Genomic DNA, 57671 nt, shown 5'->3' with positions numbered 1-57671 from the left:
TAAACGTGTTATTTCAGTGATCCCACTCCAATCCTTGTTTTCCATATGATGAGCTAAGGCGATAATAAATTTATCTTTGATGATGTTGGCTATCCCAGGAACAACTCCTGTCTGTGCAAAAGCCTGTTGAAATAAATTTAAGTCTTTCAATCCTCCTTTCATATCAAAATTCACATCATTAAAGTCACGCTCTTTAATTTTATCGACATAAAGTTGAAATGCGGGATGAGCAAATACAGAATGAAATAAGGTATTAAGAATAGATGTATCAACCTCACTTTTTTCAGCAAATGCATAGAGCTCCCCCATCGCTTCTATTGCCGTGACAAGAAAATAATTCATGCATATTTTAATGACATTCGCCTGATAAGGTTGCGAACCTACTGAAATTACTTTGATGGAGTATGCAGCAAATACTGCTTTACATTGTTCAATTATTTCTTTCTGACCTGCAACAAGTGTAGTGAGCTCGCCTCGTGCAGCCACTTTAGGGACACCTAAAACATTTGCAGCAAGGTAGATACTGCCTTGCTTTTTATGCAAATCACTTAATTTTTTTGATGTTTCAGGCAATATAGTTGATGTGCCCACGTGAATAGCCTTGGAATGTAGCATAGGAATAAAACTTTTAGCGGTTTCTAGAACTGCATGATCATCAAGAAGACAAGTAATAATAATTTTTGCATCTTTTACAGCCTCTTCAATGGTTTCTGCTCCTTTCGCACCTGCTTTTACCAAGGGTATCATTTTTTCGGCTGTACGATTAAATACAGTTAAATTAAAATCGGCGGCTAATAATCGTTGAGCTAAAACTGAACCCATTTTGCCTAGACCAATTAACGTAACATTCATAATTACCCCTTGTTTTTACTAATATTAGTCGCTAGAAGGTTAGTACTAATTGATTTATTCCTTAAAGAATACTATAAAACTATTCTTATAATCATACATTTAACGACAAATATCATGCTTGAAGCATTTAAACATAACCTGAATCACGTTAGCGTTCCATCTTTTATATATGGTACTGCCTGGAAAAAAGAGAAAACCCAAACGTTAACTCTTCAGGCATTGGAAAATGGATTTATCGGAATTGATACTGCAAATCAACTGAAACATTACTTTGAAGAGGGTGTTGGGCAGGGGATCCAGCAATTCTTAAAAAATACTGGGAAAAGTCGTGGTGATTTATTTTTGCAAACAAAATTTACTCCTGCTCATAGTCAAGATCACAACAAACCTTACGATGAAACAGATTCTTATAAAAATCAGGTGAGAGAATCGTTTTTAAGTTCCTTAGATCACTTACAAACAGATTATATTGATTCTTATATTCTTCATGGACCCACTTATTATTCTGGACTTGTACAAGATGATTTAGATATTTGGAACGCTATGGAAGATTTGTATTATGAAGGGAAAATCAAGTTGCTTGGTGTTTCCAATGTGGATCTGGAACAACTGGAAACTCTTTATAATGCGGCTGTTATCAAACCTACACTGGTGCAAAATCGATGCTTTGCAAACAGTCAATGGGACTCCTCAATTCGATTATTTTGTAAAAAGCACGACATGCTTTATCAGGGATTTTCTTTATTGACAGCAAATCAATCTTATTTACTCACTAATCAAATGCATGAGCTTGCTAAGCACTATAAGAAATCGATACCACAAATTATTTTTCGATTTGCCTTGCAAATTGGGATAGTGCCTCTGACGGGTACAAGCAATCAGCAGCATATGAAAGAAGATTTAGAGTTGGACTCATTTGAGCTTTCATCGGAGACAGTAAAACTCATTGAAGAAATTAGCATACGCTGATTTCTTTCTACTGACAAAAACTGTCACTCAGCTGGATTAGACTTGTATTTTTTATGAGTTGACACAGAACTATGAGACAAATTACACCAGAACTTATTAAAGTTGAAGCATTTAACGTAGTGGGATTGAGGGAAAGAACCTCAAATATCAATGAATTTAATCCTCAAACAGCAAAATTACCTGCGCTTTGGGACAGATTGCATACTTCACAAATAGTCACTCAAAAGCTTAATTCGCTGATTTATGGGGTTTATTCTGATTATGAATCAGATGATAAAGGTCTTTATACGGTGACTGCCGGGCTAGAGGTTAATGATTCGAAAACAATAAGTTATGGTTATAGTGTCAGTATAAAAAAAGGGAATTATCTTATGTTTAAAAATACAGGTCCAATGCCCAAATCAATCATCGAGACCTGGCAAACAATTTGGCATTTTTTTGATACACAATCTAATATCTCCAGAACATATGAGACAGATTTTGAAGTGTATATAGGGCAAGAACAATGTGCTGTTTATATTGGTGTCAATATGTCTTAACAATAAAATTTTATTGTTTTTATTTTGCAATTGTGATAAATCATTTTTGTTTTAAAAATTATCGGAGTAATTATGATTGTTGCAGTATTTTCTTTAGGGCAATTTATTTCTTCAAAGCTGGATGTATTAAAGTCAGGGTTTCAGGATTGGTTTAAAACACAGAAAAAAGAAGATGTTACAGGCGAGATTGTTTGGAAGTGGATGGCTGATAATTTGGCACCTTTAAGAGTAGGAGAAATAACACTCAAGCAATTTTGTGATAAATTCAATGAACATTTTCAAGTGAGTATGACATTTAGTGAGTTTAGTAAGATTTTTAATTCTATGTGTACTTTGGATAAAGCATCCTTAGAGCGAGTAGCTAAGTTTAAAGAATTATTAGATGATCAGGTTGAGGATATAAAATTTGTGCTGGTATCGCACACAAATTATTCTCATTTATATTACATCTTGTCGCAGCTTCAAAAGTTAATTCCAGAAACTGCGATTATTAGTGATGATAAGTGGTCTGAGAGTGAAAAAATTTTATTTGCTCCATCAATGTCTTCAAAATGTACAGAACATCTCGATACACTTAAGTATGCATTGAAAAAACTTGCAATAGGTGAAGAAGATCATGTTATTTCCTTTTTAAATACGATCAAGGTATATGACCATCCTCATTTCCTCTATATTGATCCAGGTAAAGATTTGGAAAAAGTTGCTGAGGTTTTAGAAATTCAAGAATCAAAAAAAACTGTTGTTTATGGTGTATAAATAACTTTGGGTGCAGAGAAATCAAAATCAGTTAAGAAAAGTATCTCTGCTCCAGCCTTACTTCACGAAAGGATAAAAAAATGTTACTTCATGTTTGTTATAAAACATGTTGGTAAGAAAAGAGTTAGGTATTTTTTGAAATCGCTTTAGTGTAGACAACTCAATTTTACCTTGTAATTTTATAGTAAAAATCATTTGTTTTGCCTTTCCAGACTCTATCCATTTCATAATGAGTGTGAAAGCACGCTCAGGATAGCATGCTACATCAGATAAAACCCAATCATAGCTTTGTTCCAATTGAGTCGGATCTAGAGCAAAAGCACTTTTTTGTAAGAACTTAACGCGCGGTAATTGCTCAATTTTAGGATCTAATAACGCTTTATCCACAGCAGTTACTAATGCTCCTAATGAGTGCATGACATAAGTCCATCCTCCTGGTGAAGCACCTAAATCCAGTGCCTTATCACCTGGTTTGGGATATTTCCCCAAAAGAGTAAGTGCTTCCCAAAGTTTTAAGTAGGCTCTATTGGGCGGATTTATTTTATCTTCAATAAAATAGCATTTTCCTTGAGGCCATTTTTTTTGACGTTTCACGCTATAAATCAATGTATTATTATCGAGCAGACTAAAAGTACCTATTGATGGAATTTCAGACTCAAGAGGAAAATGACATAGGAGGGAAGGAAGCTTACGCAATTGCTCTTCGATTAATCGTGAACGTCTTATATGAGAAATAGGATGTAAGTACCAGAATTTCCCTGCTTGGCGTAAAATTTTTATTGCTTCCGAGATGGATCGAAATGTTACTATTTGGGGATCCAACCAAATATCTTGTGCAAAACAGACATCCAGATTTTTATGAGAAGAAAAAAGTAAATCCTCTGTAGCATAGGAAACATTATCCAATTCCTCAGAAAGAAGTGAAAGAAACTCTGGCTTGATGACATAGACAGCTGCAATTTCTTTTTCCATAAATTCAATTTAAAACTTAGTTTAAAAATGTAAGTATTTTACCATTATGAGCTTGTAAGAAACGAGTCCCATGCAGATAAAAAATACTGAATGAAGAGTAAGAATAATATGAAAAACTCAAATATTATTTAAAATTTAGATAAGATGAACTGAAAATTTATAAGATATGATACTGATGAAAAAGACTATATGTCTTTTTCATCAAACGTTATTTATTCTACATACACAGTACTGGCTGCTGGACCATCATTACTTTTTGCTTCAACAAAAGAAACTCTTTTTCCAACCTCTAATTTATTAAAATCATAATCGATGACACTCTTACTGGTAAAACGAAGTCTTCTACCGTCAATGGTTTCAATAAAACCATAATCAGCAATAGGGGCGATTTCGCGAATAAATCCCTCAGGAGGTTGTTCGTGATGTTTTACTTCACCCCGTTGTTTATGAACGTATTTTTTAAGTTTTCGTGTCATAGCAAGAAATTTATCTCTTATTGCAACATAAACGTCTTCATGAGCATGATTTTCTGCAAGATCTCGATTTACTACCAACTCAGCATTGGGAACCATAAGATCAATTCGTACATGGAAAATTTTTCCTTTATTATGATGCCGATGTGTTTCAATGCTTACATTACAATTTATAATTCCATCAAAATACTTCCCTAGTTTTTCAGCATGTTTGCGTGCATTATCCTCAATAGCTTGAGAGTGTCTTAGATTATTAAATACTATTTGTATAGGAAAATGTGCTGAATTGTTCATTGTTTGCTCCTTATATCATATACATCAATATCGTTTTAAAGCTATGTTCTTTGTCTTGCTTCTTTTTTTTGTTGAAGCTTAACTACATCAACTACGTTGACCATTGTTTCAGCCAGAATTTCAATAAAATCATCTAGAGTAATTATGCCTATGAGAGCCTTGTCATTATCAACAACTGGCAAGCGACGAATTTTTTTTGAATGCATCATTTCAAGTGCATCAAAAAGACTGTCATTTTCAAAAATATAGGTAAAAGGTTCTGTGAGAATATCTCGGACTAATAATGAGTCAGGTTTAACTCCTGCTGCCATGACTTCAATAACCAAATCACGATCGGTAATAATACCTATAGGTACCTTTTTGTTTTCTTGTTCCTCAAGTAAAATCAAGTCGCCAACATGATAAGCGCGCATGAGTTCTGCTGCATTTTTTACTGATTCATTACCATTGATAACAACTACATTCCGGTTACAGTATTCGCCAACTCTCATAAAGGTCTCCCAAAATAATAGTTGTATTAGTTTTTGCTAAACAGAAAAGCACTTCATATTCACTACGTCGAACTACGAGTTGACCGCAGGGAAAACGAAAAGTTAAATAATTTATTATCTGTTTTTTTAGTATAGTATATAAAAACCGAACCCGGGTTGATTCAATCGAACTAGTCTTTACTTAGGCTGATATAGAGGAGATATGCGGTTGATTTTTGAGAAATTTATAATGAAACAAGTAAAGATTAGCCACTAAAAATAATAGCGTCAAAGCTAAAGAAAAAAATAAATTACTTCTTAATAGAATAAGAATTAATAAGGCTAGAGTAGAGCGTATCAACTCAAGAGTTAAGATTTTTTGTTTGCCATTAGCGGTCGATCCAAGTATATAAAGAGTAAATAAAATAAACGCTCCAGTGAGCCAGGAGCTTAGTGAGTTCAATGTAAATGTAAACGATAAAAAGGCATATAAGGCGATTGAAAGTGCTATATTTACTAGCATATATAATTTGGGAGATGTGATGTTTTTAGGGTTAACAACTCTTTTTGAGAGTTTTTGATTCTCTTGTAAATGATGAATTATCCATTCTGGGGGCATAAAAAAAGCCCGGATGATATCCAGCTTATTTTTTAGCCCTTTTCCATAATACAATATATCTTTGATGACTTTAATATTGGCATAATAGGGATTCCATGAATCTAAAGGCTCGGTTACTCCGTATTCAGCAGGGGCTGTTTCTGGTTCGAAAGTTCCAAAAAATTTATCCCAAATAATTAAACTTCCTGCATAGTTTTTATCGATGTATTGAGGATTTTTGCCATGATGAACTCTATGATGAGAAGGGGTATTAAATAGTATTTCAAACCATCCCATTTTGTTAATCGATTGGGTATGGATCCAAAATTGATAAATTGTATTTAAAGAGGACACTATGACAAACATCCAAGTAGGAAAACCAATTAAGGCTAGGGGTAAATAAAAAATCCAGGATGTTAAGGTTTGCCAATAGCCCTGTCTTAATGCGACAGATAAATTATATGACTCACTTTGATGGTGGACGGAGTGTCCTATCCAAAAGAAATTGCAACGATGGCTTGCTCGATGATACCAATAATAGCAAAAATCAATACTTAGCCAAAGCATAAACCAAGAAATAAGATGATGCGGATTAATATCAAAAAAAGAAAAGCGTTCATATAAATAATAATAACTGAAAATTATTAGGCCTCTTACAGGCAGTGTGGCAATTTCTTCGAAGATGCCAGTACTAAGATTATTAATGGAATCATTGAGTTGGTACACATTTGATTTTTTATAATATGCAATTACCCATTCAACTCCTATTAAAATTAAAAACATTGGAGCAGCAAATACTGTTATATTAATATCCATATCCAATCCTTTCGCTCGAGTGTGAACCAAGTTAGCGTAATTTTTATATTTTCTTCTAATTATCTTTCGATCGTAAATTTTGATATCAATATTTATTCAATTTTTAATTACAAGTAATTACTTAACCTCTTCACGCTCGTATGATTTTAAAAAATTGATGTATTCAGCCTCATAACCTATGCAAGCAGGCAAGTGGGCAACAGAGCTGATGGTGTATTTAATAGGAGTTTCTGAGGATTCGCTATTTAATGATTGAGTATTAACAAAGCAGTAATCGATCCCAAAATCTCTTGCTCCATAACCGTCACTAATAATGGAGTCACCTACCATCAACATCGAGTCCTTCTCAATAGATTGTTTGCGCCTTTTCGTAATTTCCTGTAAAGCGATATTAAAAATTTCGATATTGGGCTTTGCTATACCCACATCATCAGAAACAATATAACAATCAAACCAATCATTTAATTGAAGCTGCCGCTGTTTTCTCCCCTGAACTTCGACAAAACCATTAGTAATAATACCTAAAATATGTCCTTTTCGGTGTAAAAACTCAATGGCAGTTTTCACATTTGGTAACCAATGAGCATGGATGCAAAGACTGCTATCGTACTCATTTGCAACCTCTTCCGCAGATGCAGCGCAAGAAATCTTTTGATTTAATTGGATAAATCGCAGTAATCTCACTTCGCTTGGCATGAGTGTATTTTCTCTGACTCCAACTTGATTCCATAGGCGGGTGTTAATTTTTTTATAAACCTGCTCAAAGACAGTATATTCAATTGTGGCGTAAAATTTTTCATAAATATTTTTTAAACCCATTCGTTGGGAATAAGCAAAATCGATTAGCGTATCATCGAGATCAAATAAAATAACTTGATAGGGCATTCATGAGTCCTGTTATTCATTTTACATCCAAAAATGTAAGTACCAATTCACTATACTATGGCCCCAAAATAAAGAAATTAGTCCGCTTATGCATAAAAAAGGGCCGAAGGGAATTGCGGTATCCTTGGATTTATCGTGCAAACGTAAATACAATAAGCCAATAATTGTACCACTAATTGATGAAAGAAGTAGAATTAACGGTAAAAATATCCAACCAAACCATGCGCCAAATGCAGCAAATAATTTAAAATCTCCATGGCCCATACCAATTTTACCCGTGAATAAATAAAATATTTTAATAAACATCCATAATCCCATATAAGCCCCTGCAGCACTTAGCACTGCTTGAGGTAAGGGAGTAAACAGATTTTCTGTATTCGCAATAAGTCCTATCCATAATAAACTTAACGTGAGGCTGTCAGGTAAAATCTGATGGTCTAAGTCAATGAAAATTAAGCAAATTAAAATCCAAATTGCAATCAACGCAAACATCAATTGTATCGTGAAACCGAAATGCCAAGCCGCATATAGAGATAGGAGCATTGTGACTAATTCAATTAAAGGATAGCGAATAGAAATCGAAGCTTTGCATTGGTAACAGCGTCCACGTAAAAACACATAACTTAAAATTGGAATATTTTGCCAGGCCTTAACTGTTGCTTTACACGACGGGCAAAATGATCTTGGAAAAAATAAATTAATCAGCTTTTGATCATCTTTCTTGATTCCAATCAAATCATTGTATTGCTGATTCCATTCTCTTTCCAACATAATGGGTAAGCGGTAAATAATAACGTTAAGCAAACTGCCCACTGCAAGCGAGAATAGAGCGATTGTAGTATACATAAACCAAATATGATTCGTGATGAGGTTGTATATCATTGAATGATCCTGCTGAAAATTTAAGTATTTATATTGCAGATCCCAGTTTAAAGATAGGCAGGTACATTGCAATTACAAGTCCGCCTACCAAGACACCTAAAACAGTCATAATAATAGGTTCTAATAAACTACTGAGAGAGTCGACCGCACTATCAACATCTTCTTCATAAAAATCAGCAACTTTGCTTAACATTTTCTCTAATGCACCTGATTCCTCACCAATGGAAACCATCTGAATCACCATGTTGGGAAATAATTGGGTATTCTCCATAGCCTTATTCATTTGTTGACCTGTAGATACTTCTTCCCTAATTGTGTCAGTTGCTTTAGCGAAAATAATGTTTCCTGTCGCACCTGCTACAGATTTAAGTGCTTCAACCAGAGGTAAGCCAGCAGCAAAAGTAATTGATAGCGTTCTTGAAAAACGAGCGATCGCAGCTTTCTCAACAATAGGACCTATTACAGGTAGTTTTAACAAAGTTCTATCTACATTTTGCGCAAATTGAGGAGAGTGTTTTAGTGCATAAATAAACGCATAAATACCGCCAGCCAAGGCTCCAAAAATTAAGTACCAATAGGATTGAAAAAATTTAGACATGCTCACAACTGCTTGGGTCAGAGCGGGCAAGTCTGCGCCAAAACCCTTAAATAAAGCCTCAAATTGAGGGACAACGAAAATAAGTAAGCCAGTCGTGACAATAAATGCAACAACCAATACAGCCAAAGGATAAGTTAAAGCTTTTCTAATTTTCTTTTTTATCGTTTCTATTTTTTCTTTATAAGTAGCGACTTTATCCAACATGATGTCAAGAGAGCCTGATTTTTCGCCAGCGTCCACCAAATTGCAGAATAATTCGTTAAAAAAGGCAGGATATTTCTTCAGTGCCTCAGCAAGCGTTAATCCAGTTTCAACATCGCCTTTAATATTTTCAATTAATTCTTTAAACCGTTTATTGGATTGTCCCTTTGCAACGATATCAAAGGATTGCACTAAAGGTATCCCTGATTCAATCATTGTCGCTAATTGACGACTAAATACTGTAATATCTCCAGACTTTATTTTTCTATTTTTTAAACTGAAAAGAGGAGCACGTTTTTTAGCAATTTTATTAACGATAACTCCTTGTCTGCGCAACTCTACTTTGGCTAAAGCAAGACTTCTGGCCTCAATGTCTCCATTTATTTTTTGGGCTGCTTTATTAACGCCTGTGTAATGAAAGGTTAAGGTGGTGTTGGCATTTTTTTTCATTTTTTTATGGTTAATCAACGGTTACCCGATTGACTTCCTCTATAGTGGTAATGCCTTGTTTTACTTTCTCAAGTCCTGATTGATAAATAGTAATCATGCCTTCTTCCTGGGCGATTTTTAATATATCCAAGGAATTTCCACCCGACATGATGATTTGGCCAAGTTTTTTAGTCATAGGCAATACTTCAAACAATCCTATTCTCCCTCGGTATCCATTGGTACACTTGGCACATCCTCCAGCTTTATATAATTTAATTCCCTCTAAATCAGCTTCTGTAAAGCCTAATTCCAACAAACCTGGTTTGTTGAAGTCATCTCTTAAGACTTTGCAATGTTCACATAATTTTCGGGCTAAGCGTTGTGCGATAATAAGCGTTACTGAACTGGCTACATTAAATGTTGCGATTCCCATATTGACCAAACGGTTTAATGTTTCAGCTGCGCTGTTCGTATGTAATGTTGAGAGTACCAAATGTCCTGTTTGTGCCGCTTTAACCGCTATTTCAGCTGTCTCCAAATCACGTATTTCGCCGACCATTATAATGTCAGGGTCTTGCCGTAAAAATGCTCGTAAGGCATTGGAAAAAGTTAATCCTGCTTTGGGATTGATATTAACCTGATTGATTCCAGGTACTTTAATTTCGACCGGATCTTCAGCAGTGGAAATATTTACTTCTTTAGTATTGAGTATATTCAGTGCAGTGTACAAGGTTACGGTTTTACCACTTCCTGTTGGTCCAGTGACCAGGATCATTCCTTGGGGACGTTCAATTGAATGTATAAAATTTTCTTTTTGAATAGAGCTGAAACCTAAAGCTTCAATACCTAATTTTGCTGAGCCCGGGTCTAATATCCGCATCACAACTTTTTCACCTGAGGTAGTAGGGCAGGTACTTACACGAAAGTCGATGGATCTGTTTTTGGATATTTTCATCTTAAAACCACCGTCCTGTGGAATTCGTCTTTCTGAAATATCCAAACTGGACATAATTTTTATTCGTGCAGTAATGCGCATGGCTAAGCTTCCAGGAGGCGTTGCGATTTCATGTAAAATACCATCTTGTCGGTAGCGTATACGATAGTCTTTTTCATAGGGCTCAAAATGTATGTCTGAAGCTCCTTGTTTAATCGCATCAAGAAGTATTTTATTAACGAATTTAACTATAGGAGCATCCTCTGTTATGGAGGTAGCAATACCTGTTTCATGCTCTTCTTCCTCGTTAATGATAATTCCATCAAACTCCGTAGTATCACCAACAAACTCTGATAAACCTTGTGTTTCCTGTACCGTAAGCAAATGATCTATTAATGTGCTAAGTTTATCTGCCTCAACTATAATTGCATGTGTATTGAGTCCTGTATGGAACTGGATTTCTTTTAATGAAGCTTGTTTGCTTGGGTCTTCTGTTGCAAGATATAAATTATTCCCACGATAAAATAGAGGAACCATTGAGTGACGACGAATTAGCTTTTCATTGACCAAACTCATAGGAATAGAATCGATATCAATACAATCCAAATCAAGCATAGGGACGCCGAAATTATGTGCTGCTGTAAATGCAATTTGCGTAGCTGCTAAAATGTTATTTTTGACAAGGTACTGAACTAAGGATATCCTTTCCGCAGAGGCATTCTTACAGAACTCAAGCGCCTGAGTTTTATCCAAAAGGCTTTCAAGAACAAACAACTGTCCTATTCCATGTAATTTAAATTCGTTACTTCCTAGCATAAGTTCCAATCAGCTTTGAATATAATATTAACTATAGTTAATCTATTTCATAAAATCACGTGTTTTATGCACATCAGTGCTTCTATCTTGCCTTTTGGAGAGAGGGAGTATGTAATATAATGATCTCAAGTTCTTTTATATTAAAATTTCTAAGCTATTTAAACTTAAAAAATGGATTGTATGTATGTGAAACTCATTGTATTGTAGTTTAATTCAGGATTAACTATTTTAAAAGGTATTATTTTGTTGATTGAACGGCAATTAAAACAATATCGCGCCCTGAATAAGTGGTTTCAATCGCCCCTGGGTCTTTTTGCTGCGCATGAATTTTTAGTTAATCTTGAACCTGAAAGCAAGTATTTAAAGGGTGAGACGCTGCTGCAATTAGGTAATTGTGGTGATAATATCTGGTTAAAGAAATTTAATTACATCCATAAATGGATTGTATCTCCTTTTTCATTAGCTGATAAAGTCCAAATTAAATGTGCTTTAAACCAGCTTCCATTGGAACGCAACAGTGTGGACTGTATTATAGCACCGCTCACACTGGAGCCTTTTGCTAACAGTTTTAGTTTGATTGATGAGATCGATCGCGTTCTTAGCCCTATGGGTTTTGTTATTTTGTTAAGTATTAATCCTTGGAGTCTTTGGGGTGGGGCAATGAAAATCGGGCTGTTGCACTGTTACAGCGATCAAAAGGTTAAAATGCGTACTCCATTCAATTTAAATCGAATTTTTTTGCAAAGAGGTTATATGCAGTATTCTCTGAGCAGTTTTTGTTATGTGCCTCCAGTAAATAATGCATCATTAATTAAAAAATTTGCTTTTCTGGATGAAATAGGCAAGATGCTTTGGCCTTATCCTTCTGGTTTTTACTGTTATATTGCCCAGAAATATCAAGTTATAGAACCTAAACTGCAAATTATTCCCAATGAGCCAATAAAAGATTATCAGGCCCCATTACAACCGGTTATTTTTTCTTCTCAATGCAATAAGCTGTATTCATCTGATAAAATAAAAAAATAATAGATATTAGGAGCTTGTTCCTATTTTATTTTGTGACACGATACGTTTCCTCGTTAACTAAATTTTGAATAGTGTATGAAATGTCAACAAACTTTAACAGTTTAATAGTATGAAATGCGAGTTACAAAGAGATTCACATCAATTTTTAATTTGAATAGATACCCATTGTTTTTGTATACTTTGCTTTGCCATAAGAACAGGTTAATTTTATGAATAAAAAAACGATATTCAGAATCACTTTTGCCAATCAAGAAGCAATTTATGAGGTTTATGCACGTTCTGTTAAAGAAAGTGATATATTTGGATTTCTCGAAGTTGAAGAACTGGTGTTTGGTGAGCAAACTGCATTGGTTGTCGATCCCTCTGAAGAGCGATTAAAGATTGAGTTTAATGGAGTAAAGCGGACATTTATACCCATGCATTCAATTTATCGTATTGATGAAGTTACAAAACAGGGAACGGCTAAAGTAAAAGATAATCCGGGCTATGGAAGTAAAATTAGCCCTTTTCCTGGTACGGGAAAAATAAAAGATTAAATGAATGCTTCCCTATAACCCACTCCTTTGCCCCTAGGATTTATAATGACTATTCCAGATAAAATCAAAGAAGTTTATGAAAAATCATCTTGCTTGTTTACCACCAATGAAGTTGAAGCCGCTCTTGATCGAATGGCGATTAATATACATAAGGAATTACAAGATCAAAATCCAGTACTTGTCTGTGTTATGGTAGGAGGCTTAGTTCTTCTAGGAAATTTACTACCACGCTTGGACTTTCCTTTAGAAGTAGATTATGTCCATGCAACTCGTTATCGAGGCGATATAACAGGTGGAGAGATTGTTTGGAAAGTGAAGCCGTCAGCTAACTTGAAAGGAAGAACGGTTCTTGTTGTCGATGATATTCTGGATGGTGGTGTTACATTAGCAGCGATTATTGATAATATAAAAACTTTGGGAGCAGAAAAGATATACAGCGCTGTTTTGGTTGATAAATATCGAAAACGTGTACCTAATGGATTAAAAAAAGCTGATTTTGTAGGTTTACAAGTAGAAGATCATTATATATTTGGTTATGGAATGGATTACAACGAATATTTAAGAAATGCTCCAGGTATTTTTGTAGTACATCCTGAGCATGAATAGTTATTAATAGAACTTCAGGTATAATATAGCTAACGGTTATTGTAAAGGAAAAAACGTATTATTGTTTTGTGATTAGTTAAACCAGGTTATTTATAAAATCAGGTCTTATTTTGGCAGATCAAGCTTCCTTTCCCTAACCCCTTTTTTGCTGTATTTCTCACATCTGAAGATACAGCATTTGTACTAATAAATTCCAATTGGCTTAACATTAGTTTTTGTCTTTTCTCATCGTACTTATCCCAGCTACTGAATTGTTCTGTCAAATTAGCTGCTAAAGTTGGATTAATTTTTTCTAATTTCAGAATTGCATCGACAATTAATTTATAGCCTTTTCCTGATATAGAATGAAATCCATAAGGATTTTTAATGAATGTCCCAAATAAAGCATTCACTTTATTTGGATTGGACAAATCAAAGGAAGAATGTAGCATTAATTGTTTTACTAAGTTCACTACATGTTCTGAATGGGCTGCTGCCTGAATATTAAACCAATAATTAACAGCGCTTGGATCGTGTTGCCAGTACTCATAAAAGGATGCTAATAGTTTACCTGATTGACTGCAGTTATTACTTAGCAGTAGATTAAGTGCTGAGATACAGTCAGTCATATTTTTGCCTAATGAGTTATTGAATTGTTCGATCAATCGTCGCTCTGTTTTTTCAGACTGTACCGAAACCAAATAAGCATGACAAACTTGTCTTAAACGTCGTGCGCCCGCAGATAAGATATCAAACGACTTAAAAGGCGAGCTCTGAGATACCGGTATGATATCCAGATTTTTTTGTATGTGTGCTATATCTTCTTTTAGTTCTTTTGCCAGCTGGTTTTGAATCAGTTGTCGCGCTTCTGCTATTTTTTCAAAATCCTGATTTTGCAGGTTGGAAAATAAGTCCTCTTCTGAAGGTATGGATATGAGCTCGGCAAGTAACCAATAGCTTAAAGAACTATTTTTCTCATGGAGTACACTTCGGTATGCATTAAAAAACTCAGGAGTAAATGTAATGGTCTTACCAGAACAATAATCTTTGACCATTTGGGTGATCAGTTTATTTACAGCTTCGCAACGGTTATATATATTACTATCTTGTTGCATGAGTAGCAGTAATTGTTCTGCTCTGTATGCAAACTCAAGATTTATAGGAGCAGAAAAACTACGTAATAAAGAAGGAGTAGGATGTGAGTCAATATGATTGAAATGAAACTCCATGTTCGATTTATCAACCATTAGCAAAGTATCGCCTTGAATCTCCTTACCATTATTATTGAGTAATCCAACAACAATGGGGATTGGCCTTCCTTTTCGGTCCTTAGTTTTAAATTTTAAAGTATAGCGTTTTGCTTTGGCATTATATTCGTCAGTAACTGATACTTGCGGAATACCCGATTCAGTAAACCAATGTAAGAAGGAACTCAAATCTTTCTTTGTTGATTTACTTAATGATGCCAGTACATCTTCTAAAGTTACTGCGCGTCCATCATTATCTTTAAGAAATTGGTTCATTCCCCTATAGAAAATTTCTTCACCAAGGAAAAGCATCATCATACGAAAAATATCAGCACTTTTTTCATAAGCTGCAGGTGTGTAAAGGCTTCTAACATTGGTATAGGTATCTTGTCGTGGAGCACGTTCATCAAGATTTTTACCATCTATTATCCGAATTAGATCAGTGCTAAATAAATGTTCACGAAACATTGCAGCCCTAAATGTGGTTAATCCTTCTTTGAAAGGCAAGTTAAACCACTCACGGATAGTGACACGATCGCCTGACCAATAATGAAAGTATTCATGGGCAACGACTTCTAAAACTCGTAAAAAATCCTCATCAGTTCGTGTATCAGGAGTAGCAAATAAGTTTGCGGTATTAAATAAATTTAAACCTGTCGGCTCGGAAGCGCCCGAGGCGTACTTATCAACACCGGCTACCATATGCTGTGGTAACTCACATTCTAAGTTAAAGGTTTCCTCTTCCCAGCGCATTGCTGCTTTTAAAACTTCTTTAGCGAAATCACATTTTGCTGTCGCTGCAGGAGGAACATAAAACTCAATTGGTAACTCACGTTCGGAACGTGTCTTGAAATAATCTACTGTTTTTTTTAGTTTTCCTGCAACTAATGCGAATAGATAGCTGGGTTTAGGAACTTTATCTACCCAAGTTACAGAGTGAAGTCCTTCTTCTCGATCGTTTTGCTCGATAAGTAAGCCATTGGAAAGTAATACAGGATAGTCCTCTTTTTTAGCAATAATTGTGGTTTTGTAGGTAGCTAAGTTATCGGGACGATCATGGCAGTAGAGAACACGGCGAAGTCCTTCAGTTTCAGCTTTCACCAGAATGGTTCCTTCTGTTTCATATAAACCAAATAAATCGGTATTTTCACCCAAACTAGTTGTTGTTTCGAGTATAAAAGCCCGATCATGAGGAACATTTTTGATGATTAAAGAATCTTTTGTGATTTCGTATTCTTCTTGAGTTAGCTTTTTGCCATCGAGTGAAATGGATTCTAAGATCATATTTTCACCATCCAATTCCAAATCAGTAGGATAAGATTTGGATTTTGGATTGGGTTCAACAGTCAATAAGGCTTTTGATTGAACAGGTTTTTTAGAAAGATCTATTTTTAAATCAATGTGTTTTATCAGATAATCAAGAGTTTTATAATCACTTAACCTAAATATCCCTGAATGGTTTTTCATGAAAACTCCCTGATTCATACATGATTAAGAAGCAACAATATAAGATCAAAATGTTTATTTCAACTGAGTAACGACCTAAACGGTAAGCATTATCTCATGATCATGTTCTTCTTGGAGATCATCTGTTTCTTTTTTATCACTTTTTATGAAGCTTAGATCGTGATACGGTGATTGAGATTGAATAAACGGATTATTTTCTGCATCCCAGGAGAGGAAAGCCGTCATGTCATTAAAATAGCAGAGCTTGTATTCCGCAATTTCCAGTGGGAAGTTAATTTTTTCAATGATTTTTTTGAGTTCTTTGGTAATTTCTGCATGTAGTTGTTCAAAAATTTCTTTGGATATTGTTCCATTGAAACGTGAATAAGCTAATGTAATATGGAGAATTTTAGGTATTTTTTCTTCGATATTTAAAGAGGCGGCTATTTTCTTAATTTGTGTTTGTTGTTCTTTAGGTAAAGATAAAGAGAGAGAAAGGGTTCTGCCAATGCTGATTTCCATTTTTTCAATTGAAGGATAAAGAGGGTTTTTCTGTAGCGTTTGCTTAATCTTTTTATAGTGAGGCAATTTATTAATAATAAATTGATTCCATGAACCTCCTATTTGTTGTTCTGTTTCCAGGCTCATGGTAGTCATATGATAACTTTGGGCGGGAAGTGGTAAAAAATGATGCGCAATCAGTGAGTTATTCACTAAGAGCTTATAAATAGTCTCACAAAATTCCTTTTGCTTAGGATAACAGGCCGATACTACTGTAACTCCTGGAAATGGTGCGTATTGACCGTATTCATCAACTTTGCTTAATTGGGTATGCTCATTCTTACTTTTTAGAGAGAACATTTTTGCTATCCAAGAAAATAAATTGAAAAGAATAATATCATGAAATTCAGTTTGATCTAAAAAATATGATTAATCTTTAATCTATAATAACTGTATGTAGAAAGAATAACTAGGTTATTTTTCCTTTTGCTAAACTTATGGAAGACAAAACACAGAGACTATTATGCCATTGAAATTAAAGAAAACAGAAACTCACGAAGAATTAGAGCAGAAAAGACTCGATGCACTTCAATCATTAAAGATTATGGATACACTTCCTGAAGAAAGTTATGAGCGATTGGTGCGTCTTGCGATTGATTTATTCAATATCCCAATTTGTTATATCGCATTTCTTGATGAAGAAAGACAATGGTTTAAAGCGCGGTATGGTTTAAAAGCAAAGCAAACACCAAGGTGTATTTCTTTTTGTAACGTGACAATAAAAAAAAGCGAACCATTAATTGTTAACGATGCGCTTAATGATGAACGATTTGCCAACAGTCCTTTGGTTCAACAAGATCCTTTTATTCGCTTTTATGCTGGCATTCCTTTGACTGATCCTCTGGGTTATAACGTAGGTACCTTTTGCTTGGCAGATACTTCCCCCAAAGAGCTTGATTCAAGGCAACTGAGTTTATTATTAAATTTAGCTAACATCGCCAAAGATGAGTTAACTTTACGTAAGACGAATTTGTTATTGCAAAAAATAAAAAAACAACTTGAAGTACGTAATAAGTTAATTCGTAAGGTATTTAGCTTTTATATGTCCGATGAAGTAGCCAATACTATTCTTGAGTCTCCTCATCATCAAAAATTGGGCGGACATGAAAGTAAAATAACAATCATGTTTAGTGACTTAAGAAATTTTACACCTTTATCTGAATCAATTCCTGGTGAAACTCTTGTTTCTCTCTTAAATACTTATTTCAGTAAAATGGTTCCTGTGATCGAAAAGCATCAAGGAATTGTTGATGCTTTTATTGGCGATGCAATTATGGTCATTTTTGGTGCACCATATTCATCAGGAAATGACTCACTGCGTGCGGTAGCTTGTGCTTTAGAAATGCAACGGGTATTAAAAAAACTGAATCAAACCCATAGTAAGATTAATTTACCGCATATAGAGATGGGCGTAGGAATTAATACAGGCCGTGCTGTAGTTGGAAATATTGGTTCCAAGAAGAGAATGCAGTATAGTGCTATAGGATCGCCGGTTAATTTATCATCTCGAATACAAGATCTAAGTCTTGGTGGACAGATATTGATTTCTGAGTCCACTTATAAGGAAGTTGTAAAAGACATTGAGATTAATGGATATCTTCGAGTAAAGGTTAAAGGAGTTCTCTCACCAATTACGATTTATGATGTGGCTCGATTAAAGTCGAATAATCTAAAGGTTTCCAGATAATACACTAAAAAACTTACAAATTAATTTAGCTCATATTATAATTTTTATTAGCATTATATGTAATGCTCTTTCAAATTGATACGCGTCTACGTGAATTAAGATTTGCTTTTGCATCCATGCTACTTCAAATGTTAATGTGTTTTACTCTGTTCAAGCATTTTATTAGTAAATGCAATTGCCAAAGCTGAAATGAGCAAGGTCAAATGAATAATGACTTGCCACATCACGGAGAAGTTACTAAGTTTATTTGGATCGATGAACGTTCTTAATAAGTGAATCGAGGATATTCCAATTAATGAAAGTGCAAGCTTTACTTTCATAGCGCCAGCGTCAAGATGATCAAGCCATTCAGGTTGATCTGGATGCGAGTCAAGGGCTAGCGGAGAAATAAAGGTTTCATATCCTCCCATAACTACCATAATCAGAAGATTCGCAATCATAACCACATCAATCAGCTCGAGTACACCTAACATGATGTGTGTATCATTGATACTGTTGAGATGAATTACTAAATCATACAGTTCATGAATAAAACGATAAACATAAACAGCCAGTATCAAAATAAGACCAATGTAGAGGGGAAGCTGCAGCCATCTTCCCATAAAGATTAACCTGCTAATGCCTTTTTTTAAATTACTCATGAAAATACACCATTTAAATATTAAAAATTCTTTCTATCCATCCGCATTGTTGATTTATCTAATAGTGCCCAATCTAAAACAGATCTATTTAGAAATGCAACAAAATCCGCTTTATTTTTTGGTCCTGTTATTTTAGTAATTAGCCACTCCTGCTTTTAAGGAAAGATACATGGTCATAAGAATGAAACATGATTCACTAATACTTGTCGCTAAAGCGCAGCGCAGTGGAGTCCGGGCTTCCTATCAAATTCCTGGGCTCTTGTTGTCTTCACCCGGGTTATGATTTTTTATAATACTTAAGTTGACGCAGTAGGCGAGTACTTCAAGTATTATGGTGTTTCAGTAATTGTAATTTCCGAGGAAACACCTTGTGCTTTCGTATTTGGATTGTACATAGCTTCCGCATAAGTAGGTGGAACAATGTATTTTCCTAGATTCACTGCCTTTATTTTATAAACTATTTCTTTGGCAGCAGACTCAACTCCACCAAAGAAATTGACTCTATCTTCGCGAATATCGACAAAATCCATTGTATTGTTTTTTACAGAGTCGTTTACCACTTCAAAACCTCCGGGCAAAAGATCTTCAATAGCAATATTGGATAAATAATCGTTACCTAATGCACGAATTTGAATATGCACTTCAATTTCACTGCCTAAGGTTGTTGAATTAATCACATTTCCTTTCGCATCTTTATATTCTCTGAAGATTTCTAAGCCTTGTTTTAAAGGAGCTTTTGCAATAGTTCGATTAAAACCTGATTGTATGAGTTGATAGAAAAATGTCTTTTTATCAGGATTGTTAAAACGTATTTTTTGGACATCAGGATCAATATCAATTTTTTGATAGTTTGGATTAGTAAAAGGGATATTGACTTCTTTATTCTTGGCCAAGATTTTTGTCATTGACAAAGCTGATGCTGATTCACTGGGCATATTCGGATGGTATACTCCTAAAGCCAAGCTTGTAAATCCAGACAAAACGGTATTGATTTCATTATTATTGATTACCTGAATTAAGCGCTTGAGCAATCCATCACCTACTTGTGGTAACAAGTTGGGGAAATGTTTGGCGACAAGATATAAGTATTGCGCATCAGCAATCGTACTACTATAAAAATCAGTAACATAAGCCCGATTATTTTGTGGCTTGTACAAACCAATTAGTTGATTGGCTTCATCATGACTTTGCAGTAACTGATAAGAAGCCGCGATATAAGCTGTAGTAATGTCTGTTTGCCATGCTTTTGTTTTATCATTTTCCAGATACAATTGCAGGTTAGCCAGATAATTGGTTGTCACCACCTCATTGCGGGTTAAAATATAAATGGCATAAGCTTGAATTCTGGCTGCATCCATATCCTCTACATTTTGTCCTACTAAGGTTTTAAGATAGTTAATGCCATTAAAGAACAGATCACTAGGAACATTAAATTCTTGGTTTTTTGCTTCAGTCAGAAAATGCATTGCATAAACCGATGCAAAATCATTACTCTGATTATCACTTAGCCCCGGCCAATAACTAAATCCGCCATTAGACATCTGTCGTTGACTGAGCATTTGAATTGCTGCACTTATTTTTTCATTAACTTGTTTTGCTTCTTCACCAAAACCAGTTTGATTGCTCATTGCCAGCAAGGGGAGGGCTTTACTTGTTAATTGCTCGGTACAACCATAAGGATAATTATCCAGATAACGCTGTAAGCCAAATACCAGAATCATCGGACTAGTAGAAACCGTTGCATTTACTTTATGATATTCTGGATAAAATGTTTGCATAATATCTAAAGTTTTTTGAGCCTCTTCTGATTTGCCACTATTGATGAAAGTACTTAGCGGTATAGCGGGTCTGACGCTAAGTGTTGCACTCATTGTACTGGCTTTATCACCTAAACTGGCTTTAAAGTTTAACTTTGCTGCTCCTAAAAGTGATTTGGCTCTTAATTTAAAATGAACTGTTTGTTCGTGGCCTTCGGCAATTTCCAGAGTTTGGGTTGGTGAGCCGATAATCTTGATTTCAGGAGAAGCTGTCAAATTTACATTAATCAGTGCATGGTCTCCAGAGCCTTTAATGTTATTTGCAACAGATGCAGATATTTCAAACTCATCTCCTGGTGCGACAAATGTTGGAACATTAGGATTAATAATGAAATCACCCCGAATTTCAGCAGAAGTTTCATACGAACCTACTGAATCAGATGATACCGCTACTGCCATGACGCGTAATGTTCCATTAAAGTAATCAGGAACTTGATATACCAATTGACGATTGTTTGCATCTGTATCGATAATCCCAGACCAATAAGCTACGGGTAATTCAGTTTTTCGTTTAAAAGGATTCAGACGACTAGCCATGCCTTCCTCACCGTTATCTCCTCCAATCGCAGAAAGCTCCCGGTCTTGAATAAATTTCGGCATGATTTGATCTACAGTTTGTTGGGTTAAAACTTCAAGAGCATGCTTTTGAAAGAAGAACGATAAAGGATTTGGAGTCTCATAACGTGCAACTTGTAGAATCCCTTCATCAACTGCAAAGACAATAATTTTACCTGGTTTATCCGTATGATAATCTATAGTGAACGGTTCACCAGGACGTGAAACTGCTGCAGTTTGCAGATCAATTTTTATGTTATGATTCTCATGGTTGACGGTAAATGGGACAACACTATAACTGAGTGGGCTTATGAAGATTTCAGGAGAGTTCCAATCTCGTATAAATGCAACATTGATGTATCCATCCCCTTGAAAATCAGCAGGTATGTGAATGGTTTGTACAGAGTTAGTTGTATCTGTTTTAAACCATTGTACTGCATAAACCTTATCACGTTCTATTGTAATTAAACCTGAGCCTGTATAAGGTGCAGTAATTTGTATTTCGATATCCTCGTTGGCTTGGTATTCAGTTTTATTGAGTTTAATCGCTAATTCAGCGTTCTTAGCTAAAGGTTGTTGGCTTGCACCCACAATACTGAACTTTAACTGATTCAGTACCGTATTATCTTTTCCAAGAATACTTAATGAAAAATCACCAATTTGGTCTGTAGGTAAAGTGTAATCAGTTCCTTGCTCCAAAATACTCAATGGGTTGGTGCTGACTACTGTAGATTGAATAACAGATTGATATTGATAAGTACCATCAGCCTTTTTAACCAAAGTTGTGACTGGATGTAATGAAACCAGCTGGATCTTTAAGTCATTTATTTTTTCTTTTTTCAACGCAGAATTAATTGCAATGTAATTAACACTTCTGATACTGTTTTGCTTAATAAAAGATAGGTCACCATCGGGTTTGTATCCTACAAAATAGGGTAGGGGACTGATCAAGGTTTTGGTTTGAGTTGTTACACTACGGCCTCCTTCAGATTCAAAGCCTTCAGCAAAAAATGTTAATTGATACGTTGCCTTTTCAAAACGGTCAAGATTTAAATCAAACTCCGCTTCACCTTTATCATTCGTTTTAGCATCATTTAGTGTTTCAGTGAACACTTTAGGTGGTTTTTTGGGATCCAACAAAGGATCAATAAAGACATAGTCAGGATATTTATCAAACTCAATTTTTTGTGGTACTAATAGGATATTAGCACTAACTTTTCGATCGGTAGCAGGAGCCCCATATAAATTCCAGAGCTTTATTTCACCTTTTAATCCTTTAGGTGAACTCCAGCCAGCAGATGGCTTTGGGGATAGGCTGCTGGTGATTCGCATTCTATCAGGTAGAAATTCAGAAACGCGAATTGTTGTAGAACCTAGAAGATTTTGTGGGTATCCATCTTTTACTAAATACAAATTAATCATGTACTGACCGGTGGGAGAGTTGGTGCTCGTTGTGAAATCAATGTCCATGTAGCCTAGATCATTGAGTGTAATTTTTTCATCTTTGATTGTTGTCCCTCTTGAATCAAATACAGTCACCTGCAGCGGTAATCCACCTGGTTGCGGCTCGGCATAAGCTTGTTTGACTATCATGCCGACGTGAACGGTATCTCCTGGTCTGTAAATTCCTCTATCAGAAAAAAGATACGCACTTAAACTATGTAATTCTTGATTAGTAGTATAAAGTCCGCCAATATCAAATTTAGAGAAATTTAACTGTCGATTAGTATTATTAAAAGGAATAAATGAGACGTCATTATTCAACTGAGCCAAATATACAGTAGGCTCTCTATCGTCAACAAAGTCTTTTAAAGGCGGGAAAGTAACACGCCCCTGGACATCACTGGAGCGTGATAAAATTGGCAAGCCATTTTTACCTAAAACAGTTACTATTGCATTAGCAACTGGAGCTCCTTGGGTTATAGAGTTAACAAATATATCATGACTGCCGTCTTGATTATCTTTTACTAACAAAGCCAGATCGGTAATCAATATCATACGGCTTGCTTTTACATCCAACGCAGTTTTATTCGTGGCATCCCAGCCAGAAGCTTGTAATAAGAATAACCCTTGTGGGCCTAGAGTATTCGTATTCATCATCAAATACTTGCTGAAGTCAAGTGCAGTATATTGTTGCTTTGCTAAATCCGAAATATCAAACTCTTGAATCTCCGATGATATTTGGCTGATATTTTGTTGATTAAATGTGGGATTAATAAAATAAGGGTTATTAAAATCCCCTTGAGTTTGAGTTATTAATTGGTTGATATTTTCAGGCAACACGCGCGCGAAATCAAACTTCACCGCCGGAACGCCCCGAACCAGTATAGAAAGCTTTTTCTCCCCACTTAGAGCAAGCAGCGAACCTTTATGTAAGAAACTTATCTCTCTAGGTATTTCCGGAACAGGAATAACTGCTGCATACTCATTCCCTAAAGTAAAATCGCCAAAGCCTTGCATTCCTTTATCAATTTTAATATATATATATCGCGGAGTATCTGCTTTAAATTTAAAGCTGTGCAGCATGGAATAATTTTGCTCTGAGGGAATTACTTCTTTTGCCAAAGGTGCGGCTAGAGAAAGAACTGTTTGCGTCACTTCTCCTGGATTTTGCCATTGATAATTTTCTTTGGCAGCTTCAGCTACTGTTGCTGGGCGATCTTTAGGCAGTAAATAAACATGTACTGACTTGTTAAATTCACTCTCATTGATCCCCAGCGAAGTTTCGATAGTCAAGACTTGCTCGGGCCTATCTTTATCATCGCGAACAATGGATGCCGAAGCAGAAACCACTTTAAGAAAATCCTGAGCGCTAGGGATCAATAGGTTTTGTGATAATTCATATTGTAAATGGTTAGAATCAGTAGATGAAGTAGTGTTTTTTTCCAAGGTTAAACGTAGATAACGGGCTACATCATTTATTTTGATTGTTTCAGAATGCAGGTAAGCGGCACGTTTATTTTTATCATAAGTAAAAGTAATGGGAAGTTTTTCACCTGCAGAACCCGATTTTGTTTGATACGTTAACGATGTATTTTTTTCCAAGCTTTTAGGATTAACTGGATAATTAAACTCTATTGTGGCTACAGCATTTCTTATTTCAGCATGGAGTGGATCTTGATAAAGTTTAAATTCAGTGATTTTGCCAATGAAGGGATGAGTAGCGAAAGAATATGCATTGCTTTCCATATTTGCATTAGGCGCAAAAAAATCAGGAGCAAAATGAATTGTAAATTTTTGTCCCGCAGGCCAATCTTCTGAAGGGGTAAAAACTAATTGACTGTCGGAATTCCACGTCCATGTCCCAGGTATTTTCGGAGTCATTTCTATGCCTTCAGTTACGGTTTTCCCCACTTGGCTCAGTGGCGCAACGGATTGATTGATAAAGCCGTTATTTTTTATCCCAAAATCAATAATTAAGTTGTTAGGGACTAATTGTTCTTCCGTATTCGGTGTAATATCTGGAGCTGTAATTTGAGCAGTGGTATAAATTGGTTTTGGTAAGTTTTTATACCAATAGAAAGAATAGCCTGCTGCAATTAAAATGAGGACGATGAAAAGACTACTTCCCCAAAACATTTTGGGAGACGATTTTGATTTAGTATATAAGTAATTCACCCATGGCGGGCTACGCCAATTTAATTTACCAAATACAGATGAAAATGCATTGAGTAATAAAGAGAGCGGATTTTTATTCATCATATATCTCAAGTGGTGAATTGGGGGAAATTTTTGCATATATTTTATTCTATTTAATGCATAATAGCGACTATGAACAAAATATTTAAAAAACTAAGCATAATCCTTATTACGCTCCTTGTCAGTGCCTCTTTAATATTATTTTTTTTACCCAAACCTACATTATTAGACGGGACAAGCTTTTCTAAAGCTGTTTACGATGAACATCATAAGTTATTAAGGTTGACATTAAGCCAGGACGAGAAATATCGACTATTTACTCCTCTATCGCAGATATCTGAACAGCTTATTGAGGCAACTTTATTACAAGAGGATCAATACTTTTATTGGCATTATGGCATCAATCCTTGGTCAACACTAAAAGCCGTATGGCAAACTTATGGTGCGCAATCACGTAGAATAGGTGCCTCAACAATTACCATGCAAGTTGCCCGGATGCGTTATGGTATGAATTCAAAAAAAATATCGGGAAAGTTATTGCAAATTATTCGTGCCATACAAATTGAAATGCATTACAGCAAAAAGGAAATTTTAGAAGCCTATTTAAATTTGGCACCTTATGGCGGTAATATTGAAGGAGTAGGGGCTGCAAGTTTGGTTTATTTTGGCACATCAGTAAATAAAATTACACTGCCACAATCTTTAACGTTAAGCATCATTCCGCAAAATCCAGGCAAAAGAACACCTAATAATAAGGAATTAAAAAAAATTAGGGAGCACTTATTAGGACGGTGGTTAGATAAACATCCAGAAGACTTTAATAAAAAAGCCATGTTTGCTTTACCTTTGGTAATGCAAAATACACATATGCTTCCTTTTGATGCGCCACATTTTACAAACGAAATTTTGTATGATTCAAAAACGAAACAGCAAAGTATTGATACGACGCTGGATTATCGTACTCAAATAATTATCGAGCGGATTACACATCATTATCTCGCCAGAAAAAAAGGTATAGGCGTAAATAATGCAGCTGTTTTACTCATAGATACCCGAGATATGGGCATTAAAGGAATGTTAGGATCGGCCGATTTTTTCAATCAACATATTAGCGGACAAATTAATGGTACAGAAACGAAACGTTCGCCTGGATCTACGTTGAAGCCGTTTATCTATGGATTGGCATTGGATCAAGGACTAATTCACCCTGATACGGTTTTAAAAGATGTTCCTCATAGTTTTAATGGCTATAATCCGGAGAATTTTGATTATGATTTTATGGGTCCCATTAAAGCCAGGGATGCCCTGGTTTTGAGCCGGAATATTCCCGCAATTTATCTTGCCAGCCAATTAACCAATCCCACATTACATCAACTATTGGAAAAAGCTCAAATTACTCAATTACGATCTGAGTCGTATTATGGATTGTCATTGAGTTTGGGTGGTGTGGAATTAACAATGAAGGAGCTTGTAAGCCTATATGCCATGTTAGCAAATGATGGAGTTTGGTATCCAATTCGAACATTTAAAAGTGAAATAAAACCCAAAGGTATCCGTTTGCTTAGCCCAGAGGCAAGCTACCTTGTATTAGATATGCTAAAAAATACTCCTCACTTGGATGATGTTTCTAGAGAATGGCTTCGTTTGCCAGTGTCCTGGAAAACTGGAACTTCATCAGGTTATCGTGATGCTTGGACTGTAGGGGTGTTTGGTCCTTATGTATTATCAGTATGGATAGGAAATTTTGATAATAAGGCTAATCCTGCTTTTATTGGTAAGGACATTGCTGCTCCTTTATTTTTTGAACTGGTTGATGCATTAAAACATGAACGAGGCCCCATACATGCTTTAGACAAGCATCCTGAGCAAATGAATTTGAAAAAGGTAGAAGTATGTAAAGCTTCAGGAACGTTACCCACGCGTTATTGTAAGGATACGGAATGGAGCTGGTTTATTCCTGGAAAATCTCCAATAACTACCGATACAATTTACCGAGAAGTTGCTATTAATAGTAAAACAGGGTTACGAACGTGTCACATTGATGAAAATACACGTTTTGAAGTTTTCGAGTTTTGGCCATCTGATTTATTGAGTATTTTTAAAAAAGCAGGCATACAAAGACATATCCCACCCTTTTATGAGCCTGATTGCATTTTATCTGGCAATCCTGGTATTAATCCACATATTACTTCACCGCAAAATGGTATCAGCTATATTGTTCGTGTTAATTCTCAGCAAAATAATACCATTCCTCTTACTGCCATAACTGACGCCGGTGTTGCACATGTATACTGGTTTATCAATGAAACATTTATTGCAAAAACCAAAGCTGGAGAGTCTTATTTATGGAAAGCAAAACCCGGAAAGTTTGTTGTTAGAATCGTAGATGATCACGGTCAATCCGATGCACGTGATATTAATGTTCAGTTGGATAGTTGATTAAGATAAAAAATTGTGGCTGGTAAATAAATAAAGGTTCTATGATTATTATAAAAAATTTTATAGATTGTATCTTTTATCCATCAAAAAAACATATAGAAATTACTGGGAGTCATTTGCTTATCGCTACTTGTCGCCAAGCAAATGTTGACAACCTGGACTTAGATAAAGCCGGGATAAAATACACATCTAAAGGTATTGAGCTTAATAAGCATTTGCAAACCAGCAATAAAAAATTTATGCTCTTGGTGATGTGATAGGGGCCTATCAATTTACCCATATAGCAGAATACCAGGCAGGGATTGTTCTACGTAATCTTGCATTCAAAATGCCAGCTAAAATTGATTATCTGACAGTCCCCTGGGTTACTTATACTGAAAACGAAACATACAGGTAAAATTAAAATTATTACCGATAAAAAGATAAAAATTTTAGGTGTAACTATTGTTGGTCCTCATGCAGGAGAGCTAATTTTACCTTGGATTATGGCAATACGTGAGCGAAAGATATTTCGTGCTTTTACAGATGCAATCATTCCATATCCTACATTAAGTAAAATAAGTAAACGGGTTGCTGGAGCGTTTTACACCCCTAATTATTTTCTAATAAAACACGAACATTGGTTCGATGGTTACAAAAATTGAGATAATTATGATTGAACAGTATGTAAGGGAACATTATCAGCAAATATTGGTTGATCCAGTAGCAAATCATTTGCGACATCACATAACTCCCAATCAAATTACTTTGCTATCAGGTATATTAGGTGTGCTTATTCTCCCGGCTTTAATCACTCATCAAGAAATTGTGGCAATTTGTTTGCTGCTTTTGTCTGGGTATTGCGACACGTTAGATGGCACATTAGCACGTTTTAATCAGCAAACATCAAATTGGGGATCGGTATTAGATATTATGATCGATCGATTAGTAGAATTTGTAGTTGTTTTAGCCTTATGGTTTGTTGCGCCTCAAGAGCGGGGACTATGGTGTATGTTGATGTTAGGCAGCATGCTTTTATGCATCACCAGTTTTTTAGTTGTTGGCATTTTTACCGAAAATCAGTCTCAAAAAAGCTTTCATTATAATCCTGGTCTTATGGAACGTGCTGAAGCGTTTTCTTTTTTTATTGCTATGATAATATGGCCCCATGCGTTTATTTTTCTTGCTTGTTTATTTACTTTACTGGTGATGATAACCGCTATTATTCGTCTCGTACAATTTTATAATCAGCAACAAACAATACGAATAAATAGCCTATAAAAATTGGCTAATTTTTTTACCCATGCACTACCAAGCCTCACCAAAAGGACGAATCTCTACTTCAAATGACCAAGTAGAAGGTGCTTGTTGTGTTAACCAAAATACCGTATCTGCAACATCATCTGATTTAACAAAAAAACTACCTTCTTTGGGAAAACGAGATGCGAACGCAGCGCCGTTTCCTGGCCCAACTCCAACAATAACACATACTTTTTTTGTCACGTTTATCTCCCTAAAAATATTCGGTAGTTTCTTTTATAGTAAAGGAAAAAAAGTGTTTACAATTGAAAATGTGTTGTACATAATTAATTTTTTTTTTAAATTCAAAATGAAACGTTTTTTTAAACCTGCTAAACAGCGTATCTCTTTTAATGAGTATATACAAAATACCTTAATAACAGCAAAGCGAATTATAGAGATTTCTCCGGGGAAACAACGTTACACGAGTGCTCAATTTGAACTGGCACTTATTGGTTTTGCTGATCTTAAAACCTTAAAACAAGAAATGGATGATGATATTGAGGTAGAGTTCTCTAAATCATTAAAGTGTGATTCTCGGGTTGGCTTTGACTGGCTTGATCTTGCGGTACATTATGGTGATGAAGATGCAATTGAATATTTTAAGAATAATATGGAAAATGAGGTCTTTTCTACTATTTATCAAAAATATAAAGAACATTGCCGCCCTAATTGTGCTTTACAATACCATGAAAATATAAGCAAAGTCGAAAAACCGAGATAATTTATCAAGAGCCTATCAAAAGAAAAAACATCCTATTTTATAAGTCGAAATAGAAGTCTTGTAACTCGACGAGTGTTGCAATTTTCCCCGAGTTACACTGTTTCCCTCAACAACAATTTAATAGGTAGTAGTATTATCAGTACCACTATTAGTATTCGTGCCTAAAATCATTTGCATCAAACCAACATGTAACATCAATACAACAGCAAATCTAAGCAATGATCTTAATAATTTAATTTATCACCTTATTTAATGACTATTAAATAGGAATAGTCAAAAAATAACATATGCAAGAAGGTTAAAACAAATAGACCCCATAGTTTTTGAGCTGTCATTGAGCTCTCTCTTATCTTTTTCTATGGAGGTATTTTTGAATAAACCTAATTATACTGTATTTTCAGCATCATGGATTCCAAGGTTAAGCCCGGTCCAAAAGCACAGCTAAAAATATGCTTCGCCCCATCCTGACTATTTAGCCTATCCCAAATATTTTTTAAAACAAATAATATTGTTGCGGAGGACATATTGCCATAATTTTTTAATATTTCATAAGAATGCTGATTGTCTTGAGCGGTAATTTTTAATGCTTTTTCACAAGCTTGCAGAATCTTAATACCACCTGGGTGAATTGCGAAATAATCTATATCATTAAAAGAATAATTAGATTGTTTTAGCAGTTTTTCTGTAAACATCAAGATACCGGATTTAATTGCTTCAGGTACATATGAGCTTAGTATGATGTCAAATCCATAATCAGTGATAGTCCATGCCATATCCTGGCTGGTTTGTGGAACCAAGTCACAATAAAAGGACTCTATATTAAAACATTTGGGTAAATTGGTTTGTCCCTGAATTAAGGCTGCTGCAGCTCCATCAGCAAAAAGAGCATTTGAAATTATATTCTCTATGTTGAAAGTATCTTGAAAATGTATTGTACAAAGTTCAACACACACCAAAAGTACATTTGAGTTAGGCTCTGTTTGACAAAATGCATCAGCTACTTTTAAGCCATTAAATGCCCCATAACAGCCCATAAAATTAATCGCTGTGCGTTTTACAGACGGGGATAAGTTAAGCTTTTGTACAATTTCAATATCAATTCCCGGGGCATACATGCCTGTACAACTTACCGTAATTAAATGCGTAATATTTTTTCTGTCAAACTCAATGCTATTTAAGCAATTTTCGATGGAAGTTATAGCTAAGTTAAGGGCATTATCTTTATATAAATTCATTCGTTGTGACGTGGATGGAAAACTTTCTTGTGGAGTATTAGGGAAAAATTCAAATTCTCCTGGTTGTTTACAATAGTCTGTTAATACACTGTATCGGGTTTCAATTCCTGAGGATTTATAAATTTTTTTCAATACTTTTTTTTGTAATGCATTAAGATGAAATCCTATAGAAATAAGATCCGCAATCTCATCTTGTGTTCGCATAAATGGAGGAGTTGCTATACCAATTGCAGTAATTTTTGATTGCATTTTTTCTCTTTATAAAAAATATCTCCTTCAATATAAACAAATTAATTACCGCTTACGAGTTTATTTAGAGTTTTAAATCATTTATTGCAATATTTAAGTATACAATGCAAAATAAAAATTTCTCATTATTAAAATGAAATGGCCCAATTTAAAATACGATCAAAAGAAAAGGAAATCATTGATCTAGGTCAGAATTTTTATACACCACAAGAATACATACAATCTTTAAAAAAATTATTTAAAATTAATAAGTTGATGGGTATTTTTAAAAGTACAGTCAATTTGCTTCAACAATTTCCCTCTGACTCAGTATTGACGGATGTTGGGTGTGGCGGCGGCTTATTTTTACTAAATCTTAGTAAATATTACCCTAAAATGCGCCTGTTGGGATTAGATATTTCTACAGAAGCGATTAAACTTGCAAAAAAAGAAGCACAGGAGTGGCAACTAAAAAATGGAAACGCCATAGTCGAGTTTCAGTTACAGCTGCAGCCAGAACTCGAAGTCAAAGAAAACATAGATATTATTTTACTCAATTTGGTATGCCACCATCTGGATGATAAAGAATTGATCATGCTCTTAATCAAAGCCTATGAGACGACGCGTAAGGCGGTGATAATCAATGATCTGCATCGCAATTTTATCGCTTATTGGCTTTATAAAATGATTTGCCCATTATTTCGTAACCGACTTATCACTCATGATGGCCTACTTTCGATTCAAAAGAGTTTTACAAGAAAGGAATTAGAGTTTTTATTGCAACAAGCATGTATTAAAAATTATCAAATCAAATGGCACTTCCCATTTTGGTGGAGTATTCTTATTTTGAAATAGTATGGATTAAAACCTATGGATTTGGATGCGCTTATCATTGGCGGAGGGCCTTCCGGTGTAACTACTGCATTATTACTTGCTGAGGCAGGCTGGTCAGTTGGACTGGTCGAAAAAAAAACATTTCCTCGTAGAAAGGTCTGTGGTGAATTTATATCCGTTACAAATTTATCACTACTGCAAAAACTTGGAATGGAAGAGTTCTATTTGATGCATGGTGGTCCTGAGATACAAAGAGTCGGCTTATACGCCGCAGATGTCATATTAACTGCAAATATGCCGCCATCTAAAACATCAAACAATTTATGGGGAAGGGCGCTTGCAAGAGAGTATCTTGATACAGAGCTTATGAATAAGGCCAAATTAAAAGGAGTACATGTTTGGCAGCCTTGTGAAACATTGTCATTACATCGATCTAAAGATGGATTATTTATCTGCTCTGTAAAAGAAAATAATAAACCAACAGAAGTAATGGCTTCTCTAATTGTTGTTGCAAATGGCTCATGGGAAAAGAGAATTGGTCAATATGAAGATAAAATACACCAGCCTTCCGATCTATTGGCGTTTAAAGCACATTTTAAAAACTCCAATTTACCTATAAATCTGATGCCCTTACTGGCTTTTCCTGGCGGCTATGGTGGAATGGTTCATAGTACAAAACAAAAAGTCACGCTTTCGTGCTGCATTCGTCGTGATGTTTTGCATGATTTGCGCTTGAAAAATCCAGGTATCCAAGCAGGGGAGACCGTTTACGAATACCTATTGGACCAATGTCGTGGGGTTAGGGAAGTGCTTGACTTCGCTGAGCGCGAAGGGAGCTGGCTGGCAGCAGGGCCAATTAAACCTGGTATTCGTAACTGTTATCAAAATGGTATTTTTTTCGTTGGTAATAGTGCAGGTGAAGCTCATCCTATTGTAGCTGAAGGAATTAGTATGGCCATGCAATCTGCATGGTTACTTGCGCACTGTTTAATTCAATTTAAACTGAACAATTTTAAGGAGATGAATCATTTTGATGATGCTGGCGCATATTATACGAGGCAATGGCGCAAATATTTTAGCGGCCGTATCCATGCTGCGTCATTTTTTGCACAATTAGCCATGATGAAACCTTGGACCAGATCTTTATTGTTACCCGTGATCAAACAATTTCCCGCTATTTTAACCCTAGGTGCAAGGTACAGTGGTAAAATACAGCAAGTCGTGCCAACAAATGAAAACTAAAAAAAGAAATGAAAAAAAATGGGTAAAACTGCGGCACAAACACTACTGGCTGGATTTATGAGTAATGTTTGTATGCCACCCCCCCTCATGCTATATTTTATTTTCTTCGGATACTAATGCGCATACATTATTTAAACTTTTTGTTATTCTTGAAGGAAATATTTATGAAAACAGTTGTCTCACGGACGGGCAAAAAATTATTCATCACAGCTTCTTTATTTCCAATTCTCACCTTTGCAGCGCCACAATCCTCTAACGTCTCACCTCTCTCGCCGCAACCAACAACTTGCATTGTATCAACATTTAGCTCAACAGGAGACAATTATTGGAAAACGATAACTTTGACATTGGCTAATCAATGCGGAACGACTATCGATTTTCAAAACGCTACCATCTCTTTCCAGAATATCATTCCTCTTAATACCAATTTTTGGGGAAATTTTGATCCATTATCTTATCCAGATAATAATTTACAAATCACGTCTCAAGGTTCTGATGGGAATTATTTAGCTAGCTTAAGCTTGCACTTCCCAACCGAGCCATGGGCAAATAGCAAATTGCCTGCTAATCGATCTTTTCAAATTAAATATGGTGCCGTCTCAGATGGTCACGTCGGCTCAGCAAGTGTATATTTGAGCGGCGGCGATGTTCAAACAGGGAGCATTCAACTTAAGAATGACAGCTCTAAACCGTCAGATGTTATACAGCCATACGCGCTCGTGCATGTCATTGCTAATGGTACCAATATTAGCAATGTGCAGTTGCCCTGGGGTGGTACACAAAACGTTTCAGGCCTTGCCCAAGGTGATTACAGCATTACAGCTGAGAATGTCAGCGGTAGCAATGCTAATTATAAAGGCAGCGCTGTCCCAACCACTGTCTCAGTAATCGCTAATCAAACAGCCACTTCTACCATTACCTATGCGGTGATACAGCAAAATGGTCAATTGGCTATTCAATTGCAAACCTTACCTGATGAGCTGTCGGGTTATACAGGCAATCCAGTAGTGAAGGTGATTCAATCAGACACAGGAAGTTCCGTGCAAAGCACTTTAAATTGGGATACTACAACAACGGTTTCTCAGTTAAAAAGTGGAAGTACTTACAACTTCTCTACGCCGGTAATTACTTATAATAACTATAATTGTGAGCCGCTGTTTAATCCTACCAGCGTGATAGCTAGTTCGACCAGTATTCCTGCAACAAGCTTGACATATCGTTGCACTCAAGTGGCACAAAGTCTTGTCACCTTTAGTGTGAAAGGTGCACCTACCACCTTGAGTTCGCTACAAGTTACTTTAACGCCAAATAATACAACAACCCCTATTACCCAAAACATTCCATTAACAAATGGAACTGGTTCTAAAGCTGTTTCACTTACCACAGGAACTATTTATACCGTTTCTGCAAACGCAGTATCAGGCTATACCACCACTTTTAATCCTCAACCTTTGACTGTTGAGAATGGTGCAATCGAAAATATTACACTCACTGCTGACAGTTCAGACACGCCTGTATCGCGAAATGGACAATTACATGTATGCGGCACGCAACTATGTAATGAACACAACCAAACTATTCAACTAAAAGGTATGAGTTCACATGGTATTCAATGGTATGGTTGGCAAGGAAGTAATACAGGAAAAGCTTGTTTAACCACGGCTTCACTAGATATCTTAGCTAATACATGGAAAGCAAGTATCATGCGTATTTCTATGTATGTACAAGAAGGTGGTTACGAAACAAACCCCACTGCATTTACTAACCAAGTGAATGCGCTTATCGATGAAGCAACTAGACGTGGTATTTATGTGATTGTTGATTGGCACATCTTAACGCCAGGAGATCCAAATGTGAATCTCTCCAAAGCAAAAACATTCTTTACTGCCATCGCAACAGCACACAAAAATAATAATAATTTGTTTTATGAAATTGCTAACGAGCCCAACGGAGTTTCTTGGAGTAGCATTAAAAGTTATGCTGACGCCTTAATCCCCGTTATTCGTACGATTGATAATAAAACGATTATTTTGGTTGGTACGGCTGGATGGAGTTCATTGGGTGTTTCGGATGGTAGATCATCACAAGATATCATCAATAATCCGCTTAATCATTCCAATATTATGTACACCTTCCATTTTTATGCAGCATCACATCGCGATAATTATCTGAATGAAGTTGACAAAGCCTCTAATTCGTTACCTATTTTTGTCACTGAATTTGGTACGCAAACTTATTCAGGCGGTGGTGCTAATGACTTTGCTATGGCCGATAGATATTTGCAGTTATTTTCCCAAAAGAAAATTAGCTGGATTAATTGGAATTATTCTGATGATTCACTTTCAGGTGCCGTTTGGAAAACAGGCACATGTTCCAATGGTCCATGGGTTGATACCAACTTGAAACCTGCGGGAAGTTATATTAAAAAAAATATTCTTATCTGATTATTTTCTTTATGCAGCCAATGGAACATCAAACACATCGCAAGTAGGTGATAGTAAGACGAATCCACTAGGTCTGATTATTTTGATAATCAGACCTAGTGGATTCGGAAGCTTGAGGGGGTGTTTGTTGTTCCTCTATCTCTTGAGCTGACTTTTTAATAGAGTCAACTTGCTTTTTAAAGTCTGTTTCAAAACTCAGCGCGAGATAAACTTTTAAGGTGCTTGCAATGACGGTGATTCATATATAACGTCATGGATGTAGATTGCTCTCCTGGAATAAAGGATCTTATTGTATCCAATGAGATTGCATTGATTGTTTAACGATTATTAACTGCATCAAATAAATCTTTTTCCCATTGTTGTTGTTCATCGCTTCTTTGATTAGACTCAATGGCGTAAAGCCTGTCCTCAATATCTTGTTGTTGCATTCTATAAGCTAAAGAATCAAGTTCTTGATCACCAGTTTCCCCATAAATATAAGCAAAACTTGTTGATTGAAATAGAAATGCAATTAGAAATAATGCTTTTTTCATAGAACACCTTATTTTAATCGTTAACGTGTTCTCTGTTGTTATTATTGTTTCCTTAAAAAATAAGCGGATTATGGGTTAGACACTGTATCCTGAGTATTGTCCATACCTACCTGACTTGTTATCAAAGTCGCGACTTCAGTATTAAAGAAACTGGCTTGATTTTTAGAAACGGGAATAGGAGGAAACGATTTAACCTGTTCAAAAATTTTTGCAAAAAATAAAAGTGGTTTTAAATAATTCGTATAGAGTTCACTATATTTATTAGCATCAACACTTTCCACAAATAAAGCCACATCTTTTTGTTGCTCATCAAGGCCTCTTAATTCGTCTAATTCTTGTAAGTATGTATGCCTTTAAGCCTTTGGTAATACCTAATAAAAAAGCAACACGAACATAATTAATGACTAATGATTTTTGATACTTATGAATCATACTTTATTTATTGTTTGATAAATAAACACTATATATAAATATATATCATATGTAAATGGGATTAATTAACATTAAAAAAATTGATTAATGCATCGATAAAATACGGATCGGATAATCCCCATGCTTCGCAAATTTGTTTGACAGAATCTAATCCTACTTTAACACGCTCATAAATAAGTTCACGTTCCATTTAAGAAAAAGCGGCACAGATATTAAAAAACAGTATTCCAAAAAGAATTTTCTTCTGTTGGATACTTTGACTTACTCTAAAATACATTATCTAGAATATAATAAAAGAAGAATGTCTTTATCTTATGAGAATGCAAAATATGCCTGAACAAGAAAGAGTACATTATGATGTTGTCGTTTCTGGCATGGGACCTGCGGGGTTATCTGCTGCTTGGGAGGCAATTAGAGCAGGAAAGACAGTCTGTCTTCTAACCAATCGAGACGAGAATGATTATACAAGAGTACAAAAAGTTTTTTTACAAGCTGAACTTCGTGAATATTTACATTTGATGTTTAATTCATTGCCCAGAAAACCAGAAACTATTAGTGAAGAAGACAGAGATTTTTTGGCAAACTTAGACACCAAACGTGGCATTCCGATTAGCGAAGTTGAAAAGTATCTTTTACGTCGAATCAAAGAACTTGATAATACTAAATTTAACATATTTGAAAAAAGTACATTAGCGGATGTGCAATTATCTTCGGGTGAAGCAAGAATTATTGATTCTCAAAATCAGGAAGATAAGGCAAAAACAACATTTGATTTTTTAATTGGTGCAGATGGTGTCCATCATCATGCAGTAGATGAAGTGAATAAAGATCTACCACCTAAACAACAAATTATTTACCAACGCGATTTTAAACGCCCGCATAAATATCATGTAAGCGTTTTTGTTCCTGTTATTAAAAAAACAGATGATTCACCGATTGTACTACCAGTCAAACAAGAAAATGAATCTGAAGATGCACGTATTAACGTAGGGAAAGATGGATTGTATTTTGCTATTATTTTCGCACATACCTCAAATGATAAAACAACGATAGAGTGTAATATTAACTGTGAAATTCCTCGAGAATTATATTACTTCTATTATGAGGCGAAAGGAGCATATTTCGATGCAGTAAATAAAGAAAATCAAGATAAAAATCAGATTAAACAACTTGAAAAATACTATCGGGAAGCAACCAAAGCTCTAGAAGAATTCATTAAAAATAAGATTCTTTCAGAGTTGAAGATGGGTACTAAGGATGTTGCGTTTAATCCGGATAAAAATGGCATTATTGATTTTAGCTTATTCGTAACGATTCTTAATCAAGCATCTAAAGCATTCATATTATCACAAGATAAAATATTTATCTTAATGGGCGACAGTTACCGGGCACCCTATTATCCTTGGGGTCATGGAATAAATGATGCACTCACTCAGGGAAAATTTCTACGAAAAATATTTAACGCAAATCCCCAGCAATTTCATCAAAAATTAAAAGAATATGAAAAAATGTGTAAGGACCTTGCTTTGACAGCTAAAATAGGAGCGGCCATAGGCTCCTTTCGCATTTTTAAAGAATTGGTTTGGAGTCATAGCGGCAAAAGAGCAGAAGTAGTTTTTAGAGAATATCAAAGTGATCGGGAACAACCTCGTATGCATCGATCTATATTTAAAGATAATGCACTTGATATTTTAAATGGATTATTAAAAAACAATAGGCTTGAGTTATATACTAAAAATAATCAAGGAGAAAATATCCTTCATTTTGCCCTAAAGCAAAATAAACCCGAAGTATTTGATTGGCTCCATAAAATGGATTTTTCAATCTTCCATGAATTAGTTTTACAAAAAGATCAAGATGGATATACGCCAGTTCATTTGTTCGCAATGCAAGAGAATCCTGACTCCGCTATTCAAAACTTGATTGCTCTTGCTCCATCTAAAGCAAATTTGAAAGAATACAGGGATGAAGACGGCAATACCTACGCACATATTGTGGTACAAAACGAAAGACCTCATCTAAAATTATTGGAGTTTATATTCAAGCGCCACCCCGAGATTCTCACAATAAGAAACAATGAAGGTCTAACTCCTATAGAAATGATTTATATTTCCTATGCTCAATTTCTTGAAGCAGAGGACGTCCCTAAAGGCCAAAAAGAAAATTATATTAATATACTGAAGTGGGCAGAAAAAAATAATCTAGGATCCGAAGAAGAGGCTCTCGAATTTTTAGAAGCGAATATGCGCCCATCAATGGAATGAACACTTCATGTTCAAATAAACAATCTGGATATTTTAAATATTTGTTTACACCCTAAATCAAATATTTTCTCAAAATGTAGCTGGTATAACCCATAAAATTATCTGGTAATGTCGCTATAACTTGATAACCCATTTTCTCATAGAACCCCTTTGCTTGGAATTCCGCAGTATCTAGTTGAATCATTTTACAATGGTTTTCTTTTGCAAAAGCATCCAGTGTCACAAATAGTTCTCGACCGAGTCCTTTACCACGATATTTTTCGTGAGTCCAAACGGTAAATACTCTACATAACGTACCAAATATATCTCCTTTAATACCACCAAAAATCTCAGAGGTATCATTTTTTGCATAAATGATAAAAGGTTTTGCTTCATAATTGCCAATGATTGTCTCATTAAATTTTTTTAAATTTTCATAGATGATTCTAGAAATGGCTTCGTTTTCTTTAAAATCAGTAATGATAGTTATGGGGGCATTCATTTATATCTCCTACTAGGGCACCAATCCGATCATTATGTAATACGGTGTGTTGACATGGTGCCGAATTATCTTATGGAGCAAATCGGCTCGCACTAAAAGGTAATGGATCGGTGATTAAGTCCTCTGCTGTCATCATTTCCGCAAGCAAACGACCTGTAACCGGCCCGAGAGTCAAACCGTGATGAGCATGCCCAAATGCAAACCAAAGTTCGGTATGTCGAGGAGCTTGACTAATAATTGGGAGCATATCCGGTGTACAGGGCCTGCATCCCATCCAGGGAAACTCATCAAGTCGTTTGGTAATTGGAAAAAGTGTACGTGCAATGGGCTCTACTAAATCAAGTTGTACTGGAGTTTTCTGTGAATCACGTGGTGCAAATTCTGCCCCGGTAGTAAGACGAATTCCGCGGGTCATGGGTGCTAGTAGGTAACCATTCTCAACATCGAGTACTGGGTGATTGAGTTGTGCGTTTTGCCTCATGCCATAATGCATATGATATCCACGTTTGACTGCTAGCGGAAAGTGATATCCTAGCTGAGAACATAAAATGTCAGACCATGGCCCTAACGCAATCACTGCAGAATTTGCCTTAATTTGACCCTGCTCCGTTTTGACTGTCCATTGATTGGATAAAGTGAATGCGTCACCCCAAAAAAAGCGACCCCCAAGTTGTTCAAAATAATTGACATAAGCAGTAACCAGTGCTCCGGGATCGTTCACAGTTTCAGAATCTACATATCGAAGAGCGCCTAACAATGATTTGTCCAGATCTGGCTCAATTTGACTTAATGAATTCTGGTCAAGAGACTCAAACTGAATGTCAAACTCAGTTTTACATTTCTCGGCAAATCGTGTTTCAGTATCTTGTTTTTTTGCTGTACGGAATACTTTGATCCATCCGCCTGAGCGAAATAAGTGTCTTACTCCTGCGGCTTCGGCTAAAAAATAATGTTCCGTTATACTATGTTGAATTAAGTTTACATAGGCGCGAGCGATCTCTGCATGGCGTAATGAATGAGAATTAAGCCAGTATTTCCATAGAAAAGGCGCAAGCTTCAGGATTGCTTTAGGGTGATATCTAACATCAGGAGAACTGTTTAGAGCATATTTAATTAAAGAGAAAATATCTCTTGGAAATGCATAAGGATATACCCCTTCACGCTGAATTAATCCAGCGTTACCATATGAGGTCTCACTTCCTGGAGACTTCACATCAACTAATGCCACCAACCGTCCTCGCCTTTGCAAATGAATTGCAACTGAAACTCCAATAATTCCGCCTCCGAGGACTACAGCATCATATTTCATAAAGCATATACTCCGTTTACTCAAAGAATTAGGCTCAGTCGCTTATTATCATGCCTATTAGATGAGGTTACAACCTATTAAATATGATGCAGCAGCCCATTTTAGCTTCTCGCATGTATTTTTATAAAAGCACTATTCCTAGATAGGTTAAGTATAAAATTCCGTTAAAAAATAATATCTTAATCTTAATTCCATTCGCTGAAATATTGAACCTTAGCCATGCTGCAGCAATGTAAGTTACTAGAATACCTGTTAGTACTATTCTAGATGGTGCCCAAGGTGTTAAAAGTATTCCTAATGCCGGAAGTAAAGTGCCTTGAAAGACCATTGCCCCGGTTATATTGCCAAAACCAAGAGTATCTTGACCTTTTCTTACCCAGATTACGCTGTTCACTTTTTCTGGTAATTCTGTTGCGATGGGGATGATCAATAATGATAAAAGCAACACAGATATACCAATAGAATTTGCCGCTCCCTCAACTCCATGAATGAATCCTTTTGCACTAAATACCAATAGGATTAGTCCCAAAATTAATTGGAATAAAATTGTTTTAAGATTGGTTTTTAAACCCACTTTGGTTATTAATAAAGGCTCATTTGTTATTACCGCATGGCCGTTTTTTACCAAAGTTTTAGAAGCACTGAATGTAAGCATTAAATAAAGAAAATAAAGAAAAATAAGTATGATGCAAAATAAAGTACGGATAGAGTAATTTGGCTCTAAGGGAAGAAACATTGCTACAGCAGCAAGCGTGAATGCCATTAAGAAAAAATTCATGTCTCGTTTAAAGCCGGTAATTTCTGGTGTTATCCATCCCTTAATCCCCCGCTTTTTAATTACTGAAGAAGCCATAATAAAGGTTGATAAAGTTGATAACATTAATGGAGCACCTAAAATTGCCCCTACACCAATTTCTTCATTAACTTGTCGATCAGTGGTTCCCGCAATTATTGCCAAAACTGGTACCGTAGTTTCTGGAAGTGCAGTAGATATAGCTGCGAATACTGAACCCGTGACACCGGTTGAAATATCCAATCTTTCACCAAAATGCTCTAACGCATTAGAAAATAGTTGTGCTGAGATTAAGATAAGAATCAACATAACTAAGAGTTCAAACCACATGTACATATTTATCTCTCATTAAAACCTCTAAATGATTTTCCATAATCTGGCCAAAAATTTTTATAAATATAATTTGGATGATCGAATAAATTGCTAAAAAATTCTAGTGCCTTACATAATTTAAAACAACTTTCAATTAAAACATATAGGATATAGTGATCTTAAAGTCTTATATTTATGCCAAAAATCATCATGGCCGAGAGACAACTGAGTCCGTATGAATTTATGGCTTTTGTTGAATTCAGTAATAAGATGATAAGATACTTGAAATGTAGAGGATGCTCCTTTTATTTTTCCTCTAAGAAGAGTTCTCATTCGTCTATTTTAGTAGTAAATCCTGGCCTCAAGACCTCATGTGTCGGCGTGGTATTGGTTTCAGTACTTGTAGTATTAAAAATTCCAACTTTCCCTAAGGCATCGCTTAAAGTATGGGGGTCTTTAATATCAGCCTCAGACTGAGCAAGCGCCCCGGTCTCTGGTACTGGAATAGTTGTTTCCGTTTTACTCTTATTGGCTTCTAATGGTGGGTAAGTTTTAGATAGTACTTCTGTAGTTGCAGATTTAGTTTGCAAAGTGGCACCAGTCATTCCTATTTTATCTGCAAACTCTATAGCACCTTCTACATATTCGTAATTAGCTGACTCTAAAATTAACTGAACTTCTTTTCCAGAGAAAAAGTCATTTAACGTGCCATCAAATAAAAATGGTGCCAAATCTTCTTTCTTGTGAGTACAGAGGTTTAAATCGCCCCTATAGGTTACTTTATCAAAATCCCCACTTTTTTCAATGGTTGTTAATAATTCAATCAGTTTATTTTTTACGTCGTAATTATCGTAGTGTTCAGGAAGGGCTCCCTCTAGTTTTTTTAAATCGCCGGGTTTTAAACCATCCTTTTTAATTAAAGCAAAACCATTAATCATGGATTGGACTTTTTCATGATAACTTGAGATCACAAGTTCTTTGTTTGGAGTAATTGTATAAGAGATATAAATTCTGGGGGACATGTTCATAACCTCCCTTATTTATTAAAATAAGGATCATTGTAATTATTTATAATATAGACCATTTGTTTTAATTTGGAGCAAAAACCGGTCTGAGCGAGTCAGAATCTTGGGTTGCTGCAATTGATTTCTTATAATATGCAATAAAAAAATCTTTGGCTTGTGATGGCACTTCAAACCCCATAGAATTACTGCATTTAAGGCCTACGCCTATACTGGCATTTTGTATACTGTATTTGCTTTCGTTTAAAATTAACTCTGCATAATCCAACGATTTTAAAACATGCTTATATTCGGCTTGGGCTTCTTCAATTTTAAAATTATTAAGTAACCATAAGCAGTAACAAGATATTGCATCAGCCAAAACCATATAACCATAACTGCCATAATGCGGAAGCATAAGTTTACTATTGGTGATAAGTTCTTGGTAAAGACTATCGGACTCTTCAGTACTAGCTTGTTGTAATTTATAGTAAATGTATTCATTGTAACGTTTTATTGCATGAACTGAACCGTATCGAATTGCAATTTTGATTGATTCAATTTCAGAAAATCCAAAATCATTCTTCATGTTTTTTCTTATTTCTTGTGAGAGATGAAAAAAATAGGCTCCTCGTACTAAATCAAATTGATTTAATTGCGGTTGGGAAAAAAAAATCATCAAGGGTAAATTTTTTTGCTGCGCTAAAGCCACGCCATAGGCACACCATATTTTTCCCCAATGTTCTTTTAATTCTGAATGATTACAAAATACTTCGATGGAAGTGAAGTGATAAGCAATTCGAGCAATTGTCTCAATTTTCTGGTTTTTAATTAGTTCAATTTTTTTTGTATGATTTGCCTGATTAAATATATAGATAAATATTCTATCTTGTACCGTTAATTTTAATGACATATTAAGTGTCTTAAAATCAAAAAATCCATACATATTTTATTACCTTTATAATCTACTTGCTGAGTTTGAACTCCGGGACAAACAGCCTCATCCCTGCGAGGAATAACTAGTGTTTTACCCGCTGCAGTTATTTGATTTCTTACCGCAGAATAATTATACCCTTTATCGGTAACAACAACTAAAATTTAACAGTGATGGGTTCCAAACAGTGCCAGGCCTTGCGTACGAAACCAGTATTTATCCTCTCCAATAGCATACTTTTTTAATTCAGGAATAGCTTGAATGTCTGAGTAACCTGTTGTTACAAAATAACTTTTCCCCGTGAAATAGTACTCTTTCGTGCTCCTTGATGGAGTAACTAGTATATGTCCATTAGGAACAATTGTGATTAATTGTTCAATAAAGTGCTTTATATCTTTTTCTTTTTCTATCCCATTTTCAACACCTAAAAGATATGGAACAAAAGCAGTATCAAAAGTCTGCTTTTTATCACTCATCAATATCTTATCCACTGTGCCTACATGAAATTGGATGTTTTTATCCAATTCAAAATTAGTTTGTTTTGAGGATTGAATCGCACGTTGAACCAGTGACACCATGTAATGAATATAGGCTCGTCTTAATGAATTAGGATGAATTGCCCAGAATAAAAAATGAGCCAATTTCCCGCTCGATAAAGTCACTAACGGGGGATACCAGCATGTCAGTGCAGCAAACAATTCACCAATCGATGGTAATGGATTTTCTTGAGTATCGTATTCACGATAAAGGTAATACTTTTTAAATGCTTTCATCCAAGCGATCGTAACGGGATCTTTATCATAGGCAGTAATTGATTTTGCACCTGCTAGCGCAAATAAAAAACTACTGTTCCCATATCCAGGAATAACCAAAACATTTTTTTCCTCAATATCAGCTCGAATATTATATCGATTTTTTTGGTGTTCAGCCAAAGCGGATGCTAAATAGCGCTCAGCTCCCATGGGATATATTTGAACCTCTTTGTTGTCAGAGAGTCTTGTGATGCGTCGGTCTAAAAGCCATTTTTTCTCTTGCTTGCTTAAAATGGTTTCGTAAGCTGACATATAATTCCTAAGTTAATTTTCTTGATTGTTTAAATCGCAATAACTTTATTGCTGTTTCTAGCAAGGTTGGCATCTTTAAAGAGTTCGCATTTCGTTTTGTTGCATATTTTCTTCCCAATTTCTGTGTAGGCCGCTCAATAAATGCATGGAGAAACCAAGACAATAATAGAGAGCCAATAAAAATTAAAGCGAGTGCAGTCCAAATTTTAAAATTCATATCAAGCATTACTCGAAGGAAAACATAACCTGCAATACTATGCACGATATACAAAGGATAACTAATATCAGCTAAAAAATTAACCAGGGGGTTTGCTTTAAAAAAATGAGGAAATATATAGGCAAACATAAAAGTCAGTAAAGCAAAAGCATAACTCCAAGCCAATATTAAGTTTTCTGAATAAGGTCCAGTCCACCATGCAATGCAAAACATGACAAATAAAATACCTATTAAAAAATATCCTCTATCGGGTGCAATTTTATAACAGTATAAATAGTGGAACACTACACCAATAAACATAAAAATAATATATGGCGATGACATCATATATATTTCTGCTCTGATAAAGGCAGGTAAATTTTTTATTGCCCATTCGGGGATCATGTGCGACATATAACAGGTCACTAGAAATAAAACCGCAGGAATTAAAAAAACCTTGAGTGAGTTATTGCGAAACCAAGCAATTGATAAAGCCGCAATAAGATAAAATTTCATTTCTACTTCAAGAGTCCAGATAATTACATCTATATTTCTTGAACCAAGAATATCTCGAATTCCTGGGATGTAGTGAATTAATGCATCTTGAAAGGAGTATGGCCATGATGTTAAAAAATACTTTCCGCATAAAAAAAGAGCTAATAAAGTAATGCTAAATCCTATGACGTAGGTTGGAATAATACGAAAAAGACGATTGACACAAAAGCCTATGCTATTTGTTCTTTGGAGTGAAAAAGGAATAACAAAACCACTGATAATAAAAAATAAACCTACTCCATAAGCTCCCCAATCAAATAGAGGAAATAAGTTAAGCCATACAACATACATCGGTGTTGCATGTATTTCGGAGGATAGTAGTGGTGCATGAATCAGATGAGCAACGGATTCCCTCTTATACCAAAACGTGCTTAAATAATGAGAGAGTACAACAAATAGTGCTGCAAAACCTCGTAACGTGTTTGCAAATTCTATCTTGATATTAGCGTGTAAGATTTCACTCATAAGCTAAGACCTGAACGTCCCTTTTCTTAGAATATTCACAGAAACCATATGTTATATTCACTCTTAGATTTTTTATTTCAATCAATAGAATTATTGTATCTTACCCTGCTCTACTTGACTATTATCCGATCTTATCTGTAATCAGGTGCAGCAATATTTGTTTTGTTCAATAATTTTTTAAAAATTCATCATATTAAATTTATTTTTTGTCTAAGATAAAGTTTTTTACCTAAAAAATAAGTCAAATATTTTTTTAAAAGTGCTAAAATTATATTCAGACAGAGCAAAAACGAGGAAGATAATGAAATATAAAACAACAGTTGAACTACAAGGTAATGGTTCTCTAGTTATGAGAGATGGAACATTAGATAAAGTTGGAGATATGATTTTTGGATATCATGCACTTTTAGCAATTTGCAACGATCAAAGTAAAAAGCAACATTCTTTTGAAAACGGCAAGCAATTTTTTGTGGAATCAATTGGGCAATTACATTCAGAGCGGTTAAAAATAACCATTACCCCAGAGTTTGCTCAAGACGCTATTGCGGTGCTAAAAAAGGAGTATCCAGGATTAGAAATAAAAGGTGAGCAATCTAATCTAGAGCAAAAACGAGGATATAATCCCTAGTTAGCGATTATCTGAGAGAGACTCATAGCGATATGAGTCTTTTATAGAACATCATCAAAAAATTTATTTAGCGATAATAGTTTACAAGTTAACAGAATAAATTCATTATGTTAATCCTATGATTTTAGTATTGATTAGGACTTACAATGCTAAGTTAAATGTTTCTATCATCTGTGTCACTTGTTCGTGCTAGAAACTTGGACGTTGAAATTCAATTTAACCATTTTATTTAAGGAAAAATGCATGGCTAAAGTTCTTTGCATTCTCTATGATGATCCAATTAATGGGTATCCCAAGTACTATGCACGGGATACACTTCCCAAAATAGAACACTACCCTGATGGACAAAATGCACCTACACCGAGATATCTTGATTTTAAACCAGGTACTTTGCTTGGTTCAGTATCTGGTGAGTTGGGTTTACGTCAATTTCTTGAAGCACAAGGACACCAATTTGTGGTGACTTCAGATAAGGAAGGTCCAAATTCTGTTTTTGAAAAAGAATTACTTGATGCTGATGTTATCATTTCCCAACCTTTTTGGCCGGCTTATTTAACCCCTGAACGAATTGCTAAAGCAAAAAAATTGAAATTGGTAATTACAGCGGGTATTGGTTCTGATCATGTGGACTTGCAAGCAGCAAAAGAAAATAACATTACAGTCGCTGAAGTAACCTATTCAAACAGTATCAGTGTCGCTGAGCATGTGGTCATGATGATCCTCTCTTTGGTACGTAATTATTTGCCATCGAATCAATGGGTTATTCAAAAAGGATGGAATATCGCTGACTGTGTTGTGCGCTCATACGATCTGGAAGGAATGACGGTAGGTTCCGTCGCGTGTGGACGTATTGGCTTGGCAGTCATGAAACGCTTAAAGCCTTTTGATGTTAAGCTGCATTATACCGATCGTCATCGATTACCGGAGAAAACCGAAAAAGAGTTAGGCCTTGTTTTTCATAATCATGTTGAATCTCTGGTCCAAGCGTGCGATGTAGTAACTATTAACTGCCCTTTAACACCTGAAACTGAAAATTTATTTGACGAGCACTTGATTAATAAAATGAACCGCGGATCTTATTTAATCAATACTGCTCGAGGAAAAATATGTAATCGCGAAGCAGTGGTGAATGCCTGTGAAAAGGGTCAACTTGCTGGCTATGCAGGTGATGTATGGTTTCCACAACCTGCACCTAAAGACCATCCGTGGCGAACAATGCCTCATCATGGTATGACCCCGCATGTTTCTGGAAGTTCTCTGTCCGCGCAAGCGCGTTATGCTGCAGGGACACGTGAAATTTTGGAGTGTTGGCTAGAAGGACGCCCTATTCGTGATGTATACCTTATTGTGGATAAAGGCAGGTTTGCTGGAACAGGTGCTCACTCATATACTGTAGATAACGCAAATTTAGGCGTTGTAGAAGCATAGATATTTTGTAAATGAACTATCGTTCACATTATTAAAATGTTTATAAAGTGAACGATATTTTACTTCTATTTCCGTGTATTACACATGACATCCACTCGAATTGAACTCATTGTCATATTGTTCAAGAAATTTGATAAAAATTAAATAAACACCATTGGTCCAACCAAAACCAATTTCATTGGTAGCATAACTGTATTTAATTTTATTATCGGTGCGAGTGCTTATTGTACTCACATCATATTTTTCAAAAATAGCGTGATTTCTTTGAAATCCTCTATTTACTGTGTTAATAAATTTAGCAGCCACTTCAATTGCAAATCTTTTATAGCCATATCGTTCAAGCCCCAAAACTGCAAAATATTGCAATGGAGCCCATCCAAAGGGAGCATCCCATTGCAGTCCGGAATTATTAATGCTTGTAACAATACCACCTTTCATTAATAAATCCGGTATATGTTTTACTACTGCGGCAGCTTGTTCCTTAGAGGCGATTCCAGCCCACAAAGGATAAAAAGTGGTAGCAAAGGGATAATATTTACGTTTTTTCTTTTTGAAGTCATAATCTAAATAATAACCAGTTGATTCATCCCATAAATATTGATTTATATATTTAGCGCGCATTTCGGCGCGAGCCTGCCATTTTATGGCTTCGTTATCTTTACCCAGGATTTTGTAGATTTTTTGTGTATCACGCTCCATTTGATACAGCAAAACATTTAAATCTACTGGTGCAAAATCCAATATCCCGGCGCCAAATGGACCATATTTGGCTGTAATATCAAAACCTGATTCCCGAATTGTACGATCCGCAACATAAAAAAGAGGTGTTAATTTATTGTTTTGTGGGTCATAAAAAAGAGCTTTATCATAATCACTTATATAATGTGTTCTAAAATAGTTTATCACTTTTGCATAATAGATAGGTGATTCCTCAGGGGTTTGCCCTGCCCCACCTGAGTAATATCGTGATAACCCAATATGTGGAATTGCACGAGGTGGGGATGTCCAATGATGATATAATTTTTCAATGGCTGGTAAAGTGGATTTTAACCAAAGTTTATCAGGATCCTTGTTATAGTAAGCGAGTATCATTTCAGTTAACACGGGAGGTTGTGTACGTCCTAAATAATAAGTGCGATTGGCATTTAAAACGATCCCATAATTAACGACCTCATAAATTAAGTTATCTACCATATTTTTTGCAAGATTTAATCGATTGCTTTCTAGTAATCCTAACTCAATAAAAAAACTATCCCAAGCATACATTTCATTAAATCGTCCACCAGGAACCACATAGGGATGAGGTAAATAAAGCAATCCATGCTTTTTTATGTGAGCATAATTTTTTGGTAAATATTCAAAGTTAACTTTGTTGACTAATTTTATATTGTTTTCTTTAATTTTTTCGATTAGTTCTGATTCAGGTAGGTATACAATAAATTCATCAGTTAATAATTTTGGATCAACACTGGATTGAATCCAGTTGTCACGGGTCAATCGATTCCAGCTTTTATCAATATATTGTGTTACCTGCAAATTAACAGGATCTATGTTGCAGGAAAACGAGCTTTGAAAAAAAATAACCGATATTATTAATGAACTGTATGTGAAAAGATTTTTTGGCGTTCTATGCAATTTTAATTTCCTTATTTATTCCATTGTTATCGCAACTATTCTAAGGGAATGGAGCTTATTTGAAAAATGAAGGGGGTAGTAAATACCTGCCCATGCCCTATCCACTTGTTGTGTATATAAAATATTTTTTTCACAAAAATCGTCTAGACCATCTATACTAAATTATGATTTTAACACTAACTAAGGAAAGGAAATATCATGTATAAAAAAATGGTACAGACTGCTGTATTTGCATTTGCGTTGGCACTCAGTCCAGTAGTTTTAGCACATTCAGGAGAATGTAAAGAAAGACTAAAAAACATGGTTGAGTCGCTAAAACTTGATGAAAGCCAGAAATCTAAAATAAAACCGATTTTAGAAAAACTTAAAGCGACAATGAAAAATAATGGAGAACAGATGAGAGATTTAAGTAAACAACTCCATCAACAAGCTGAATCGGCATCTATGGACCAATCAACAGTTGACGACTTAATTGATAAAAAAACAAAGCTCATGGGTGATATGATTAAAGCCAAGATAGAAGCAAAAAATCAAATTTATGCAGTCCTTAATCCAGAGCAAAAAACAGAACTACAAAACAAAATGAAAAAGAAGGAAGAAAAAATGGCAGAAAAATTTAAAAAATGTCATGAAGAATGAGTTATTTATAACATCAATCCGGGGGCAATTTTTATTGTTCCTGGATTTTCAATGCATGCAGGTACTTAATGTTATTAAAAGAATATCTTCAGTGCGATACAATTGAATTGGCAACAAGGATCAAAACAGGTGAAATTAGCCCTGTTGAAGCCATGGATTGTGCTCTTTCACGCTTACATGAAGTCAATCCTACCCTCAATGCGATTGTTACTGACTGTTCTGATTTCGCAAAAAAATGCCTAAAAAAACTGAGTGGTAATGAGCCTTACTATGGCGTTCCTTTATTAATTAAAGACTTAGGACATTCCATTACAGGAATCCGCAGTACGGAAGGATCACGCTTTTTTGCTACTAACGTTGCTCCATTTACTAGTGATTTCGTGAGTAAAATGATTTCATTGGGTTTTATACCTATTGCGAAAACGAATACACCAGAGCTGGGTCTTTCTTATGTTACTGAATCTGTTTTATTGGGTCCATGCCGTAATCCTTATGATCCCAATAGAACTTCTGGCGGCTCTTCAGGCGGTTCGGCAGCTGCAGTTGCAGCGGGTATTACTCCTGTTGCCACGGCAAGCGATGGAGGTGGTTCCATTAGAATACCTGCTGCGTGTTGCGGCTTATTGGGATTTAAACCGACCACAGGTTTAACACCAACAGGCCCTTTGACTAATGAATTATGGTCTGGTTTAGCAGTAAATTTTGTCTTAACACGTTCGCTTAGAGATTCAGAAGCATTATTCAATCAATTAGCAGATCAATTCCGTGTGCGCCCTCTTCCCGCTGATAAAAAGTCATTGAATATTCTTTGCTTAGAGGGCGTTTTTGCATCAGTACCTATTGCAATTCCTTGCCTTGAGGCAGTAAGTAAAGTTAAAGAGCTATTAGAAAAAGCCGGCCATACAATTAAGAAGAAATATTTAGCGTTGGATATTAATGCTATTGGTGATTGCGTGATTACTCTTATTTCAGCAAATACATATACAACGATTAAACTTCAAGAAACTCAATTAGGAAGAAAAGCAATGCGTGATGAGCTCGAACCAGTTACCTGGGAATTTTATCAGCGTGGACAAACTATTTCTTCTTATGAATATCTCATTGCAAAAAACAATTTATATCAGCTTACTCAACCATTACATCACTTGCTAAATCAAAATGATATCATATTAACCCCGGCTCTAGCTCAGCTTCCTTTATTTATAAATGAATTAAGAACTGATGACGAATTTGAGAACTACTTGCAGAAAAATGTAGAGTTTTCTCCATTTACTTCAATATTTAATCAAGCTGGCCTACCGGCAATGACTCTTCCTATTATGATGCATCATCAATTTCCAGTATCAATACAATTGGGGGCTGCTCAAGGGAATGACTTGCAGCTATACTCCCTGGCAAAAGAACTGCAAACGATGTTACCTAATCTTAATCCGAACATATTATCGTAAATAATGAGTTAACATAGTAAACATGTGTATTCCAAGCACCCGATTTTTATAAAAATGTGGTTTTGAAACAGAATTTATCAGAGAAAATATCAAAAATCCTAAATTTACAAAAACATTTTTTATTAAATATTTTAAATACGAAATCTAAACGCAAGATATTAGAAAAAACTCTAAATGTGGTAACAAATAATTTATAAAGTCAATTTCTTAATACCAAAGAGCCTCCGCTGACGTGGGGGCTCTTTAGGTTCAACTGTTGTTCATCTGGAATTTAGTTTGGCATGGAATTACTTTTATTTATATTTTGAATGCCAAGATCTTTAACTCCGCTTTTTTCAGCCATGCTACCTACCTTTGGCATAGGGCTCTCAGCAGTCATTTTTGGTGCATTTTGATTTGTTGTTACTTTGGCATGCATTACAGTTGATTTAGCTGGAGTACTTTTAGCTGCTTGTTTAAAGTTTGTCTTTGGCGCAGCAGCCTTAGTATTTTTTTTGGCACTTGCCTTTTTCGCAGGTGAAGATGCTTTTTTAGGCGCAGGCGAAGCTTTTTTTGCAGAAGATGCGACTTTTTTAGCTGCGGAACCCGCTTTTTTTGCAGAAGAAGTAGCTTTTTTAGCTACAGTCTTAGCAGTTGTTTTTATGCTTTTTTTCATGGAAGATGAAGCTTCATTTATTGCTTTTTTAGTATTTTGATCCATATTTCGAGAAACATTGAACCAATGATGCTCAAGAATATTGAACGTTTCCCTCATATAATTTAGAGTCATATGACTATTTTGGATAAATAGTTCCATATTTCTCTCAAAAATATCTTCTGGTTTCTTTAGGCTTAATAAATCCATTGGCTTCATTAAAGATAGGTTTTGCATCATTTTAACATTGAGCTCCATTAGTTTTTGCATTGGAGCTTCAAAATTGTTAAACATTTTTTGCTCAAAAAATTCGTTTTTCATTAGCATCTCCTTATGTTGCATTGCACAATTCAAAGATAGTTATAATCAGTTGATTTGTCAAATAAAATCGATTCTTTATAAATTTAAAGCACTTGTATTTTTTATTATGGGTAAAGACAAACACATCAATGATAACAGAAATTAAGGCAGTAACTAAATTCACTACCCGTTTTCAAACATTATAAAACTAAAGGTCCGAAGGCAACTCCTGATAATGAAATTTTTTTTGATTAGCCAGCAATATTGATTTACATAAGCTTCGAATACAGCTATTAGTTTACCTGTGCTAATAACTTATATAAAAAGGGAAACAAAATAAGTTTTAGGTATGGACCGTAATGGATTAGCTGTTTTATTATGATGCCTATGAAAAATAAATGCATACATCAATGATCAAAATAAATAATCTATCCTCCAATTTAATTATTTTTTTACTGATTCTAGTTTTTTGTTCATCAATGAGTTGGGCAAAATCAGGCATTATTGTATTCCAAAGCGATTTTGGCATGCGAGATGGAGCCGTAAGTGAGGTAAAAGGAGTAATGTACACTGTTGATCCTTCTCTGATAATTTCAGATTTAACTCATCACATACCCGCTTATAATATTTGGGAAGCATCATACCGCCTTTACCAAACAGCCCCGTATTGGCCCAAAAACTCTGTATTTGTAAGTGTCGTTGATCCTGGTGTTGGAACCAAACGGCGATCTGTAGTTGCTTTAACAAATAATGGTCAATATTTTGTAACTCCAGATAATGGAACGTTGACCATGGTGGATGATGCATTTGGAATCAAAGAAGTCCGTGAAATTGATGAAAACAAGAACCGTTTAAAAGAATCAAGTTCATCATATACCTTTTTTGGGAGAGATGTGTATGGTTATACTGCAGCCAAACTCGCTTCGGGTCAAATTTCATTTGAAGAGGTAGGGCCTAAACTTAATGAACCTATAGTAAAGATTCCTTACCAAAAGGCTGTCATCGAAAATAATATATTGCGTGGCACAATAGTCATTCTTGATTCTCAATATGGAAACGTTTGGACTAACATTGATAAACAATTGCTAGAAAAATATAATTTTAAGGCTAATGAATGTTATAAGGTAAAAATCTATTACAATAAGCATGATAAATTTGAGGGTCTATTGCCTTATAAAAAAACTTTTGGTGAAGTTCTGAAAGGTTCGGACTTACTTTATTTAAATAGTTTGCTTCATTTGTCAATAGCAAGAAATCAAGGTGATTTTACTAAGGTTCACGCGATTGGCTCAGGTCCTGATTGGGAGATAACAGTTGCCAAAACCAATAAGCAGCAGCACCAATGTAATAAATGAGTGGATATATATTGAAGAATGAGTATAGGCCAGATATTGATGGTTTGAGAGCTGTTGCTATTTTATTTGTTTTATTTTTTCATGCAGGATTCAAATTATTTCCCTCAGGATTTATCGGCGTTGATGTATTTTTTGTTATTTCCGGATTTTTAATCACTAATATTATTCATAATTCATTACAAGACAATCGTTTTTCTTTTATTGATTTTTATAGTCGAAGATTGTGGCGCTTACAGCCAGTATTGATTTGTTTGATAGTGAGCACCATTCTTTTTACTTTAATTTTTTATTTGCCTGAAGATTTGATTCAATATTCTAAAAGTGCTCGTAAAGCCTCTTTTTTTATTTCAAATACTTTTTTTGAACGCATAACAAAAGGTTATTTTTCACCAAATATAAGCCAATTACCTTTATTACATTCTTGGTCGTTATCTATAGAATGGCAATGCTATTTAATTTTGCCTGCAATGATTTACTGCCTTTGTCGAATTAATAAAAAATATACTGCAAAAATCATCTACTTACTTACTCTGTTTTTTTTAGTTTTAGCTTTATTCTTTTCTGCAAAGGAACCAGCAAAAAACTACTATCATTTATCAAGCCGGTTTTTTGAGTTTTTAATCGGTTCATGCATTGTATTTAGTCAAAATCGACTTTCATTAAATAAATTTTTTTTAGATTTGCTAAGCGCTGTTGCTATTTTAACCTTATTTTATATAGCAACGCATGAAAATATTAATGTAGGTTTTCCTAACGGATATGCTGTTGTTTTGTGTTGTGCAACAGCCGCACTTATAATTTCGGGAAAATATCATCCTCAATCAATTCTAATCCGACTGCTTTCCATGAGGCCTATAGTCGGAATAGGGCTGCTTTCATACTCGTTATATATTTGGCATTGGCCTGTATTGGCATTTCTTCGCTATTTGCAAATTGAAGAAACAGTCCCCGTTTTATTATGTACATTTACTTTGATTTTTATTATCTCTTATTTTTCTTGGCGATTTATTGAAAAGCCAACACGCAAGTTTCACAAACTGAAATTTGGCTATAGCTTAACTTATTTACTCATATTTCCTATTCTCTTAACCCACGCGAGTGACTACGCAATCAAAAAATATGAAGGATACCCTGAACGTTTTAAGGAAATGGCTAATATTAACATGCAGTTAAAACGATACGCCTACCTACAGAGGCCCTTGTGTCTCCAGGAAAAAAACGTTGAAGTGAACGCCCTATGTGTTCTTGGTGCCAATAACTCAAATAGCAAAATAGGTTTTTTGTTTGGTGATTCTCATGCCAATCATTTATGGGGTTTCATTGATGTTCTTGCACAAAAAGCCAACTTATCTATTCAGACTCATTCGACTGCAGCATGCCTTTCTTTACCAGGAATCTATCAATACGATTGGAATAAAGAGGTCTATACAGCGTGCCATGAGCAAACTAAACGGTATTACAACATGATCAGGAAAAATCACTATAACTTTGTAATCCTGGCGCAAAACTGGGAAGGATATCTAAGTGGGAAACTCATCAAAAATGAGTCCGTTGAGTTGACTAAAAGTCGAATTGAAAAAGCATTAGACAGCGCATTGCGAATCATTATTACCTCTGGAGCGAGACCCGTTTTAGTAAAGACAGTTCAAGCACGTTATGATGCTTATGATTGTTTTTTTAACCATATAAAACAAAGAAAAAAATATAACTCCAAAGAATGTAATTTTAAAGGTGAGTCTAATTGGCAGGATGATTTGTTTTCACGCCTAAAGAGTAAATATACTCAATTAATAATTATTGATCCTAAAAAGGTGCAATGTCTCAAAGGTCAATGCAGCGTAGATATTAATGGTATACCCGTATTTCGCGACTCTGGACATATCACTGATTATGCCTCATATCATCTAGCTACTCGTTACTTACAATTATATCAAAATCCCTTGACATAGCATGGAAGCGATATCATCAACTAATGGTTGATGCTCTTATAATGATGAAAATGATGTAGTTATCTTGAGTAGACAAATATCAGCATTGAAATCCTAACAGACAAAAAACGGTTTGGTTAATTTCAGATTATTTTTTATAAAAAGAAATAGCATAAATCCCATTTTTTCAGGTAGGATGAATAAGACTTTTATTGTAATTTTCAAGGAGAGTATCGTGGGCAAACTTACTGTTGATGGAATGACTGCAGTTGAAAGGGCAAAAAAAGACCGAGCTAATGCTTTAAAAATATTAACTTCAAAGCCATTTAACTTAAATGATGAGGAACAACAAGCCGCACTTAAAAAATACATTAATGATTTCGAATACAATGCAAATCTAATGTATCTTTTCCAAGGAATGAGCACTGGTTTAACCGCTTGGGGTGGCACCTGGCTTGCAGGATTTCTTTTACCAATTCCTGAATTCGCTAATTATTTTCTAAGTATGTTTCTTTATTGTGGTGCTGCTGGCTATATTCTTCAAAATTTCAGTCTGGCAGATTTCCATAACCAACTTGATGAAATGAAGATTATTTACAACTGGTGCTTGAAAAAAAATCAACCAGAATATGATGGAACAACGGATAATACAGCAATACTCTCCAATCCAAATATTCAACGGATGATTAAATTAATGGCTCCCTTATGCCCAACTGAGTTTATATTGGTATGGAAAAAAATAACTGCAGCGGAGGAGACTAAAAGCTCTATTTGGAGTACTTTCTCTTATGCTTATTCCCTCTTCTCAGCACCTAAATCCAATGTTGATCTCAATCGTCTTCAAGACTTGAAGGCAAGTGTGGAGCGACGAGAGCTTGATGTAGGTGTGTATAAAGGTGTAGAAGGAGCAATTCGCTACTTCGCTACGGATGCCAATTTCAGAGAGTTTTTAATGGCAAAAGTAAAACAACCAGTCGAGCAAATACGAGATATGTTGCCTTCCACGCTTAGTTTAGGACATTCCAAATCAGAATAATTGCTATTCCCGGATGCTGCAAAGTAATCCGGGTTTTCTAATTCGGATAGCAGCAAATGCAAACTAAATAAACAATTGCTTTAATTTATTTGATTTTAAATAATTCACTTTGATAGAGTTTCGCTGGTTTAATTTCACTAACTGAGGCTTTGGACTTAACTATACCAACTTGTCGAGCAATGGCAGGTTTGCTGTTAATCTTTGCTGAGTTTGGAAGAAAAATTTTACGGAAGCGTGTTAAAGCAGGTATAGCTCATGCAAAACCAATAGACATCAGTATTATCAAATGAAAGATTTTCATTTTCTTATCCAAAATAAGGACATATTCTGTACTGTTTGTACCTATAAATTGAACCAATCGCTTTGGTTAGCATAGCGTAACCCAGCGGGGTTTTAAATGTATAAGTGAATATTTTCACGCTAATGTAGCTCAGGTATTTTTTATAAACGGTCCTTTTCATCAGGATCCCGGCCGAACCTCTATTTAGAATACGATAAAATTTTTGCAGTAAAACGACTTCTTAAATAGAATCCACGAGGTAATGTTTTGATTTTATTGCCATGAATATCATAACCGTAACATAATGATTTTCCACTAGCAGCCTTAGGTCTCACCTGCAAATACTCGCCTGATTGCGCATTAAGTGTTTCAA

51 protein-coding genes (2 of these 51 cut by a window edge) are annotated in these 57671 nt (G+C 35.3%); 24 read left to right on the top strand and 27 right to left on the bottom strand.

The features are described from left to right. A protein-coding gene (locus Ltuc_RS05820) for an NAD(P)-dependent oxidoreductase (RefSeq protein WP_058520357.1) crosses the window boundary here: on the bottom strand, nt 1-852 show its 5' portion. Its footprint begins 15 nt before the window's first position; only the first 852 of its 867 coding nucleotides appear in the window; its start codon is at nt 850-852; the stop codon falls past the left edge of the window. 114 nt (nt 853-966) lie between these two features. Between Ltuc_RS05820 and Ltuc_RS05815 the strand changes: the two genes are divergently transcribed. The 3 genes from Ltuc_RS05815 to Ltuc_RS05805 all read left to right on the top strand — a co-directional run bounded on the left by Ltuc_RS05815 (nt 967) and on the right by Ltuc_RS05805 (nt 3116). Continuing rightward, complete coding sequence (locus tag Ltuc_RS05815) at nt 967-1821, top strand: aldo/keto reductase family protein (protein WP_058520356.1); 855 nt, start codon at nt 967-969, stop codon at nt 1819-1821. Between the two features lie 71 nt (nt 1822-1892). Further along, the gene (locus Ltuc_RS05810) at nt 1893-2360 is read left to right on the top strand and encodes a GyrI-like domain-containing protein (protein ID WP_058520355.1); all 468 of its coding nucleotides are present in this window, start codon (nt 1893-1895) and stop codon (nt 2358-2360) included. A gap of 72 nt (nt 2361-2432) precedes the next feature. Further along, nucleotides 2433-3116: a hypothetical protein gene (locus Ltuc_RS05805; protein ID WP_058520354.1), complete on the top strand. Its 684-nt coding sequence runs from the start codon at nt 2433-2435 to the stop codon at nt 3114-3116. A gap of 57 nt (nt 3117-3173) precedes the next feature. Here Ltuc_RS05805 and Ltuc_RS05800 read toward each other — a convergent pair whose 3' ends face one another. The 8 genes from Ltuc_RS05800 to pilB all read right to left on the bottom strand — a co-directional run bounded on the left by Ltuc_RS05800 (nt 3174) and on the right by pilB (nt 11484). Continuing rightward, nucleotides 3174-4088, bottom strand: coding sequence for an SAM-dependent methyltransferase (locus Ltuc_RS05800; RefSeq protein ID WP_058520353.1), 915 nt, complete (start codon nt 4086-4088; stop codon nt 3174-3176). 212 nt (nt 4089-4300) lie between these two features. Beyond that, nucleotides 4301-4855, bottom strand: coding sequence for an HPF/RaiA family ribosome-associated protein (locus tag Ltuc_RS05795; protein ID WP_058520352.1), 555 nt, complete (start codon nt 4853-4855; stop codon nt 4301-4303). Nucleotides 4856-4896: 41 nt separating this feature from the next. Continuing rightward, nucleotides 4897-5346 carry a CBS domain-containing protein gene (locus Ltuc_RS05790; protein WP_058520351.1) on the bottom strand — a complete coding sequence of 150 codons (450 nt, stop codon included), beginning with the start codon at nt 5344-5346 and terminating at the stop codon, nt 4897-4899. A 181-nt stretch (nt 5347-5527) separates the two neighbouring features. Next, the gene (locus Ltuc_RS05785) at nt 5528-6739 is read right to left on the bottom strand and encodes a sterol desaturase family protein (RefSeq protein ID WP_058520350.1); all 1212 of its coding nucleotides are present in this window, start codon (nt 6737-6739) and stop codon (nt 5528-5530) included. Nucleotides 6740-6856: 117 nt separating this feature from the next. Next, entirely contained in the window at nt 6857-7624 is a 768-nt protein-coding gene (locus Ltuc_RS05780) for an HAD family hydrolase (protein WP_058520349.1), read from the bottom strand. Nucleotides 7625-7645: 21 nt separating this feature from the next. Beyond that, a complete protein-coding gene (locus Ltuc_RS05775; RefSeq protein WP_058520348.1) occupies nt 7646-8506 on the bottom strand; it encodes a prepilin peptidase in 861 nt (286 codons plus the stop codon). A gap of 28 nt (nt 8507-8534) precedes the next feature. Continuing rightward, nucleotides 8535-9755, bottom strand: a complete 1221-nt coding sequence (locus Ltuc_RS05770; protein WP_058521621.1) for a type II secretion system F family protein — start codon at nt 9753-9755, stop codon at nt 8535-8537. Between the two features lie 10 nt (nt 9756-9765). Beyond that, nucleotides 9766-11484: a type IV-A pilus assembly ATPase PilB gene (gene pilB, locus Ltuc_RS05765; RefSeq protein ID WP_058520347.1), complete on the bottom strand. Its 1719-nt coding sequence runs from the start codon at nt 11482-11484 to the stop codon at nt 9766-9768. 243 nt (nt 11485-11727) lie between these two features. Here pilB and Ltuc_RS05760 point away from each other — a divergent pair, with 243 nt between their 5' ends. The 3 genes from Ltuc_RS05760 (at nt 11728) to Ltuc_RS05750 (ending at nt 13652) form a co-directional block, all read left to right on the top strand. After that, nucleotides 11728-12510 carry a methyltransferase domain-containing protein gene (locus Ltuc_RS05760; protein ID WP_058520346.1) on the top strand — a complete coding sequence of 261 codons (783 nt, stop codon included), beginning with the start codon at nt 11728-11730 and terminating at the stop codon, nt 12508-12510. A 209-nt stretch (nt 12511-12719) separates the two neighbouring features. Continuing rightward, on the top strand, nt 12720-13046 hold the full coding sequence (locus tag Ltuc_RS05755; RefSeq protein ID WP_058520345.1) for a DUF1820 family protein: 327 nt from the start codon (nt 12720-12722) through the stop codon (nt 13044-13046). A 45-nt stretch (nt 13047-13091) separates the two neighbouring features. Next, nucleotides 13092-13652: a hypoxanthine-guanine phosphoribosyltransferase gene (locus Ltuc_RS05750; RefSeq protein WP_058520344.1), complete on the top strand. Its 561-nt coding sequence runs from the start codon at nt 13092-13094 to the stop codon at nt 13650-13652. A gap of 98 nt (nt 13653-13750) precedes the next feature. On the opposite strand, the gene pepN is transcribed toward Ltuc_RS05750, so the two are convergent. Both pepN and Ltuc_RS05740 read right to left on the bottom strand, forming a co-directional pair. After that, nucleotides 13751-16345: an aminopeptidase N gene (gene pepN, locus Ltuc_RS05745; RefSeq protein WP_083498048.1), complete on the bottom strand. Its 2595-nt coding sequence runs from the start codon at nt 16343-16345 to the stop codon at nt 13751-13753. Between the two features lie 75 nt (nt 16346-16420). Next, a complete protein-coding gene (locus tag Ltuc_RS05740; RefSeq protein ID WP_058520343.1) occupies nt 16421-17185 on the bottom strand; it encodes a DUF1868 domain-containing protein in 765 nt (254 codons plus the stop codon). A 163-nt stretch (nt 17186-17348) separates the two neighbouring features. Between Ltuc_RS05740 and Ltuc_RS05735 the strand changes: the two genes are divergently transcribed. After that, nucleotides 17349-18572, top strand: a complete 1224-nt coding sequence (locus tag Ltuc_RS05735; RefSeq protein WP_058520342.1) for an adenylate/guanylate cyclase domain-containing protein — start codon at nt 17349-17351, stop codon at nt 18570-18572. Nucleotides 18573-18703: 131 nt separating this feature from the next. Here Ltuc_RS05735 and Ltuc_RS05730 read toward each other — a convergent pair whose 3' ends face one another. Continuing rightward, entirely contained in the window at nt 18704-19213 is a 510-nt protein-coding gene (locus Ltuc_RS05730; protein WP_058520341.1) for a TIGR00645 family protein, read from the bottom strand. Between the two features lie 329 nt (nt 19214-19542). Further along, nucleotides 19543-25284 (bottom strand): alpha-2-macroglobulin, encoded by a 5742-nt coding sequence (locus tag Ltuc_RS05725; RefSeq protein ID WP_058520340.1) that lies wholly within the window; start codon nt 25282-25284, stop codon nt 19543-19545. Nucleotides 25285-25356: 72 nt separating this feature from the next. Between Ltuc_RS05725 and pbpC the strand changes: the two genes are divergently transcribed. The 4 genes from pbpC (at nt 25357) to Ltuc_RS05710 (ending at nt 28923) form a co-directional block, all read left to right on the top strand. Next, nucleotides 25357-27663 carry a penicillin-binding protein 1C gene (gene pbpC / locus Ltuc_RS05720; RefSeq protein ID WP_058520339.1) on the top strand — a complete coding sequence of 769 codons (2307 nt, stop codon included), beginning with the start codon at nt 25357-25359 and terminating at the stop codon, nt 27661-27663. 41 nt (nt 27664-27704) lie between these two features. Continuing rightward, a complete protein-coding gene (locus Ltuc_RS15670; RefSeq protein WP_058520338.1) occupies nt 27705-27920 on the top strand; it encodes a hypothetical protein in 216 nt (71 codons plus the stop codon). 114 nt (nt 27921-28034) lie between these two features. After that, a complete protein-coding gene (locus tag Ltuc_RS15665; RefSeq protein WP_083498047.1) occupies nt 28035-28307 on the top strand; it encodes a hypothetical protein in 273 nt (90 codons plus the stop codon). A 7-nt stretch (nt 28308-28314) separates the two neighbouring features. Next, a complete protein-coding gene (locus Ltuc_RS05710) occupies nt 28315-28923 on the top strand; it encodes a CDP-alcohol phosphatidyltransferase family protein (protein ID WP_058520337.1) in 609 nt (202 codons plus the stop codon). 27 nt (nt 28924-28950) lie between these two features. On the opposite strand, the gene Ltuc_RS15660 is transcribed toward Ltuc_RS05710, so the two are convergent. Beyond that, nucleotides 28951-29145, bottom strand: coding sequence for a Rossmann-fold NAD(P)-binding domain-containing protein (locus Ltuc_RS15660; RefSeq protein ID WP_058520336.1), 195 nt, complete (start codon nt 29143-29145; stop codon nt 28951-28953). A gap of 52 nt (nt 29146-29197) precedes the next feature. Here Ltuc_RS15660 and Ltuc_RS05700 point away from each other — a divergent pair, with 52 nt between their 5' ends. Beyond that, the gene (locus tag Ltuc_RS05700) at nt 29198-29665 is read left to right on the top strand and encodes a hypothetical protein (protein ID WP_238584075.1); all 468 of its coding nucleotides are present in this window, start codon (nt 29198-29200) and stop codon (nt 29663-29665) included. A gap of 380 nt (nt 29666-30045) precedes the next feature. Here Ltuc_RS05700 and Ltuc_RS05695 read toward each other — a convergent pair whose 3' ends face one another. After that, nucleotides 30046-31149, bottom strand: a complete 1104-nt coding sequence (locus Ltuc_RS05695; RefSeq protein ID WP_058520335.1) for a type III polyketide synthase — start codon at nt 31147-31149, stop codon at nt 30046-30048. A gap of 138 nt (nt 31150-31287) precedes the next feature. Between Ltuc_RS05695 and Ltuc_RS05690 the strand changes: the two genes are divergently transcribed. The 3 genes from Ltuc_RS05690 to Ltuc_RS14950 all read left to right on the top strand — a co-directional run bounded on the left by Ltuc_RS05690 (nt 31288) and on the right by Ltuc_RS14950 (nt 35648). After that, nucleotides 31288-31983: a methyltransferase domain-containing protein gene (locus Ltuc_RS05690; RefSeq protein ID WP_058520334.1), complete on the top strand. Its 696-nt coding sequence runs from the start codon at nt 31288-31290 to the stop codon at nt 31981-31983. A 15-nt stretch (nt 31984-31998) separates the two neighbouring features. Continuing rightward, nucleotides 31999-33204, top strand: coding sequence for an NAD(P)/FAD-dependent oxidoreductase (locus Ltuc_RS05685; protein ID WP_058520333.1), 1206 nt, complete (start codon nt 31999-32001; stop codon nt 33202-33204). Nucleotides 33205-33368: 164 nt separating this feature from the next. Further along, nucleotides 33369-35648 carry a glycoside hydrolase family 5 protein gene (locus Ltuc_RS14950; RefSeq protein WP_083498046.1) on the top strand — a complete coding sequence of 760 codons (2280 nt, stop codon included), beginning with the start codon at nt 33369-33371 and terminating at the stop codon, nt 35646-35648. A 317-nt stretch (nt 35649-35965) separates the two neighbouring features. On the opposite strand, the gene Ltuc_RS05675 is transcribed toward Ltuc_RS14950, so the two are convergent. Then, nucleotides 35966-36181, bottom strand: coding sequence for a hypothetical protein (locus Ltuc_RS05675; RefSeq protein WP_058520332.1), 216 nt, complete (start codon nt 36179-36181; stop codon nt 35966-35968). Between the two features lie 68 nt (nt 36182-36249). Next, the gene (locus Ltuc_RS05670; RefSeq protein ID WP_058520331.1) at nt 36250-36474 is read right to left on the bottom strand and encodes a hypothetical protein; all 225 of its coding nucleotides are present in this window, start codon (nt 36472-36474) and stop codon (nt 36250-36252) included. Between the two features lie 468 nt (nt 36475-36942). On the opposite strand from Ltuc_RS05670, the gene Ltuc_RS05665 reads away from it, so the two are divergent. Continuing rightward, entirely contained in the window at nt 36943-38877 is a 1935-nt protein-coding gene (locus tag Ltuc_RS05665; protein WP_058520330.1) for a hypothetical protein, read from the top strand. A gap of 52 nt (nt 38878-38929) precedes the next feature. Here Ltuc_RS05665 and Ltuc_RS05660 read toward each other — a convergent pair whose 3' ends face one another. The 7 genes from Ltuc_RS05660 to Ltuc_RS05630 all read right to left on the bottom strand — a co-directional run bounded on the left by Ltuc_RS05660 (nt 38930) and on the right by Ltuc_RS05630 (nt 45987). Next, nucleotides 38930-39358 carry a GNAT family N-acetyltransferase gene (locus tag Ltuc_RS05660; RefSeq protein WP_058520329.1) on the bottom strand — a complete coding sequence of 143 codons (429 nt, stop codon included), beginning with the start codon at nt 39356-39358 and terminating at the stop codon, nt 38930-38932. A gap of 70 nt (nt 39359-39428) precedes the next feature. Further along, nucleotides 39429-40667, bottom strand: coding sequence for an NAD(P)/FAD-dependent oxidoreductase (locus Ltuc_RS05655; protein WP_058520328.1), 1239 nt, complete (start codon nt 40665-40667; stop codon nt 39429-39431). A 121-nt stretch (nt 40668-40788) separates the two neighbouring features. Further along, nucleotides 40789-41796: a sodium:calcium antiporter gene (locus Ltuc_RS05650; protein ID WP_058520327.1), complete on the bottom strand. Its 1008-nt coding sequence runs from the start codon at nt 41794-41796 to the stop codon at nt 40789-40791. A gap of 305 nt (nt 41797-42101) precedes the next feature. After that, entirely contained in the window at nt 42102-42794 is a 693-nt protein-coding gene (locus Ltuc_RS05645) for a hypothetical protein (protein ID WP_058520326.1), read from the bottom strand. Between the two features lie 67 nt (nt 42795-42861). Next, on the bottom strand, nt 42862-43719 hold the full coding sequence (locus Ltuc_RS05640) for a DUF5630 domain-containing protein (RefSeq protein WP_058520325.1): 858 nt from the start codon (nt 43717-43719) through the stop codon (nt 42862-42864). Between the two features lie 152 nt (nt 43720-43871). Further along, entirely contained in the window at nt 43872-44771 is a 900-nt protein-coding gene (locus Ltuc_RS05635; RefSeq protein ID WP_058520324.1) for a hypothetical protein, read from the bottom strand. Nucleotides 44772-44778: 7 nt separating this feature from the next. Beyond that, nucleotides 44779-45987: an acyltransferase family protein gene (locus tag Ltuc_RS05630; RefSeq protein WP_065236207.1), complete on the bottom strand. Its 1209-nt coding sequence runs from the start codon at nt 45985-45987 to the stop codon at nt 44779-44781. 301 nt (nt 45988-46288) lie between these two features. Here Ltuc_RS05630 and Ltuc_RS05625 point away from each other — a divergent pair, with 301 nt between their 5' ends. Further along, entirely contained in the window at nt 46289-46615 is a 327-nt protein-coding gene (locus Ltuc_RS05625) for a hypothetical protein (RefSeq protein WP_058520323.1), read from the top strand. A 243-nt stretch (nt 46616-46858) separates the two neighbouring features. Then, nucleotides 46859-48043 carry an NAD-dependent formate dehydrogenase gene (locus Ltuc_RS05620; protein WP_058520322.1) on the top strand — a complete coding sequence of 395 codons (1185 nt, stop codon included), beginning with the start codon at nt 46859-46861 and terminating at the stop codon, nt 48041-48043. A 78-nt stretch (nt 48044-48121) separates the two neighbouring features. Here the strand turns inward: Ltuc_RS05620 and Ltuc_RS05615 are convergent, their stop codons facing one another. Beyond that, on the bottom strand, nt 48122-49579 hold the full coding sequence (locus Ltuc_RS05615) for an alpha,alpha-trehalase (protein ID WP_238584074.1): 1458 nt from the start codon (nt 49577-49579) through the stop codon (nt 48122-48124). Between the two features lie 297 nt (nt 49580-49876). Here Ltuc_RS05615 and Ltuc_RS05610 point away from each other — a divergent pair, with 297 nt between their 5' ends. Both Ltuc_RS05610 and Ltuc_RS05605 read left to right on the top strand, forming a co-directional pair. Continuing rightward, nucleotides 49877-50317: a Spy/CpxP family protein refolding chaperone gene (locus Ltuc_RS05610; protein WP_058520320.1), complete on the top strand. Its 441-nt coding sequence runs from the start codon at nt 49877-49879 to the stop codon at nt 50315-50317. 68 nt (nt 50318-50385) lie between these two features. Next, nucleotides 50386-51765: an amidase gene (locus Ltuc_RS05605; RefSeq protein ID WP_058520319.1), complete on the top strand. Its 1380-nt coding sequence runs from the start codon at nt 50386-50388 to the stop codon at nt 51763-51765. Between the two features lie 271 nt (nt 51766-52036). On the opposite strand, the gene Ltuc_RS05600 is transcribed toward Ltuc_RS05605, so the two are convergent. After that, on the bottom strand, nt 52037-52720 hold the full coding sequence (locus Ltuc_RS05600; protein WP_058520318.1) for a hypothetical protein: 684 nt from the start codon (nt 52718-52720) through the stop codon (nt 52037-52039). Nucleotides 52721-53097: 377 nt separating this feature from the next. Between Ltuc_RS05600 and Ltuc_RS05595 the strand changes: the two genes are divergently transcribed. The 4 genes from Ltuc_RS05595 to Ltuc_RS14945 all read left to right on the top strand — a co-directional run bounded on the left by Ltuc_RS05595 (nt 53098) and on the right by Ltuc_RS14945 (nt 57308). Next, nucleotides 53098-54054, top strand: a complete 957-nt coding sequence (locus Ltuc_RS05595) for an SAM hydrolase/SAM-dependent halogenase family protein (RefSeq protein WP_238584073.1) — start codon at nt 53098-53100, stop codon at nt 54052-54054. Then, entirely contained in the window at nt 54051-56003 is a 1953-nt protein-coding gene (locus Ltuc_RS05590) for an acyltransferase family protein (RefSeq protein ID WP_058520317.1), read from the top strand. Before Ltuc_RS05595 ends, Ltuc_RS05590 begins: the two co-directional genes overlap by 4 nt. Before the next feature lie 214 nt (nt 56004-56217). Then, a complete protein-coding gene (locus Ltuc_RS05585) occupies nt 56218-57018 on the top strand; it encodes a hypothetical protein (RefSeq protein ID WP_058520316.1) in 801 nt (266 codons plus the stop codon). 131 nt (nt 57019-57149) lie between these two features. Further along, on the top strand, nt 57150-57308 hold the full coding sequence (locus Ltuc_RS14945) for a recombinase family protein (RefSeq protein WP_274519410.1): 159 nt from the start codon (nt 57150-57152) through the stop codon (nt 57306-57308). Nucleotides 57309-57498: 190 nt separating this feature from the next. On the opposite strand, the gene mutH is transcribed toward Ltuc_RS14945, so the two are convergent. Beyond that, nucleotides 57499-57671, bottom strand: the 3' end of a protein-coding gene (mutH, locus tag Ltuc_RS05580; RefSeq protein ID WP_058520315.1) for a DNA mismatch repair endonuclease MutH. 508 nt of this gene lie beyond the right edge of the window; 173 of the gene's 681 nt are visible here — the last part of the coding sequence; the start codon falls outside the window, past its right edge; its stop codon occupies nt 57499-57501.

The organism is Legionella tucsonensis, assembly GCF_001468035.1.
GTDB lineage: Bacteria > Pseudomonadota > Gammaproteobacteria > Legionellales > Legionellaceae > Legionella > Legionella tucsonensis.
This window is presented reverse-complemented; position numbering and strand designations above follow the sequence as displayed.

Excerpts from the sequence above, each read along its gene's own strand:
- Ltuc_RS05710 (WP_058520337.1), top strand. The coding sequence starts at position 28,315 with ATGATTGAACAGTATGTAAGGGAACATTATCAGCAAATATTGGTTGAT.
- Ltuc_RS05685 (WP_058520333.1), top strand. The coding sequence starts at position 31,999 with ATGGATTTGGATGCGCTTATCATTGGCGGAGGGCCTTCCGGTGTAACT.
- Ltuc_RS05595 (WP_238584073.1), top strand. The coding sequence starts at position 53,098 with ATGCATACATCAATGATCAAAATAAATAATCTATCCTCCAATTTAATT.
- Ltuc_RS05635 (WP_058520324.1), bottom strand. The coding sequence starts at position 44,771 with ATGTCAGCTTACGAAACCATTTTAAGCAAGCAAGAGAAAAAATGGCTT.
- Ltuc_RS05630 (WP_065236207.1), bottom strand. The coding sequence starts at position 45,987 with ATGAGTGAAATCTTACACGCTAATATCAAGATAGAATTTGCAAACACG.
- Ltuc_RS05770 (WP_058521621.1), bottom strand. The coding sequence starts at position 9,755 with ATGAAAAAAAATGCCAACACCACCTTAACCTTTCATTACACAGGCGTT.
- Ltuc_RS05795 (WP_058520352.1), bottom strand. The coding sequence starts at position 4,855 with ATGAACAATTCAGCACATTTTCCTATACAAATAGTATTTAATAATCTA.
- Ltuc_RS05665 (WP_058520330.1), top strand. The coding sequence starts at position 36,943 with ATGCCTGAACAAGAAAGAGTACATTATGATGTTGTCGTTTCTGGCATG.
- Ltuc_RS15670 (WP_058520338.1), top strand. The coding sequence starts at position 27,705 with ATGATTATTATAAAAAATTTTATAGATTGTATCTTTTATCCATCAAAA.
- pepN (WP_083498048.1), bottom strand. The coding sequence starts at position 16,345 with ATGAAAAACCATTCAGGGATATTTAGGTTAAGTGATTATAAAACTCTT.
- Ltuc_RS05740 (WP_058520343.1), bottom strand. The coding sequence starts at position 17,185 with ATGTTCTCTCTAAAAAGTAAGAATGAGCATACCCAATTAAGCAAAGTT.
- Ltuc_RS05590 (WP_058520317.1), top strand. The coding sequence starts at position 54,051 with ATGAGTGGATATATATTGAAGAATGAGTATAGGCCAGATATTGATGGT.
- Ltuc_RS05640 (WP_058520325.1), bottom strand. The coding sequence starts at position 43,719 with ATGTATGGATTTTTTGATTTTAAGACACTTAATATGTCATTAAAATTA.
- Ltuc_RS05755 (WP_058520345.1), top strand. The coding sequence starts at position 12,720 with ATGAATAAAAAAACGATATTCAGAATCACTTTTGCCAATCAAGAAGCA.
- Ltuc_RS05625 (WP_058520323.1), top strand. The coding sequence starts at position 46,289 with ATGAAATATAAAACAACAGTTGAACTACAAGGTAATGGTTCTCTAGTT.
- Ltuc_RS05650 (WP_058520327.1), bottom strand. The coding sequence starts at position 41,796 with ATGTACATGTGGTTTGAACTCTTAGTTATGTTGATTCTTATCTTAATC.
- Ltuc_RS05645 (WP_058520326.1), bottom strand. The coding sequence starts at position 42,794 with ATGTCCCCCAGAATTTATATCTCTTATACAATTACTCCAAACAAAGAA.
- Ltuc_RS05805 (WP_058520354.1), top strand. The coding sequence starts at position 2,433 with ATGATTGTTGCAGTATTTTCTTTAGGGCAATTTATTTCTTCAAAGCTG.
- Ltuc_RS05750 (WP_058520344.1), top strand. The coding sequence starts at position 13,092 with ATGACTATTCCAGATAAAATCAAAGAAGTTTATGAAAAATCATCTTGC.
- Ltuc_RS05780 (WP_058520349.1), bottom strand. The coding sequence starts at position 7,624 with ATGCCCTATCAAGTTATTTTATTTGATCTCGATGATACGCTAATCGAT.
- Ltuc_RS05600 (WP_058520318.1), bottom strand. The coding sequence starts at position 52,720 with ATGAAAAACGAATTTTTTGAGCAAAAAATGTTTAACAATTTTGAAGCT.
- Ltuc_RS05730 (WP_058520341.1), bottom strand. The coding sequence starts at position 19,213 with ATGAGTAATTTAAAAAAAGGCATTAGCAGGTTAATCTTTATGGGAAGA.
- pbpC (WP_058520339.1), top strand. The coding sequence starts at position 25,357 with ATGAACAAAATATTTAAAAAACTAAGCATAATCCTTATTACGCTCCTT.
- Ltuc_RS05695 (WP_058520335.1), bottom strand. The coding sequence starts at position 31,149 with ATGCAATCAAAAATTACTGCAATTGGTATAGCAACTCCTCCATTTATG.
- Ltuc_RS05785 (WP_058520350.1), bottom strand. The coding sequence starts at position 6,739 with ATGGATATTAATATAACAGTATTTGCTGCTCCAATGTTTTTAATTTTA.
- Ltuc_RS05815 (WP_058520356.1), top strand. The coding sequence starts at position 967 with ATGCTTGAAGCATTTAAACATAACCTGAATCACGTTAGCGTTCCATCT.
- Ltuc_RS05605 (WP_058520319.1), top strand. The coding sequence starts at position 50,386 with ATGTTATTAAAAGAATATCTTCAGTGCGATACAATTGAATTGGCAACA.
- Ltuc_RS14950 (WP_083498046.1), top strand. The coding sequence starts at position 33,369 with ATGAAAACAGTTGTCTCACGGACGGGCAAAAAATTATTCATCACAGCT.
- Ltuc_RS05620 (WP_058520322.1), top strand. The coding sequence starts at position 46,859 with ATGGCTAAAGTTCTTTGCATTCTCTATGATGATCCAATTAATGGGTAT.
- Ltuc_RS05675 (WP_058520332.1), bottom strand. The coding sequence starts at position 36,181 with ATGAAAAAAGCATTATTTCTAATTGCATTTCTATTTCAATCAACAAGT.
- Ltuc_RS05735 (WP_058520342.1), top strand. The coding sequence starts at position 17,349 with ATGCCATTGAAATTAAAGAAAACAGAAACTCACGAAGAATTAGAGCAG.
- Ltuc_RS05660 (WP_058520329.1), bottom strand. The coding sequence starts at position 39,358 with ATGAATGCCCCCATAACTATCATTACTGATTTTAAAGAAAACGAAGCC.
- Ltuc_RS05810 (WP_058520355.1), top strand. The coding sequence starts at position 1,893 with ATGAGACAAATTACACCAGAACTTATTAAAGTTGAAGCATTTAACGTA.
- Ltuc_RS05800 (WP_058520353.1), bottom strand. The coding sequence starts at position 4,088 with ATGGAAAAAGAAATTGCAGCTGTCTATGTCATCAAGCCAGAGTTTCTT.
- Ltuc_RS05775 (WP_058520348.1), bottom strand. The coding sequence starts at position 8,506 with ATGATATACAACCTCATCACGAATCATATTTGGTTTATGTATACTACA.
- Ltuc_RS05790 (WP_058520351.1), bottom strand. The coding sequence starts at position 5,346 with ATGAGAGTTGGCGAATACTGTAACCGGAATGTAGTTGTTATCAATGGT.
- Ltuc_RS05725 (WP_058520340.1), bottom strand. The coding sequence starts at position 25,284 with ATGAATAAAAATCCGCTCTCTTTATTACTCAATGCATTTTCATCTGTA.
- Ltuc_RS05610 (WP_058520320.1), top strand. The coding sequence starts at position 49,877 with ATGTATAAAAAAATGGTACAGACTGCTGTATTTGCATTTGCGTTGGCA.
- Ltuc_RS05690 (WP_058520334.1), top strand. The coding sequence starts at position 31,288 with ATGGCCCAATTTAAAATACGATCAAAAGAAAAGGAAATCATTGATCTA.
- pilB (WP_058520347.1), bottom strand. The coding sequence starts at position 11,484 with ATGCTAGGAAGTAACGAATTTAAATTACATGGAATAGGACAGTTGTTT.
- Ltuc_RS05655 (WP_058520328.1), bottom strand. The coding sequence starts at position 40,667 with ATGAAATATGATGCTGTAGTCCTCGGAGGCGGAATTATTGGAGTTTCA.